General features: G+C 46.9%; 61 protein-coding genes (2 of these 61 only partly in view). 40 read left to right on the top strand and 21 right to left on the bottom strand.

Annotated elements, in window-relative coordinates; all coding sequences use genetic code 11:
* From dsrM to EYB58_RS20790, 16 genes are all read left to right on the top strand, one after another.
* Positions 1–631, top strand: partial view of a sulfate reduction electron transfer complex DsrMKJOP subunit DsrM gene (gene dsrM, locus EYB58_RS20720; RefSeq protein ID WP_111956091.1) — the 3' portion only. It extends 377 nt beyond the left edge of the window; the window shows 631 of its 1,008 coding nt (coding positions 378–1,008); its start codon lies beyond the left edge, outside the window; it ends in the stop codon at positions 629–631.
* A 3-nt stretch (positions 632–634) separates the two neighbouring features.
* On the top strand, positions 635–2,293 hold the full coding sequence (gene dsrK, locus EYB58_RS20725) for a sulfate reduction electron transfer complex DsrMKJOP subunit DsrK (protein WP_111956089.1): 1,659 nt from the start codon (positions 635–637) through the stop codon (positions 2,291–2,293).
* Position 2,294: 1 nt separating this feature from the next.
* Complete coding sequence (gene dsrJ / locus EYB58_RS20730) at positions 2,295–2,690, top strand: sulfate reduction electron transfer complex DsrMKJOP subunit DsrJ (RefSeq protein WP_111956087.1); 396 nt, start codon at positions 2,295–2,297, stop codon at positions 2,688–2,690.
* A complete protein-coding gene (gene dsrO, locus EYB58_RS20735) occupies positions 2,687–3,511 on the top strand; it encodes a sulfate reduction electron transfer complex DsrMKJOP subunit DsrO (RefSeq protein ID WP_111956085.1) in 825 nt (274 codons plus the stop codon). Before dsrJ ends, dsrO begins: the two co-directional genes overlap by 4 nt.
* Positions 3,512–3,522: 11 nt before the next feature.
* Positions 3,523–4,680, top strand: coding sequence for a sulfate reduction electron transfer complex DsrMKJOP subunit DsrP (dsrP, locus tag EYB58_RS20740; protein WP_111956083.1), 1,158 nt, complete (start codon positions 3,523–3,525; stop codon positions 4,678–4,680).
* 223 nt (positions 4,681–4,903) lie between these two features.
* The gene (locus EYB58_RS20745) at positions 4,904–6,604 is read left to right on the top strand and encodes a hypothetical protein (RefSeq protein WP_242637459.1); all 1,701 of its coding nucleotides are present in this window, start codon (positions 4,904–4,906) and stop codon (positions 6,602–6,604) included.
* 374 nt (positions 6,605–6,978) lie between these two features.
* The gene (locus tag EYB58_RS20750; RefSeq protein ID WP_111956081.1) at positions 6,979–7,329 is read left to right on the top strand and encodes a zinc ribbon domain-containing protein YjdM; all 351 of its coding nucleotides are present in this window, start codon (positions 6,979–6,981) and stop codon (positions 7,327–7,329) included.
* An 11-nt stretch (positions 7,330–7,340) separates the two neighbouring features.
* Entirely contained in the window at positions 7,341–7,568 is a 228-nt protein-coding gene (locus EYB58_RS24285) for a hypothetical protein (protein ID WP_242637460.1), read from the top strand.
* Positions 7,569–7,610: 42 nt separating this feature from the next.
* Positions 7,611–8,183, top strand: coding sequence for a ribonuclease H-like domain-containing protein (locus EYB58_RS24290; protein ID WP_278186448.1), 573 nt, complete (start codon positions 7,611–7,613; stop codon positions 8,181–8,183).
* A 98-nt stretch (positions 8,184–8,281) separates the two neighbouring features.
* Positions 8,282–8,593, top strand: coding sequence for a 50S ribosomal protein L21 (gene rplU / locus EYB58_RS20760; RefSeq protein ID WP_111956079.1), 312 nt, complete (start codon positions 8,282–8,284; stop codon positions 8,591–8,593).
* A gap of 69 nt (positions 8,594–8,662) precedes the next feature.
* Positions 8,663–8,917 (top strand): 50S ribosomal protein L27, encoded by a 255-nt coding sequence (gene rpmA, locus EYB58_RS20765; RefSeq protein WP_111956077.1) that lies wholly within the window; start codon positions 8,663–8,665, stop codon positions 8,915–8,917.
* The gene (gene obgE / locus EYB58_RS20770; protein ID WP_111956075.1) at positions 8,914–9,924 is read left to right on the top strand and encodes a GTPase ObgE; all 1,011 of its coding nucleotides are present in this window, start codon (positions 8,914–8,916) and stop codon (positions 9,922–9,924) included. The genes rpmA and obgE overlap by 4 nt, the downstream gene beginning before the upstream one ends.
* A gap of 34 nt (positions 9,925–9,958) precedes the next feature.
* Positions 9,959–10,603, top strand: a complete 645-nt coding sequence (gene nadD, locus EYB58_RS20775) for a nicotinate-nucleotide adenylyltransferase (protein WP_111956073.1) — start codon at positions 9,959–9,961, stop codon at positions 10,601–10,603.
* The gene (rsfS, locus tag EYB58_RS20780; RefSeq protein WP_111956071.1) at positions 10,600–10,992 is read left to right on the top strand and encodes a ribosome silencing factor; all 393 of its coding nucleotides are present in this window, start codon (positions 10,600–10,602) and stop codon (positions 10,990–10,992) included. Before nadD ends, rsfS begins: the two co-directional genes overlap by 4 nt.
* A complete protein-coding gene (gpmI, locus tag EYB58_RS20785; protein ID WP_111956069.1) occupies positions 10,982–12,532 on the top strand; it encodes a 2,3-bisphosphoglycerate-independent phosphoglycerate mutase in 1,551 nt (516 codons plus the stop codon). The genes rsfS and gpmI overlap by 11 nt, the downstream gene beginning before the upstream one ends.
* Positions 12,533–12,655: 123 nt before the next feature.
* A complete protein-coding gene (locus EYB58_RS20790; protein WP_111956067.1) occupies positions 12,656–13,168 on the top strand; it encodes a type I restriction enzyme HsdR N-terminal domain-containing protein in 513 nt (170 codons plus the stop codon).
* 269 nt (positions 13,169–13,437) lie between these two features.
* Here EYB58_RS20790 and EYB58_RS20795 read toward each other — a convergent pair whose 3' ends face one another.
* The 8 genes from EYB58_RS20795 to EYB58_RS20830 form a co-directional block, all read right to left on the bottom strand.
* Positions 13,438–14,115 (bottom strand): zinc ribbon domain-containing protein, encoded by a 678-nt coding sequence (locus tag EYB58_RS20795; RefSeq protein WP_111956065.1) that lies wholly within the window; start codon positions 14,113–14,115, stop codon positions 13,438–13,440.
* A gap of 180 nt (positions 14,116–14,295) precedes the next feature.
* The gene (locus tag EYB58_RS20800; protein ID WP_111956063.1) at positions 14,296–16,314 is read right to left on the bottom strand and encodes a pyruvate carboxylase subunit B; all 2,019 of its coding nucleotides are present in this window, start codon (positions 16,312–16,314) and stop codon (positions 14,296–14,298) included.
* A gap of 31 nt (positions 16,315–16,345) precedes the next feature.
* Positions 16,346–16,564, bottom strand: a complete 219-nt coding sequence (locus EYB58_RS20805) for a hypothetical protein (protein ID WP_111956061.1) — start codon at positions 16,562–16,564, stop codon at positions 16,346–16,348.
* A 125-nt stretch (positions 16,565–16,689) separates the two neighbouring features.
* Positions 16,690–18,243, bottom strand: coding sequence for an acyl-CoA carboxylase subunit beta (locus tag EYB58_RS20810; RefSeq protein ID WP_111956059.1), 1,554 nt, complete (start codon positions 18,241–18,243; stop codon positions 16,690–16,692).
* A 97-nt stretch (positions 18,244–18,340) separates the two neighbouring features.
* Complete coding sequence (locus EYB58_RS20815; RefSeq protein WP_111956057.1) at positions 18,341–19,090, bottom strand: DUF6125 family protein; 750 nt, start codon at positions 19,088–19,090, stop codon at positions 18,341–18,343.
* Between the two features lie 257 nt (positions 19,091–19,347).
* Complete coding sequence (locus EYB58_RS20820; RefSeq protein ID WP_111956055.1) at positions 19,348–20,193, bottom strand: TrmB family transcriptional regulator; 846 nt, start codon at positions 20,191–20,193, stop codon at positions 19,348–19,350.
* A 119-nt stretch (positions 20,194–20,312) separates the two neighbouring features.
* The gene (locus EYB58_RS20825; protein WP_111956053.1) at positions 20,313–20,621 is read right to left on the bottom strand and encodes an AzlD domain-containing protein; all 309 of its coding nucleotides are present in this window, start codon (positions 20,619–20,621) and stop codon (positions 20,313–20,315) included.
* Positions 20,614–21,318, bottom strand: coding sequence for an AzlC family ABC transporter permease (locus EYB58_RS20830; protein WP_111956051.1), 705 nt, complete (start codon positions 21,316–21,318; stop codon positions 20,614–20,616). The genes EYB58_RS20825 and EYB58_RS20830 overlap by 8 nt, the downstream gene beginning before the upstream one ends.
* A 367-nt stretch (positions 21,319–21,685) precedes the next feature.
* Between EYB58_RS20830 and EYB58_RS20835 the strand changes: the two genes are divergently transcribed.
* On the top strand, positions 21,686–22,072 hold the full coding sequence (locus EYB58_RS20835; protein WP_242637461.1) for a DUF5320 domain-containing protein: 387 nt from the start codon (positions 21,686–21,688) through the stop codon (positions 22,070–22,072).
* Positions 22,073–22,216: 144 nt separating this feature from the next.
* Here EYB58_RS20835 and EYB58_RS20840 read toward each other — a convergent pair whose 3' ends face one another.
* Both EYB58_RS20840 and EYB58_RS20845 read right to left on the bottom strand, forming a co-directional pair.
* On the bottom strand, positions 22,217–23,827 hold the full coding sequence (locus EYB58_RS20840) for a sensor domain-containing diguanylate cyclase (RefSeq protein WP_111956049.1): 1,611 nt from the start codon (positions 23,825–23,827) through the stop codon (positions 22,217–22,219).
* 251 nt (positions 23,828–24,078) lie between these two features.
* Positions 24,079–25,992 carry a tetratricopeptide repeat protein gene (locus EYB58_RS20845; protein ID WP_111956047.1) on the bottom strand — a complete coding sequence of 638 codons (1,914 nt, stop codon included), beginning with the start codon at positions 25,990–25,992 and terminating at the stop codon, positions 24,079–24,081.
* A gap of 805 nt (positions 25,993–26,797) precedes the next feature.
* Between EYB58_RS20845 and EYB58_RS24540 the strand changes: the two genes are divergently transcribed.
* The 4 genes from EYB58_RS24540 to EYB58_RS23650 all read left to right on the top strand — a co-directional run bounded on the left by EYB58_RS24540 (position 26,798) and on the right by EYB58_RS23650 (position 30,653).
* A complete protein-coding gene (locus EYB58_RS24540) occupies positions 26,798–26,926 on the top strand; it encodes a hypothetical protein (protein WP_278186274.1) in 129 nt (42 codons plus the stop codon).
* A gap of 6 nt (positions 26,927–26,932) precedes the next feature.
* Positions 26,933–27,952: a nickel/cobalt transporter gene (locus EYB58_RS20850; protein WP_111956043.1), complete on the top strand. Its 1,020-nt coding sequence runs from the start codon at positions 26,933–26,935 to the stop codon at positions 27,950–27,952.
* A 188-nt stretch (positions 27,953–28,140) separates the two neighbouring features.
* A complete protein-coding gene (locus EYB58_RS20855) occupies positions 28,141–30,441 on the top strand; it encodes a type IA DNA topoisomerase (RefSeq protein WP_111956041.1) in 2,301 nt (766 codons plus the stop codon).
* Positions 30,442–30,455: 14 nt separating this feature from the next.
* Positions 30,456–30,653, top strand: coding sequence for a hypothetical protein (locus EYB58_RS23650; RefSeq protein WP_163354401.1), 198 nt, complete (start codon positions 30,456–30,458; stop codon positions 30,651–30,653).
* Positions 30,654–31,284: 631 nt separating this feature from the next.
* Here EYB58_RS23650 and EYB58_RS20865 read toward each other — a convergent pair.
* Complete coding sequence (locus tag EYB58_RS20865; RefSeq protein ID WP_242637462.1) at positions 31,285–32,487, bottom strand: protein adenylyltransferase SelO family protein; 1,203 nt, start codon at positions 32,485–32,487, stop codon at positions 31,285–31,287.
* A 162-nt stretch (positions 32,488–32,649) separates the two neighbouring features.
* Entirely contained in the window at positions 32,650–33,129 is a 480-nt protein-coding gene (locus tag EYB58_RS20870) for a YbhB/YbcL family Raf kinase inhibitor-like protein (RefSeq protein ID WP_111956037.1), read from the bottom strand.
* Between the two features lie 693 nt (positions 33,130–33,822).
* On the opposite strand from EYB58_RS20870, the gene EYB58_RS20875 reads away from it, so the two are divergent.
* The 8 genes from EYB58_RS20875 (at position 33,823) to EYB58_RS20910 (ending at position 40,928) form a co-directional block, all read left to right on the top strand.
* Positions 33,823–34,806, top strand: a complete 984-nt coding sequence (locus EYB58_RS20875; RefSeq protein ID WP_111956035.1) for an AAA family ATPase — start codon at positions 33,823–33,825, stop codon at positions 34,804–34,806.
* 316 nt (positions 34,807–35,122) lie between these two features.
* The gene (locus tag EYB58_RS20880; protein ID WP_111953187.1) at positions 35,123–35,500 is read left to right on the top strand and encodes a hypothetical protein; all 378 of its coding nucleotides are present in this window, start codon (positions 35,123–35,125) and stop codon (positions 35,498–35,500) included.
* 254 nt (positions 35,501–35,754) lie between these two features.
* Positions 35,755–36,111, top strand: a complete 357-nt coding sequence (locus EYB58_RS20885; RefSeq protein ID WP_111953189.1) for a CHC2 zinc finger domain-containing protein — start codon at positions 35,755–35,757, stop codon at positions 36,109–36,111.
* Between the two features lie 2 nt (positions 36,112–36,113).
* Entirely contained in the window at positions 36,114–36,671 is a 558-nt protein-coding gene (locus tag EYB58_RS20890) for a DNA methylase (RefSeq protein ID WP_111953191.1), read from the top strand.
* Positions 36,664–38,331 (top strand): integrase, encoded by a 1,668-nt coding sequence (locus EYB58_RS20895; protein ID WP_111953193.1) that lies wholly within the window; start codon positions 36,664–36,666, stop codon positions 38,329–38,331. The genes EYB58_RS20890 and EYB58_RS20895 overlap by 8 nt, the downstream gene beginning before the upstream one ends.
* Positions 38,328–38,990, top strand: coding sequence for an AAA family ATPase (locus tag EYB58_RS20900; RefSeq protein WP_131071983.1), 663 nt, complete (start codon positions 38,328–38,330; stop codon positions 38,988–38,990). The genes EYB58_RS20895 and EYB58_RS20900 overlap by 4 nt, the downstream gene beginning before the upstream one ends.
* Before the next feature lie 289 nt (positions 38,991–39,279).
* Positions 39,280–40,464 carry a vWA domain-containing protein gene (locus EYB58_RS20905; RefSeq protein WP_278186449.1) on the top strand — a complete coding sequence of 395 codons (1,185 nt, stop codon included), beginning with the start codon at positions 39,280–39,282 and terminating at the stop codon, positions 40,462–40,464.
* 2 nt (positions 40,465–40,466) lie between these two features.
* Positions 40,467–40,928 carry a hypothetical protein gene (locus EYB58_RS20910; RefSeq protein ID WP_111960582.1) on the top strand — a complete coding sequence of 154 codons (462 nt, stop codon included), beginning with the start codon at positions 40,467–40,469 and terminating at the stop codon, positions 40,926–40,928.
* Here the strand turns inward: EYB58_RS20910 and EYB58_RS20915 are convergent.
* Positions 40,925–41,512 (bottom strand): TonB-dependent receptor, encoded by a 588-nt coding sequence (locus EYB58_RS20915; protein ID WP_170299857.1) that lies wholly within the window; start codon positions 41,510–41,512, stop codon positions 40,925–40,927. The genes EYB58_RS20910 and EYB58_RS20915 overlap by 4 nt on opposite strands.
* A gap of 122 nt (positions 41,513–41,634) precedes the next feature.
* Entirely contained in the window at positions 41,635–41,823 is a 189-nt protein-coding gene (locus tag EYB58_RS20920; protein ID WP_111960586.1) for a helix-turn-helix domain-containing protein, read from the bottom strand.
* A 325-nt stretch (positions 41,824–42,148) separates the two neighbouring features.
* Here EYB58_RS20920 and EYB58_RS20925 point away from each other — a divergent pair, with 325 nt between their 5' ends.
* From EYB58_RS20925 to EYB58_RS20950, 6 genes are read left to right on the top strand one after another with little or no spacing between them, the layout of a single operon-like run.
* On the top strand, positions 42,149–42,925 hold the full coding sequence (locus EYB58_RS20925) for a DUF3450 domain-containing protein (RefSeq protein WP_242637464.1): 777 nt from the start codon (positions 42,149–42,151) through the stop codon (positions 42,923–42,925).
* 26 nt (positions 42,926–42,951) lie between these two features.
* On the top strand, positions 42,952–44,364 hold the full coding sequence (locus tag EYB58_RS20930; protein WP_111960588.1) for a MotA/TolQ/ExbB proton channel family protein: 1,413 nt from the start codon (positions 42,952–42,954) through the stop codon (positions 44,362–44,364).
* A complete protein-coding gene (locus tag EYB58_RS20935; RefSeq protein ID WP_242637465.1) occupies positions 44,348–44,950 on the top strand; it encodes a MotA/TolQ/ExbB proton channel family protein in 603 nt (200 codons plus the stop codon). Before EYB58_RS20930 ends, EYB58_RS20935 begins: the two co-directional genes overlap by 17 nt.
* The gene (locus EYB58_RS20940; protein WP_111960590.1) at positions 44,950–45,372 is read left to right on the top strand and encodes an ExbD/TolR family protein; all 423 of its coding nucleotides are present in this window, start codon (positions 44,950–44,952) and stop codon (positions 45,370–45,372) included. The genes EYB58_RS20935 and EYB58_RS20940 overlap by 1 nt, the downstream gene beginning before the upstream one ends.
* Entirely contained in the window at positions 45,372–46,076 is a 705-nt protein-coding gene (locus EYB58_RS20945) for an energy transducer TonB (protein WP_111960592.1), read from the top strand. Before EYB58_RS20940 ends, EYB58_RS20945 begins: the two co-directional genes overlap by 1 nt.
* Positions 46,076–47,296: a tetratricopeptide repeat protein gene (locus EYB58_RS20950; RefSeq protein WP_242637466.1), complete on the top strand. Its 1,221-nt coding sequence runs from the start codon at positions 46,076–46,078 to the stop codon at positions 47,294–47,296. Before EYB58_RS20945 ends, EYB58_RS20950 begins: the two co-directional genes overlap by 1 nt.
* 146 nt (positions 47,297–47,442) lie before the next feature.
* On the opposite strand, the gene EYB58_RS24545 is transcribed toward EYB58_RS20950, so the two are convergent.
* On the bottom strand, positions 47,443–47,577 hold the full coding sequence (locus EYB58_RS24545) for a hypothetical protein (protein WP_278186275.1): 135 nt from the start codon (positions 47,575–47,577) through the stop codon (positions 47,443–47,445).
* A gap of 22 nt (positions 47,578–47,599) precedes the next feature.
* Between EYB58_RS24545 and EYB58_RS23395 the strand changes: the two genes are divergently transcribed.
* Complete coding sequence (locus EYB58_RS23395) at positions 47,600–47,776, top strand: hypothetical protein (protein ID WP_165477789.1); 177 nt, start codon at positions 47,600–47,602, stop codon at positions 47,774–47,776.
* A gap of 138 nt (positions 47,777–47,914) precedes the next feature.
* Here the strand turns inward: EYB58_RS23395 and EYB58_RS25035 are convergent, their stop codons facing one another.
* Entirely contained in the window at positions 47,915–48,364 is a 450-nt protein-coding gene (locus EYB58_RS25035) for a BON domain-containing protein (protein ID WP_428840411.1), read from the bottom strand.
* A gap of 167 nt (positions 48,365–48,531) precedes the next feature.
* A complete protein-coding gene (locus EYB58_RS20960) occupies positions 48,532–48,813 on the bottom strand; it encodes a hypothetical protein (protein WP_111960596.1) in 282 nt (93 codons plus the stop codon).
* Between the two features lie 200 nt (positions 48,814–49,013).
* Between EYB58_RS20960 and tnpA the strand changes: the two genes are divergently transcribed.
* Positions 49,014–49,445: an IS200/IS605 family transposase gene (gene tnpA / locus EYB58_RS20965; RefSeq protein WP_131071982.1), complete on the top strand. Its 432-nt coding sequence runs from the start codon at positions 49,014–49,016 to the stop codon at positions 49,443–49,445.
* Between the two features lie 356 nt (positions 49,446–49,801).
* Here tnpA and EYB58_RS20970 read toward each other — a convergent pair whose 3' ends face one another.
* Positions 49,802–50,905, bottom strand: a complete 1,104-nt coding sequence (locus EYB58_RS20970) for an endonuclease/exonuclease/phosphatase family protein (protein WP_111960829.1) — start codon at positions 50,903–50,905, stop codon at positions 49,802–49,804.
* Between the two features lie 424 nt (positions 50,906–51,329).
* Between EYB58_RS20970 and EYB58_RS20975 the strand changes: the two genes are divergently transcribed.
* The 3 genes from EYB58_RS20975 to EYB58_RS24930 all read left to right on the top strand — a co-directional run bounded on the left by EYB58_RS20975 (position 51,330) and on the right by EYB58_RS24930 (position 53,708).
* Positions 51,330–51,689, top strand: coding sequence for a reverse transcriptase domain-containing protein (locus EYB58_RS20975; RefSeq protein WP_242637467.1), 360 nt, complete (start codon positions 51,330–51,332; stop codon positions 51,687–51,689).
* Positions 51,690–51,873: 184 nt separating this feature from the next.
* Complete coding sequence (locus tag EYB58_RS20980) at positions 51,874–53,304, top strand: transposase (protein ID WP_170299865.1); 1,431 nt, start codon at positions 51,874–51,876, stop codon at positions 53,302–53,304.
* Positions 53,305–53,483: 179 nt separating this feature from the next.
* A complete protein-coding gene (locus tag EYB58_RS24930; protein ID WP_423201863.1) occupies positions 53,484–53,708 on the top strand; it encodes a group II intron maturase-specific domain-containing protein in 225 nt (74 codons plus the stop codon).
* A 128-nt stretch (positions 53,709–53,836) separates the two neighbouring features.
* Here the strand turns inward: EYB58_RS24930 and EYB58_RS20990 are convergent, their stop codons facing one another.
* From EYB58_RS20990 to EYB58_RS21000, 3 genes are all read right to left on the bottom strand, one after another.
* Positions 53,837–55,771 (bottom strand): TonB-dependent receptor plug domain-containing protein, encoded by a 1,935-nt coding sequence (locus EYB58_RS20990; RefSeq protein WP_163354629.1) that lies wholly within the window; start codon positions 55,769–55,771, stop codon positions 53,837–53,839.
* Positions 55,772–55,945: 174 nt separating this feature from the next.
* Positions 55,946–56,095: a flavodoxin family protein gene (locus EYB58_RS20995; RefSeq protein WP_207309095.1), complete on the bottom strand. Its 150-nt coding sequence runs from the start codon at positions 56,093–56,095 to the stop codon at positions 55,946–55,948.
* A 21-nt stretch (positions 56,096–56,116) separates the two neighbouring features.
* Positions 56,117–56,992, bottom strand: the 3' portion of a protein-coding gene (locus EYB58_RS21000) for an ABC transporter ATP-binding protein (RefSeq protein WP_111960232.1). 540 nt of this gene lie beyond the right edge of the window; only the last 876 of its 1,416 coding nucleotides appear in the window; the start codon falls outside the window, past its right edge; its stop codon occupies positions 56,117–56,119.

Here is a 56,992-nt window from a genome sequence, read left to right on the forward strand (position 1 = left end):
AATTTTTCTGTGGGTAGGTGCGCTTGCATTCCACTACGCATTCCTGGTAGTTCTTCTCAGGCACTTAAGATTTTTCACTGCGCCTGTTCCCGGATTCATTCAGTTGCTGGAAAATATGGACGGCATTATACAACTTGGTCTTCCCGGGCTGTTCGTTTCCGGGCCTGTCCTTCTTCTGGCAACGCTTTTCCTTTTAAGCCGCAGAGTTCTTGATGCAAAAGTCAGTTATATCTCCCAAGCTGCTGATTATTTCCCCTTGTTCCTGATCATCGGCATTGCCGCCACCGGAATTGCCATGCGTTATTTTACTAAAGTGGATATCATTGGCATCAAGGAAATGACCATGGGATTGGTTACCTTCCACCCCCACATTCCCGAAGAAGTCGGCGGGCTGTTCTACGGCCATCTTTTCCTTGTGAGTATCCTGTTTGCCTATTTCCCCATGAGCAAACTGATGCACATGGGCGGCGTCTTTTTAAGCCCCACACGGAACATGGCCAACAACAGCCGGGCCAAACGGCATATTAACCCCTGGAACTATGACGTGCCCATCCATACGTATGAACAGTATGAGGACCACTTCAGAGACAAAATGATTGAAGCCGGCCTGCCGGTGGATAAAAAGGAGTGATAGATGGCTGACGAACTTACACCGGATGAAGCATTAGACAAAATTAACTTTCATCCCCGGTCTAACTCCAAGTCCCGCAACTGGCTTGACACCACAAAATCCGTTCAGATCCGGCCGGGCATGTACTGCTATGCGGCCAAACCGGAAAGTGTTGAGACTTTGGGCCTTCCTTATGCAAGATCGTGGAATCCCACAGACGAAGACTGGAAACTGCCGGAAAACTGGCAAGAAATTCTGCACGAAGGGATCAAGGAACGGCTGGAGCGTTTCCGTACATTTAAAATATTCATGGACATCTGCGTGCGCTGCGGCGTCTGTGCAGACAAATGCCATTTTTTCCTGGGAACCGGCGATCCCAAAAACATGCCGGTACTGCGGGCCGAATTGCTGCGGTCTATTTACCGCAATGATTTCACCTTTGCCGGTAAGCTCCTGAAAAATATCCCAGGAGGCAAGCGCCTGTTAGGTTCCAGGGAAATGAGCTTGGAAGCACTCAAGGAGATGTGGTACTACTTTTTTCAGTGTACGGAATGCCGGCGCTGTTCAGTGTTCTGCCCCTACGGCATTGACACGGCCGAAATCACAATCATAGGCCGTGAGTTGCTCAATCTTTTGGGCCTGAATATTGACTGGATTGCCACACCGGTTTCCAACTGTTACAAGACCGGCAACCATTTAGGCATCCAGCCCCACGCCTTCAAAGACATGCTCGATTTCTTTGTCGAAGACATCGAAGAGATCACAGGGGTTGACTGTACGCCCCAGTACCAGAAAAAAGGCGCAGATATCCTTTTTGTTACGCCTTCAGGTGACGTATTTGCCGATCCCGGCACCTATACCTGTCAGGGCTATCTGATCCTGTTCAAATATCTCAAAGAGAAATACGGACTGGATGTCACTTGGTCAACCTATGCCTCTGAAGGTGGTAACTTCGGGTTCTTCACCTCCCATGAGACCATGAAACGACTCAACGCCAAAATGTACGTCGAAGCCAAACGTCTGGGCGTCAAGTGGATTCTGGGCGGGGAATGCGGTCATATGTGGCGGGTTATTAACCAGTATATGGACACCATGAACGGCCCTGCCGATTTCCTTGAAGTGCCGGTGAACCCCATCACGGGCACCCGGTTTGACAATGCCGCGTCCACCAAGATGGTTCACATCTGCGAATTCACAGCCGACCTGATCAAGCACGGCAAGCTGGAACTTGACAAGAGCCGCAATGCCAACCGGATCCTGACCTTCCACGACTCCTGCAACCCTGCGCGTGGCATGGGAATTCTGGACGAGCCCAGGTATTGTATCAAGGCATGTGCAGACCATTTTTATGAAATGCCACCCAATACCATCCGTGAACAGACCTTCTGCTGCGGTTCAGGTGCCGGGCTCAATGCCGGCGAAAATATTGAATTGAGAATGGCCGGTGCCCTTCCCCGGGCCAATGCTGTTAAATATGTTCATGAGAAATTCGGGGTCAATTCTTTAGCCACCATCTGCGCCATTGACAGAGCAGCACTTCCCACCATGTGTGAGTACTGGGTGCCTGAAGTCGATGTCATCGGCGTTCACGAACTTGTGGGCAATGCGTTGATTCTACCGGGTGAAAAGAAAAGAACCGAGGACCTGAGAATGGAACCCCTGCCCGGGGTAGAGGAGGAATAAGATGAGTAAAAATATGATTATGGCAGGACTTGTGTTATTTGTGCTCGCCGTTCTTTCTCCGTTCTGGTTCAACTTGATCACAAGCACACAGGCAGCGCCTAAACCGGAACTGCTTGGAAAAGCAGCAACAGTCAAGAAATGTGTTCTGGACAAATATGAAATGCGGGCAGAGCATATGTACTTGCTGGATGTGTGGCGTGATTCTGTTGTGCGCACCGGCGACCGCAAATACACCGGAACCAACGACGAGACCTTTAACATGAGCCTGTCCACAGGTGAAAACTCCTGCCTGGGCTGCCATGAAGATAAAGCGAAATTTTGTGACAGCTGCCACGACTATGCCTCTGTGAGCCCCTATTGCTGGGATTGTCACACCAACCCCAAGGAGATTGAATGATGATAAAGAGCAGAAGAAGCTTTCTTAAAGTAGCGGGTATTGCTGCCATCGGAATGGGTGCTGCTCCGGTAATGAATCTTGCCGCATCAGACTCCCACGGCAGCACCCAACCGAAAACAGCGAAAAACGAAGAGGCCCTGCATGCCAAACGCTGGGGTATGGTCATTGATACTTCCAAGCTGACCGAAGAAGTTGTTGAAGCTGTCAAAAAAGCCTGTCATAAATCCCATAACGTACCGGATTTCAACATTGAACCGGATGCTGAAAAATATTCCGGCAATCGCCCGGCCAGGGATGGGCAGGAAATTAAATGGATCTGGGACGAACATTTCCACTATGCTTTTCCGGACAAGGAAGACGAGTTCTTAGCTGAAAAATTCCATGATCTTCCCTTCCTGGTGACCTGCAACCATTGTAAAAACCCGCCTTGTGTCCAGGCATGCCCGACCCAGGCAACGTTCAAACGAGAAGATGGCATCGTGCTTATGGACTACCACCGCTGCATTGGCTGCCGGTTCTGCATGGCGGCCTGTCCATACGGTTCAAGGAATTTCAACTTTACGGATCCGCGGCCCTTCATTGAAGAGACAGACCCGGATTTCCCTACCCGTACAAAGGGTGTGGTTGAAAAATGCAACCTGTGCGCCGAACGGTTGGCCAAAGGTGAGCAGCCCCATTGTGTGGAAGCAAGCGAAGGCGCCATCGTTGTCGGAGACCTGGAAGATCCTGATTCTGAAATCAGAAGCCTTCTGGCCGAACATTATACAATCAGACGTAAACAATCCCTGGGTACCGAACCCAGTGTTTACTACATCGTTTAAGAGAGGCGACTATGCTTGAGATAGCTATTAAAGGAAGTAAAAAATATTGGTTGTGGATTGCCCTTTTGCTCGCTGTCATGGGTGCAGGCGCCATTGCCTACGCTGATCAGTTCCTGAACGGTCTGGTGATCACGGGCATGAGCCGGGACGTCTCCTGGGGATTTTACATTGCCAATTTCACCTTTCTTGTGGGTGTTGCCGCAGGTGGTGTTATGGTGGTTATCCCATATTACCTGCATGATTATGAACGGTTCCACAGAATCACGATCTTAGGTGAATTCCTGGCAGTTGCCTGCCTGGTCATGTGCCTGCTGTTCATCGTTGTGGACTTAGGCCAACCCATCCGTATGCTGAATGTGCTCTTGTACCCCACTCCCCACTCCATGCTCTTTTGGGACATGATTGTTCTCAACGGGTATCTGTTTTTAAACATTGTTGTGGGCTGGAAGGTGCTTGAAGCCGAAAGAAACCAGATAGAACCGGTGTGGTGGACCAAACCCCTTGTGTATCTCTCCATCCCCTTTGCCATCGGCATCCATACAGTAACTGCATATCTGTACTGCGGTCTGCCCGGTCGTGGTTACTGGTTGACGGCGATTCTGGCCCCCAGATTCCTTGCCTCTGCATTTGCTGCAGGTCCTGCGTTTCTGATCATCCTTTGTTACATTATCAAAAAATTCACTAAGTTTGATCCAGGCTGGGAAGCTATGCAGACCTTGTCAAAAATTGTCTGCTACGCCATCATTGCCAACCTGTTCTTCTTTGCTTGTGAAGTTTTCGTGGTTTACTACTCTGGCATCCCCGGTCATTTGTCCCATATGCAGTACCTGCTGTTCGGTCTGCACGGCCACAACATGATGGTACCCTGGATGTGGAGCGCCCTTATCCTTATGGGTTTAGGCGCCATATTCCTGTTGATTCCCAAACTGAGAAACAATCGCGCCCTGTTACCTGTCACCTGTGCCATGATATTTTTCGGTGCCTGGATCGACAAGGCGCTTGGCATGATCGCCGGTGGTTTTGTTCCTTCTCCGCTGCATCACGTTAATGAATATGCACCCACACTCCAGGAAGGGATTATTGCCATGGGTGTATACGGCGCAGGCTTTTTTGTACTGACCATCCTGTACAAACTTGCCACCACAGTTAAAGAAGAAGTTCGCGGGTAGTTTAAAAACGTTCATCTGCGATATTTAGCTGATATTATTAAAGGGGGCTTTTTCATAAAAGCCCCCTTTATATTTAGTGTTTGAACGAAAAGTCACCCATCTGCGGGTTGCAGCAAAATTTACAACCCTCACATACTTTAGTATGCTCCGATTACAAATTCTTCTGCGCCTTGCATCTGGGCAACTTTTCGTCCAAACACGGATCTTTGTTAAGGAATTACTTTTGAGTTTTTCTGTTATTCAAAATATTATTATCACACCGAATTCTCTCGTTGAAGACTTAAAAAACAAAATTCTTGCAGCCCTTTTTTCAAAAAATACAAATCAGCTCAAAACTCTAATTGGTTATGCCACGGACAAGGCAAAAAATCCCGAGATCGGAGAAACTGATGAAAAGTATTTACGCCAGACACTGACCGCCCTTATCCGGCACAAACATCTGCTTGATAAGGCAACTGGTTTAAAACAACAGACACAACATCTTAAAAATTTGCTTGCAGATAAAGTCCGCCAGGCTGATCCCGGCCACATGGCATATGAAACGTGGGAAAAAGGCCTGGACCTTGTCCCCTGGCAGCGTCCTTATATATTTAGTGAGGCCATTACCTTTCAGATGACTTCGGGCTGCTCCAATTTCTGCCGCCGCTGTAATGAGTGGGCTTTGCCAAAAGTCCGGCGTCATTTCAGCTTCGCTGCCGTGAATGCATTTATTGATACATTTATAGCACATGGGAACAAGGACTTAGCCCTTTACGGCGGATCAGACCCTTTGGATTGGTGTGATTTTCCCCATGACATCACCCATGTACTGAGCCGTCTCGGAAAAACCTGCCAATTCAGTCTGCTGACTAAAATACCAAGGGGGAAAGGCGACCTTGCAAAAGCCCTGATAAAGGCCGGTATCCCCATGTCTGTAAGCCTGACCGACCGCAACCGGGACAGGATACGGTATTTTGAAAAACAGATGGGACAAGTTTTCACCAAACAACATGCCACTGCCGATCTTCTGATTCCGGCCGGTCTGGATGAAGATTTTGCCACGGTCAAGCCCTCCATTACAGACGGCTACGGCACTGAAATTTCCCTGGACGGATGTTTTGCCATCATCCCGGCATTTACCAGTGCATTGCACCCCTTTGGCCATAAAAAAATCAGGCTCACGGCCAAAACCACGTTTATCCCCAGAAAAAAAATTGGCCGCCCTGCCCTTTTAGTGGATTATTTCAAACCCCTTGAAGTGGTCACTGAACAGGGTTTTTCCATTTTACCTGGGCTTTTGGATGTTCAGGTGGAAAACATTCTTTTTGATAATGGCCGGGATGAACTGACCCCCCCGGGCATGAGAAGCATCAGGGAATATTTTGATATTTTTTCAGACAAAGCACGGCTGAAAAGAAAAAGTCTGACGCCTTCGGTGGTCAAACGAATAAAAAACAGGTATCTGTCTGCCGCGCGTTTCCATGACCTTTCTTCCGACAAGCAGACAGCCATGAAAATCGAAATCCTTGACCATGTCCGGTTTACAAAAAAAGATATCGTTGCACGGGCAAGGACCTGCAGTATATCTTTTTTTCTTGCCGCCATATGTGCCTATATTCAGGATCAGCCTATAAAATGCCGGATTATCCGACATCTCACCCAGCAGGAGCATATGCAGCTTAGGGAACGGTTCCAAAACCTTGACCCAGCCCCCCCCATCGCAGAAAGACTTGAAAACCCGGACACAGACCCATGGCTTCTGTTCAGGTATTATGCGTTGACCCTGATTCATGATGGACCCACAAAGCAGGTAGAGGCATTTATCCAGGCCTGCCCCGCAGCATTTCATCCGGAAAAGGACCGGTTTATTCCGGCTGCTTTAGACCCAAAAATCACCCAAAAATCACCCAAAAATCACCCAAAAATCACCCAAATAATTTTATAAGTTGAAGACCTATCGAAGCCTTGAATCCAAAGTTAAAGCCTGCGTGGAATACCTATAAAAAAGTTCCTGAAACCATCGGCAGGCAGCCGAGGATCTACTCTACCCAAAATTTATGGACGCACATTTAACAATTTGGCAAAAACTATTTGACTCAAATTGAGCCCCCCTGATATACACAATATCTTGTGTGTATATCAGGGAGACAGTAATATTCGAGACGTTTAAAAACGTTTGATATTTCTTTAAACAAAAAAGCAAGTACCGATCCCCATATATAAATGATGAAGTCTGCATTTGCCTTTCATCGTGATAAGTGTTTCACTACATGAGAAAATATTTTAAACCAATTTATACAATCAACCAGGAATTTTGCTATGTCAGCTCAAGAAAATATCTGTCCCAAATGTAATTCACCTTATGCCTATCCCGATGGCATGTTGTGGATATGCCCTGAATGCTCCCATGAATGGACACCTGATCAGGCGTCTGATACACCCACGGAAGATGCACCACAATTCCGCGATGCCAATGGCAACCCTTTGCAGGATGGCGATACGGTTACCACCATCAAAGATCTTAAGGCCGGAAAAGACACAATGAAATTAGGCACCAAGGTTAAAAATATCAAACTTCTTGATGAGCCTGTAAATGGCCATGATATTTCCTGTAAGATCCCAGGGTTTGGCGCCATGTACCTTAAATGTTCCGTTGTTAAAAAGGCGTAACAAAAAAATCAATGTTGACGAACTCATTTCAACATATACCAGGTATTGGGGCGGTAACAGAAGAACAGTTATGGGCATCCGGATTATTAAACTGGCAACATATTAAATCTGAAAATACTTTGAAAATCTCACCCAAACGTTTTGAGACTATTGCTGCACACACGCGTGAATCTTTTAATCATCTTGAAAACAATAACCCCATCTATTTTGCAGATCTTTTACCCGCAAAGGAACACTAGCGCCTATTCAATGAATTCCGAAAGTCCACAGCATTCATCGATATAGAGACAACAGGTCTTAAGCTGTATGGTTTTGAGATTACAACAATTGCACTCTATGACGGGAAAAATATCAGATATTATATACAGGGGCAAAATCTTGAAGAATTCATAGAAGACATTCAAAATTACAATGTCATAGTTACGTACAACGGTAAAACGTTTGATGTGCCGTTTATCGAAGATCAATTCGGAATTCAACTGAATCAAGCCCACATAGATTTGAGGTATGTTCTAAAAAGTTTAGGATATTCCGGTGGTTTGAAACGCTGTGAAAAGGCTCTGGGATTAGACCGTGGTGATCTGGATGGGGTTGATGGTTATTTTGCTGTTTTCTTATGGTATGATTATCAGCAGAACAAAAATAAGAAGGCTTTAGAAACCCTTTTGGCCTATAATATTGAGGATGTCGTTAACCTGGAATCGTTGATGGTGATGGCATACAATATGAAAATAAAGGACACGCCTTTCAACGGGACCCATGAGTTGCCCCTGCCGAAGATGCCGGAAATACCATTTAAGCCGGATCTTCAAACAATAGACAGGATTAAAACCACTATGGCCGGGTTCATATAAAAATCAAAAATAAATTGACAATACAGACAAATAGTTATAGTATGCAGAGTTTTTTTAGGTACCCGATATATGATGTCAGATTGTAAGGAGATAAACCCATGTATGCAGTAATCAGAACCGGGGGCAAACAATACAAGGTCCACGAAGATCAGGTTTTGAAAGTTGAAAAACTTGAGGGTAGCGAAGGATCAAAAATCGAATTTAACGATATCCTTTTATACTCCGATGGTGAGACCGTAACCTTAGGTGCGCCCCAGATTGAGAGTGCAAGCGTCAAAGCGTTGATCGTGGAACAGGGCCGGAGCAAAAAACAGCTTGTATTTAAATACAAGCGACGCAAAGGCTACCGGAGAATGAGGGGCCATAGACAGCATTACACTGAAATCAGAATTGATTCCATTTCAGCTTAAGTGTTTGTCCTTATTTTTTATCCTCAAGGTATATTAAATTTGTAACGTGTTAGTAAAAGAGAGAGAGACATGTCACATAAAAAAGCAGCAGGCAGTTCAAAAAACGGTCGTGATTCAAACGCCCAACGGCGGGGCGTAAAAAAATTCGGCGGAGAGCAAGTCGTCGCCGGTAATATTATTATCAGGCAGTGTGGCACCAGAATTCATCCCGGCAACAATGTCGGTATGGGCAAAGACTTTACCCTTTTTGCCAAAATTGACGGTGTCGTGACCTTTGAACGAAAAGGTCGTGACAGAAAAAAAGTCAGTGTATATGACGCGTGAAATTTGTTGATGAGGCCATTGTTACGATCAGGTCCGGAAGCGGCGGTGCAGGGTGCGTCAGTTTCCGGCGTGAGCGTTTCATTGAAAAAGGTGGGCCTGACGGCGGAGACGGCGGCGATGGGGGGGATGTCATCCTTCGGGTGGATCCTTCCAAACGGACCCTGTATGAATATCGCCGCCAAAAACGCTTAAGTGCAAAAAACGGAGCCTCCGGCCTCGGGCGGCAGAAACATGGCAAAAACGGTAGCCATTGCATTCTGACACTTCCACCCGGTACCATTGTCTTTGATGCCCAAACTTCACAGGTTATTGCAGACCTTACCGATCCCGACAAAGAAATAGTTGTGGCCCAGGGCGGTATGGGCGGACGGGGCAATAAACGGTTTGCCTCATCCACCAACAGGGTACCCAGATTTGCCCAACCCGGAATCCCGGGCGTTGAGATGAAGCTTCGTTTGGAACTCAAACTCATGGCGGATGTAGGGCTTGTGGGCCTGCCCAACGCAGGCAAGTCCACCCTGATTTCGGCCATGTCCGCGGCCCGACCCAAAATCGCTGACTATCCCTTTACCACACTGAATCCCACCATTGGCATGGTGGAAGCGCCCTTTGGCGAACCCTTTGCCGTGGCTGACATTCCCGGATTGATAGAAGGTGCCCATGAAGGGGTGGGGCTTGGGATAAAATTTCTTAAACACATTGAACGTACCGGTATTCTGGTACATCTTATTGATTCCGGCGACATTGATCCGGAAAATCCGTTGGCACAGTTTCAGCTTATCAACAATGAACTGTCAATGCACAGCGATACCCTGGCAAACAAAACCCAAGTTGTAGTGCTCAATAAACTTGATCTCACGGGCACAAAAAACCGGGTTGAGGCCTTTAAAGACGCTTTGCCTGATCAAACTATTTTTACCATTTCCGCAGCTACGGGCGAAGGCGTTAAACCTTTGATCAAACACCTGGCTCAACTTCTTCAAGCATTAGCACCTGAAGACAAGTAATCGTGCAGGGCAACGTTTAACGGACACAGCCAAGATGAAGGCAGGACTTTTCGGCGGCACATTCAATCCGATCCACAACGGCCATTTAGGTGTTATCCAATATGTTAAGGCACAGTACGCCTTTGACACAATCATCCTTTACCCGTCTGCCCTGCCCCCCCACAAACCGAACCTGAACCTGGCCTCCGCCCGGGACCGACTTACCATGGTTAAAAGCGCCGTTAAAGATCTGAAAGGGTTTCGGGTGTCCGACATTGAACTGCAACGCACAGGTCCATCATTTACCATTGATACCATCTCCCAGTTCAAAACCATCTTTGGCAGCCACACCCGTTTTCATCTGCTGTTAGGTTCCGATGCTTTTTTTGACACACCCTCTTGGAAACAGGCCCATAAAATTTTTGGGGCACTGCCCGTGATCGTGATGCAACGCGGTGAAAGAACCGGCATGGGACCTTTTGCATCCTTTATTGACGAACACGTTTCAAAAGGCTACAAACTTAAAAACGATAATATTTTTATCCATGACCGGCTTTTTCCCATCCGCATCTGCACTGTTCCAAGGATTGATATTTCATCGACACAGATACGGAATCGAATCAAATCCGGCAAATCGATCTCAGGCCTTGTACCTGAAGATGTTGAGACTTTTATCAGAACAAAGGATTTATATAAATGATCGCCCTTGAAAAGGAATATATCCCCTATCTTGCCCCAATATTTGACCGGAAACCCAAAAGCGTAACCGCACTAATGGTTGGTAAACTCACCTCCTACACAGACATGGTGGTCATTGTAGAGGCTGGATCAAGCAGGCAGGTAACCTCCCTTTCCGAACATATTATAAAATCCCTTAAAGGCACAAAAAGAAAGGCAACCGGCGTAGAAGGCGTCAAGGAGGGCCAGTGGGCGCTTCTGGATTTCGGGCACCTGATCATCCATGTTTTCGAATCAGATGCCAAAGCGTTTTACGACCTTGAAGGACTGTGGAGCGATGCCGAACAGGTTGATCTGAGTGAATTTAATACCCAGACACCAACAGATATGGAGGATGACGATGGGTTCTGAACAACAGCCGGTCAATATTTTGATGATTCTTGACGGATGGGGCATCAGTCTATCGGAAACAGGCAATGCCGTAGCTGCGGCCAATACACCGTTTTTGGACACGCTTCTGGTCGACTTTCCAAGCACAACGCTTAAATGTTGCGGTGAGGCCGTGGGCCTTCCTGACGGCACTATGGGCAACTCCGAGGTGGGGCATATGAACATCGGGGCCGGTAGAATCGTGGCCCAGGATTTTGTCCGGATCAACACGGCCATCCGGGATAATAATTTTTCCTCTACCCCGGCGCTCGTTTCAATCATGGACAAGGTCAAACAGGCCGGCAAAAGCCTTCATCTTTTGGGATTGCTTTCCGATGGCGGAGTCCACTCCCACATCAATCACCTGTTTGCTTTAATAAAAATGGCAAAGGATAAGGGCATTACAAAGCTTTATATCCACCCCATCATGGACGGCCGGGACACCTCTCCCACATCAGGTATTGATTTTCTAAAACAGCTTGACGAAAAAATCCATGACCTTGGCACAGGAAAGGTGGCCACCATGACAGGGCGCTTCTGGGCCATGGACAGGGACACGCGCTGGGAACGGGTACAAAAAGCCTTTGAACTTTATACCCAAGGCAAAGGTGTTGATGCTTCGGATCAGACTCCTGCCCAGGCCATCCAGGCCGCCTATGACAGGAAAGAAACCGATGAATTCATCAAACCGGTATACTTTTGTCCGGGTAATGAAGGAAATGTTGAAGAAGGGGACGGTGTCATTTTTTTTAACTTCCGGGCAGACCGGGCAAAAGAGATCACCCGGGCGTTCACGGAAAAAAACTTTAACGGATTTCAGCGCACGGCAAATCCTGCACCTATTAATTTTGTATGCATGACCCAGTATGACGAGCACTTTGACCTGCCGGTAGCCTTTGGCCCTCAACACCTGGACAAAATTTTCGGGCAGATCCTAAGCGAAAATGAAATCCCCCAACTTCGCATTGCAGAGACTGAAAAGTACGCCCATGTCACCTATTTTTTCAACGGTGGTGATGAGGCAATTTTTGACGGAGAAGAGCGCATACTCATCCCCTCTCCCCGGGATGTGGACACCTATGACCAGAAGCCTGAAATGAGTGCAGACAAAGTGGCGGACAAAGCTTGCGAGCAGATCAGTTCAGGCAAATTTCAATTTGTGGTGCTTAACTTTGCCAACATGGACATGGTGGGTCATACTGGTATATTTGATGCGGCGGTAAAGGCATGCGAAACCGTGGACAGGTGTGTAAAAAAAGTGGTGGAAGCCATCTGGGAAACTGGCGGCACTGCTTTTATCACGGCAGACCACGGCAACTCTGAACAGATGCTGGCCCAAGACGGGTCACCCTATACTGCCCATACCTTAAATCCGGTGAGGTTTATTGTTGCCGCCAAACGAGCTCCAACCATTACGCTGATGGACGGCAAACTTGGAGATATTGCGCCTACCATACTCCAAGTTCTTGGAATAGAGCAGCCTTTAGAAATGACAGGTCAATGTCTGATCCAGGGTAAATAGTGCCCAACCGGAAACTGTCAATTTTGCCGCCCGCCTTGCACTCGACAAAATGTATAGATTTTCGTTTAGACATAAAATTAAATAATATTAATAATGATTTTTCAATTTAACAGTTTATAAATTATGATACTTGATCAAGTTACCGACTATATTACCGGCAAAGAGATAGACAATGTCGGCGCTGAGGCCAGCCGCCAGATTTTTGAAAAATTCCTGGTGGAAACCAAAGGATATGCCAAATCAGATATTCTTGTGGACGTCCCGTTAACCGTGCAGTTCAAGGGCGAAGACTATCCATCCGTGATTGATCTCATTGTAAGCGTGGAAGACCGCCCCTTTATGGCCATCACCTGTGTGGCAGGGTCCATTGGATCCTATGAAAGGGAAATCCTGGCCGGAGCCAGGCTGCTCTATGACCACATCGTTCCCTTTGCCGTATCTACTGATGCCAGAGATGCTATTATCAAAGATGCCTGCACAGGAAAAACCATCGGACAGGGACTTGATGCCATTCCAAATCATACCCAGGCCCAGGCGCTGCTAAAGGGAATTGAAGCCACGCCCCTTGATCCTGAGAAAAAAAGCGGTGAAATGATTATCTACAGATCTTTCAACCTGGAAAAAATCAACAAATAACGACAAATCGTCGATTTCAATCAAGCAGGGTCTGAATTTCCGGAATGGTGAAAATTAGACCCTCCAGGTTAACTGCATCATCACACACAAACGCGGGCATCATTTTTTTGTGTGCATCAATTCTCCTGTTTTAATCTGCGATCCTTAGAATTTTAAGTCGCCTTCAAGACGCGTTACTGTAATCATATTGTTCCTGATGCTCAGTGACGCAACGCGGAAGACGGCTTAGAAGGAAAGTCATATGGATGGTTTTGTTTTGATTGCGAGCCTTATGCTTTTGGCACATCCTTGCCACAATGTTTGCATACAGTGGCCCGCTTTTTAATAATCTCGGCACAGAAGGGACATTCCCTGGTAAAATGGCGTTCATGGAGCTGCTCAATGGATTTTTTAACCCCTTCCTGTAATACCGGGGTCGGGAACTTATGATTGATCAGATGCTCCACAGCCGTGGCATCACCTAACTCTCCCACCATTTCTACCGCTTTCAGCCTCGCCTTGGCGGGAATATTGGGGTCCAGGCAAATTTTTAAAATTTCATCCCAGTCTTTGGAAATATAATAATCAGTAAGAATGGAAAAGGTCTTTTTCAGCAACTCTTTTTTACCTTGTTCCGCCACAAGGGCTGCATCATCCAGAACAGAGCCGGTGCCGCCGAAGGGACTGAACACGGGCATGTATTCAAAATGGTCGGCGCCCGGTTCGCAAAAGCACCGGTAGGAGGCGGTGGTCTCCATGGATTTTTCCATATGCTCCCATCCCTTCTTATAAGAAGGACAGTCATCGTTAAAACAGACAAACAGATAGGGGGTCTGCCAGCCCAGGCCGTCGGAAAAATTGATGGCCGGAATCTCCCACAGGGTCATGGGTTTATCGCAATGGGGACAATGAGGCTTGTCCATTTCTATATATTTTTCAAGCAGTTCTTCTCTGGTTTCAAATGCCATTGTTTTCTCCTTATTATAGTGGTTCCGGATCACAAACCGGCAATAACTAGCATAATAAGCACAGAGGGATGGTTGTCAAACCATCCCTCTGTTGTGTTTTAAATACTCAGCGTCTAAAAGGGAACCCGTGTTAGGACAAAAAAGGCCCAGATGCAAGCGGGTTGACTTTTTATTCAATAATTACTCTATGGTTGCCAGCACATCATCCTTGGCCACGGAATCACCTGACTTGAAATTGATGGCGGTGATCGTTCCGTCGGCTGTTGCCCGAAGTATATTTTCCATCTTCATGGCCTCGATCACCACAACGGTATCGCCTGCATTCACCGTATCCCCCACATTTTTCTCGTACTTGACAATCATGCCGGGCATGGGCGCCAAGACAGGCGTCCCGGAACCTGCAGCCGCCGCAGGCTTGGGTTTAGATTTTGGTCCAGGTGCGACCGGTTTTGATGGTGCAGGGTTCGGAACCGATGCCGCCGGGACTGCAGGGGGTGGTGGTGCCATAGGGGCGGCTGCAGGCGCAGCAGCCGCAAGCGAAGCATAAGAGATCACAGGGGAACCGCCCATTTCATCGACCCCCACCTCAAAACATTCACCGTCCACAAATACATTAAAGGTTCTTGCAAATTCGCTTTTTTCAGGAAGATCCACAGCCGGTTCGATGAGTTTACCGGCCTTGGCCTTTTTAATCATATCTTCCTGTTTTTTAACATCTTCCAGGGTAATGGGTTTGACCGTGTCAGGCACCTGTTCCTTGCCGTATTTCTGCAGCAGGTATTTTTTGCCGGTGACGGGGAACAGGGCACAGAGAATAAGATCCTCCTCATCCACAGCTAGGTCACCGATCTCTTTTTTGGCTTTTTCAAGTTCCGGTGTCAAAACCTCAGCCGGACGGCAGGTAATAGGTTCTTCACCTCTTTCATAGCCCTTAAGCGCTTTTTTCTGCAATTTGGCATCAATGGGAGCCGCCGTTTTGCCGTACAGGCCGTAACACAAATCCTTGACCTGGGCTGTAATCATTTTATAGCGCTCTTCCTTGGTATCAAAAAGTACATTGTTCACCGTCTGGGTACCCACAATCCGGCTGGTGGGTGTCACAAGCGGAATCTGGCCCAGTTCTTTTCTAACCCTGGGCAGTTCTTTGTACACCTCATCAATTTTATCCAGGGCATCCATTTCCCGAAGCTGTTTAATCAGGTTGGCACGCATGAAGTCCGGCGTCTGGTTCAGAAGCACATCAATATCAATTAAGGAGACCCTGGTGTCATCCAGCAGGTGTTTATACTTGGGTATCACCTCTTTCTCCAGGGTCTCATTGATCCGGGTAAGGGCCTTAATATCAAATCCCGTATCCCGGTTGGTTCCCATGAGACTCATCACAAAGGGTTCAAGCGCGGCATGGGATGTTCTGTATGCATAGGGCGTCATGCAGGTATCAATGATGTCAACCCCTGCTTCTACAGCCTTAAGATGGGTCATGGGGGACATGCCCGAAGTAAAATGGGAATGCAGGTGAATCGGAGGGGTGACCTCTGCCTTCAACGCTTTTACCAGCTCAAAGGCGTCATAGGGAGCCATAAGCCCTGCCACATCCTTGATGCAGATGGAATCGGCACCCATATCCTCAAGGGCTTTGGCCTTTTTTACATAATAGTCCAGGTTATACACCCCTTTGCCCAGGCGGGGCTCTGTCAGGGTATAACAGATGCAGCCCTGGAAATGCGCACCAGATTCTTTCATGACGGGTACCACGGTTTCAAAATTTCTGTAATCATTGAGCGCATCAAAGGTTCTGAAAATATCCAGCCCGTTTTCCACGGTTTTTTTAACAAAAAGTTCGGCCAGATCATCAGCATAGTTACGGTACCCCACAAGTTTCTGGCCGCGCAGCAGCATGGAAATTGGGGTTTTCTTGAAATACCGTTTCAGGGTGCGAAGCCGCTGCCATGGATCTTCATTAAGGTACCGGTGCATGATGTGAAAAGAGTCCCCGCCCCAGACTTCCACAGCCCAGAACCCGATTTCATCCATCTGCTCGGCCACAGGGATCATATCCTCGGTACGGCCCCGGGTGGCAAACAATGACTGCTGGCCGTCCCGCAGGGAAAGATCCTGAATCTTCAGGGGATTTTTTGCCTTAGGTCGCGCTTGGGAATAATCCATCTCAACCATTTTAACTTCATTGTGATCGGTCATAATATCCCTACATATAATATCTTTTATTTTATCATTTAAGCATTCTTTGCCGTATCATTGCATTGGCATTCATAATCGCCTGCCGTCCGGAAAGGCCCCAAAGGTTCATCTGCCCAACCGGGGCAGAAGCTAAAGATTTAGCAGCAGCATCGGCAGCCTGGTTCTGCATTGCAACAACGGCGGCCTCCTCTTCTGTTCTAATGTACATTTGAACAGCAGCCATGGCAGCAGCCAATCTTTTATTTTTCATGAAAAAGGTCTCCTTGGCTTTTTAAACGATCTTTTTATATGAAAGTTCCAATAAGTCACTGAATTACTTTCATGCTTTGTTGTGGGTTGATCCTGGTGTTGATAAGCCAGGTCAGCCCATGGTAGTTAAACCGGTATATTTCCGTGTTTCTTGGCCGGTCGATATTCCCGTTTGTCAGCCACTGCCTCAAGGGCATCAATGAGCCTTAGCCGGGTTTCACTCGGCACGATCACCGCATCCACGTACCCCCTTGCTGCGGCACAATAGGGATTGGAAAACTGTGTATTGTATTCGTCTATTTTCTGCTTGCGTGTGGCTGCCGGGTCTTCGGCATTTTTAATCTCCCTTGCATGAATGACGTTTGCCGCCCCTTCAGCCCCCATGACTGCAACTTCGGCCGTAGGCCAGGCAAAGGCCATGTCCGCACCAAGATGTCTGGAACACATGGCTATATAGGATCCACCGTAGTCCTTTCTTGTGATCAGCAAAAGCTTGGGCACAGTGGCCTCGGAGTAGCACCACAACAGTTTTGCCCCGTGCCGAATGACCCCGCCCCACTCCTGGTGGGAACCAGGTAGGTAACCTGGCACATCGGCAATGGTAAGCAAAGGGATGTTAAAGGCGTCACAAAACCGGATAAACCGAGTGGCCTTGTCAGATGCATCAATGTCCAGGCAACCAGCCATAATCATGGGCTGATTGGCAATGATGCCAATAGGACGGCCGTTGAGCCGGGCAAAACAGATCACAATGTTTTGGGCAAAATATTGGTGGGGTTCGAAAAAATAGCCGTCATCGACGATGGCGGCAATAATCTGTTTGATATCATAGGCCTGGTTGGATCTGTCCGGAATAATGGTGTCAAGGACTGGAGCCATGCGATGCGGGGAATCGTCCGTGGGTTTGACCGGTGGGTCTTCCATGTTGTTGGACGGCAGAAAGGATAAAAGCTGCTTAATTTGTTCAATGCAGTCTGTATCAGACTCACAGGCGAACTGGGCCACCCCGGATTTTTCGTTATGGGTCATGGCACCGCCAAGAGCCTCAGAGGAAATTACCTCGCCGGTGACTGCCTTAATAACATTGGGACCGGTGATGAACATATACGAGGATTCTTTGACCATAAAAATAAAATCGGTCATGGCCGGAGAATAAACCGCCCCGCCTGCAGTGGGGCCCATGATGGCCGAGATCTGCGGGATCACACCCGAAGCCGCGGAATTACGAAAAAAAATTTCGCCGTAACCGGACAAGGCGTCAATGCCCTCTTGAATCCTTGCACCACCTGAATCGTTCATCCCTATAACAGGGGCACCGGCTTTTATGCCCAGATCCATGACCTTGCAGATTTTTTGAGCCTGCATTTCTCCTAAAGATCCAGCCGCGGCCGTAAAATCCTGGGCATAAGCAAAGATCAGACGACCATCCACCTTTCCGTGACCGGTTATGACACCATCTGCGGGAATTTCCTTGTTTTCCATACCAAAATTAGTGCACCGGTGGGTCACGAACATGTCCAGTTCCCTGAAGGTACCGGCGTCAAACAGTAGGGCGAGACGCTGCCTGGCGTTAAGAACGCCCTTTTCACGACGTTTAGTCAGGGCTTTTTCACCGCCCATGGCCTTAATCTTTTTCTCTTTTAGCCTAAATTCCTGAATTTTGTCGGAAGTGACTCCCATAATTCACATTTCTTCTTAAAATTATATAGTTATAGAATGGATTTATTTATCTAACTGTTTTCAAACTAAAATAGCCTATGCTACCGGAACTAAAACATCACTGTGTCAGGGTAAAACGCCATGCGCAGAACCAAGTTTCAGGATGGGGATCCGGTGGGCACCCGATACATTCGGTTTTAATTCTGTCATCAACGCCTTCGGCAAAACAAGCGTACTCAACAAGACCGCCCGACTTGCAGGGATAATCATCCAGTCCCTTGCGGATCCTTGCCCGCTGGACCCTGCATTCATTCATCTGGAAAACAAAACTGTCCTCAGTTTCTTCCACAATGCTCTGCTCGTTAATGAATGCGTACATCCTAAAATTTAACGCTTTTTTCAAACCCTCAAGTCCCGGATGTTTGCCCAGGCTCAGAATATTTTTTATACGGTGGGCTTCAAAGGGGGAAAACCGGGCCCAACAGGAGTCATTGCACCGCTTGGCATCGTTCATACCGTGCTCAAATTCCACGGCCTGGAACCAGACCCCATCATTGGCCAGCCAGGATTTTCCCACGGCTGCCATCAGTTTTTCGGTTGTGGCGTCATCCAATGACATCAATGCTTTGGGCATACCCTGCTCCAATTCAAACTCCAGGGTGCGCGACAGATGTTTCATGAGAATGGCAATTGAAGATTGTGTGGCCGTATCCAGAGCGGTAAGTGCCTTTTCCATGCCCATCTGATGCTGAACCTCATTGAACCAGAGGCCGTAATGTACAACAATACGGGTAAACATGTCGATCAGCTGTTTTTTCTGCATATCAGGGGTAAGGTCCTGGGCTTGGAACGGAGTGGAATCTTGCATGAATCGTCCTCCTTGTTATACGTTTGCACACAAATTACTCAAAGTCGTTCCCGGTGTCAAGATGCTTTGTTTCCAAAGCAGGGTAATCGCATGTAATTTTTTTTAATGCATATTCTTGCTTTCTTTACCACGAAGAACACGAAGTTCAGGAAGATTTCAGGGACTTAAACTTTGTTTCCACCATGACTTTCATGGTCAATGAAAGGATATTGTTTATATGTGATTTACATTATTTTTACATAATATTTGAGCACCAATTACTCAATAAGCCTACGAAAAACATCCAGCTCTTTTTTTGAATAGTGAAAAAACCGGTCATGGACATTATCGGCAAAAGTTTCAAATTTCTCATACCCTGCCCTATCCAGGGAAGCCGAATAAAGATTGACCACCAGATCATGGGCAATATAATCTTCACTGACCTCAATGAAGCCTTCATCCCGGGTCCAGGTAGCCTTTGAGTCTGCCCCCCGGGACACAACACCGGACACGGCATGGCAGCGATCCACGATCACGGATAAAAACCGCTCTTTTTTTTCCGCCATGTACCGTTGAAGCCTGCGGTGGGGCACAAGGTCGTCATAAACATTATCTGAACCGAAATAGATGCCGCGAAGCATCACGCCCCGGTCAAGGGCGGCATCCAGTTCCCCGGTCAAAGCGCAAAGTTCTTCATCCCAGATGGATACGGCAATGCGCTCTTGTGCCCCCTTGATCAGGACAGCCAGAAAGGACAGGATGTTGTCCCGCCCCTGAATCACGACCAGCCGGTTGTCCTGTTTAGGTTCCCGGTACAGCCGGCCTGCATACTCGGTCAAATCCTGAAAAATCTCCTGAAACCGGGATCGAAGCTTTCTGATAAAAATCTCCGGGTCCATGGGTGTATATGCCTTTGTTTTTCCGTCATCTTGTTCAAACACCATCTGCTTGCCAATCAGACTTTTAAGCACCTCATAAATCCGGGACCGGGGAATACCAGAGGCCTTGCTCAGGGCATATCCATTCAGGGGATACTCTTCCAGAAGCGCCAGATATGCCTTGCATTCATAGACAGAAAACCCTAAAGCTTTCATATGTTCGGTGATCTGTGCAGCCTTATCCATAATATAAATCCGCCAATGATAGTGACTTAGGACTGCAGATTAAACAAATATCCGTGTTTGGACACAAAGGTATCCATATGTAAATTTTTATGCAACGCCGCAGGTGGGTGATTTTTTGTTCAAACACTGCTTAACACCAGCCAGGCAACTGCCACGGCCCCAAGCACGGGAACGATGATGCCCCCTTTGAAAAGGCCGTAGACCAGGGTAAAGCCCATGCCTGCCACACCGGCCCAGGGCAGATCCGGTGTGGCAGTGAAAGCGCCCGGGATAATCAGGGCACCGATGGCAGCCACAGGGATACACTTTAAAAAGGCATCCAGGCGGCCGGGTATTCGGGCATTGCTGAAAAAAAGGAACGGAGCCAGTCGCGGAAGATAGGTAACAGCGGCCATGCCGAAAATCAGAGGGATCAGACTTCTATCCATGGGTATTGTCTTTCTTTATAAAATCAGGGTTCAAAAAGGCGCCTGCAGACGCAACCAACAGAATGCAAACGATAATACTCCACCCTTTTGGCAAAACATCCACCGTAACCAGAAACCAATTGAACAGTCCTGAAGCAAGCGCCAGAACCAAAGAACGCAAAGAGGTTTTCAGTTCCGGCATAAGAATGGCTAAAAGAAGGGCATACAGGGCTACGCCCATACTCTGGGTGAGAATGGCAGGCATAAATCTTCCCAGCACAAATCCCGCCAGAGTCCCGGACACCCACCCGGTATAAGCGGTTAATTCCAGAAGCATGACAAACTGTCTGGTCAAAATTTTCCGGGTAAAGGACATCACGGAAAAGGTTTCATCGGTCACGCCAAACGCCATGGGCAGATAATATTTTACCGCTTTTTCACAAATCCGGGTGGACAGATAGGCGCTCATGAGAAAGTGCCGGAAATTCACCAGCAAAGTGGTCAGGATAATACCCACCGGCCCCATGCCCGTGGCCAGCAGATTTAGGGCGATGAATTGGCTGGCACCGGCAAAGACCACAATGGAAAACAACATGGCTTCCCCAAATGTGGTTCCTGTGGTTCTGGCCAGAACCCCAAAGGCCACAGCGGCCGGAAAATATCCGATAAATATGGGAATACCGGCTTTCAGGGCGTCCCGGGTGTCTGAGTGCTGCATCGATATTCTCTCCAAATCAAATTTAGGACCGCAGATTAAATAAGTTGGGCAGAAATAACGCCGAATTTTGGTTCATCTACAAGGCGCATTAAAGGTTGAATAGCAGGCCTATTGGGCCTTTGATGCAACGAAGTAGATGGGCCAAAAGGCAAGCTATTTCGTTCAAGTTATTTAATCTGAGGTCCTTAGTGACTATTACAGTAACCACTATCTGGTCGTCAAGACAAAAAATTTTTAGTTTTAAATTTCAATTGTGTTAGAGCCATGAGAATAAAAATAATGATCATTTGACCATTATTTTTCTTGACAGCACAACAGGGCGACCTATATTATGATCAAATGATCAAAACAATTAACGGAAGCGTCCGTGGAAGATACGGACGGCACCGTAACAGACAGGGTCAGCAGCCCTGATAATATAAAAAAGAAAGGAGAAAATATCATGCCTGGATTTAATCAGACAGGACCACAAGGATTAGGACCCATGACTGGAAGAGGACAAGGGGTTTGCGGAAACCGCAACATGACCGGTGCCGGATACGGAACTGGCTATGGCGCAGGTTATGGCGGACGGGGATGCGGCCGAGGATTTGGTGGTGGCAGAGGTATGGGTCGCGGCATGGGCCGCGGGTTTGGCCTCGCTGCTGCGCCTGGGGCGGTAAATGAAACCACACTTCAGGACAGGGCCAGAATGCTGGAAGAAGAGCTCAACGCCATTAAGGCACAGTTAAATACCATGCCTGAAGACAAATAATCTTTTGATACAGACCCGGGCGAAAGGGAAATTCCTTTTCACCCGGGTTATCTATTAGATTTGAACTCTAACCCTGCAAGTGAGGTTAGGCCCATGATCGGAATAAAACCTTTCATATGGAAAGTTTTATTTTGAGCTTGGGCCTTACATCCTGGCATACCGGTTCCGGCCTGCCTTTTTGGCAAGATACATGGCTGTATCTGCAGCATTAATCAAACTGTCAATATCCTCACCATTTGTGGGATAGATGCTGATACCTATACTGGCCCCAACAGACTGATTTGTTGTTTCCCCTTGGCTGTCAATCTGAATGGTCTGGCCGATCACATCTATAAGTTTCTGGGCCACAGCATTAACTGTCTCATCGTCTTTGACATCGGCAAGCAGAGCGACAAACTCATCCCCTCCCATTCTAGCCACAGTATCGCCCCTGCGCAAGGCAGTTGTCAGGCGCAGGGCAGTTTGTTTTAAAACAATATCGCCGGCCTCATGGCCGAACCCGTCATTAATCTGTTTGAACTTATCCAAATCTATAAAAAGAACAGCGATCTTTTGTTTACTTCTTTCCGCCTGAGCAAGAAGTTGCGCAAGCCTGTCGTAAAGAAGCTTACGGTTAGGTAAATCGGTTAACGTATCACGGGTGGCCAGATTTTTAAGTTCCAGTTCAGCCTGTTTGCGTTTAAAAGCCGCATCTGCCGCTAACCAGCAGCCGACCCCGATTAAACCCAACAGCATGAAATTAGTCGTTATAAAAAGTCGCAGATCAGGATAGATGTGCGCGTTCAGCGCGCGGGCAGGGACATGGGAAACAATTTTCCACACGTAACCCCTTGCGGAAAGATGTGACGCGCTTTTTGAAAAGGCCTCGGGGGAACCGGTACTGGATCGAAGCCCTTCAAACAACGGATGAATGCTCACAAAACTAAACAAGCCGTCATGGGTAGCAAACTGGCCGCTATCCTGGACGGATATCTTTTGCCACGCCAGAGGATAATCTTTAGCAAAATTGGCATTTTTCTTTTCAGGGAACATAAACCCAAATTCTTCTGCCGGGTTAATGCTGCGCAAATAAAATCCATCCTTATTCAGCAGCAAAACATTCCCTGTAACATTTTTATTTAATTTGTCCAAATCTTCAAGAATATGCCCACCTAAAAAGTTGATAATGACCATACCGGATTTTCCACCATCCTTGTTAAAAACCGGGATTGCAAAACGAATCATTGGTTTTTTCGGCTCTTCTACCTTGCCGTGTTCAACATTAAGATCAAATGGAGAAATAAAAAGTTCTCCCCTGGCCAAACTCATTGTATCCCGGAAATAATACCTTTGGGATTTATTCTGTAACCGATCACGGGGTAAGGCAACTGGATTGCCGGAATTCCAATCCACCCTGACCATCTCCATGCCGTTGTGGCCAATAAATCTTAATTGATCATATTTTTTCTTATTACGGGCAAACACGAGAAATGCCTCCTCCACCCGATACAAGTCAAGGTCTGTGCTGTCAACAAACAAATCCTGGAGAAAATAGTCCTCAGCAAGAAGTGTCAAATCAGAGACAATGGCCTGGATATCATGGCGGATTATCTCCTCTTGTTGTTCAATATTGATGATCTCATGGGCTTTGAAAGTGTTGATTCTTGCCTGGTTGGCAGTTAAATAAAAGGCGATGGATATACCGAGGAAAAGAATGATAGAAACAAGATAGAGCCGTAAAAAATAAAAACCGAAATATCCCAATTTGAGCCGCATTGTTTACTCCTGCCTGATCTAAAGTGCGAAATGGCCTGTTCTGATTCCGATACATGTCACTTTATCATATACAGTCTGGGAAAAAATAGGAAAAATAAAAAAATCAGCCGTCGGTCGGCAAGTCCGACGGCTGATTTTTTCAAGGATAATAAGGAGGTTATTCAGCCATTTTTTTTATTCAAAAAACGACGTTAAGAACAACCTATCATAATTTTATTATTTGTCAATAAAAAAGTTTTTCAAACATAACTTTATCTTATTTTAGCTAAAATCCGGGATGCCCATTTGGTATCACCCAGACGACCTGAAACGCTGGTGCTTAACTGGGACAATGTATCATTGCTCAAGGCGTTAAGCTCTGCCTCTTCATACACGGCAGCCGCATTTTCAGCATCTTGGGCATCGACCAGAAAGGCTTCAGCCAAAAAGATCTGGTCGCTGAATTCGGTCAGTTTTTGGCGACCCAGGACCAACAGTTCTGAAAGAATGGTCTTGTCCGAAGTCTGCTGTTTAACCAACGCCACCAGAGCGGCATAGTCCTGTTTACTACGGCAAAGGCCTTCAGCGGATTTATACAGAGCTAAAGCTGCGTCCTTGTCTCCAAGCAGGTTCAGGGTAGCACCGCCTGCAAAGGTAAAGTCGTAAACGGTCTTGGCTTTGCCGGCTACGCCACTGACAAGTTTTTGTGCCCACTCTTTATCATTGAACTTCTGAATGGCCACAGCGGCAAGTTTCATGAGATCGCCGTTGCCCGTAGCCTTTTTCTCCAGGCCTTTATAGATCTCTTTGACCCAGGCACTGTCCCCAAGGGTATCCTGGATGGCATTGGTCAGGGTGTTGTAATCACCAAAGCTTTTGCATTTGTCCAGAAGTGCCGTATAGATCTCTTTAATCCATTCCGCATCATTGAGATCTGCATGGATGGCAGCAGCAAGCTTAATAAAATCGCTGAAATGAATGGTAAGGTTTTCGGACTTTTTATACAGTTTGGCTGCATAAAATTTATCACCGGTTTCTTTAAACACTTTAACGGCCAGAGTGCGCATGGGTGCACAATTGGTGATTTCATTTTCCCGAAGGGCAAAATTATCGTACATTTTGCCGAACTCTTCACGCTTGGCTTTCTGGAAAGCAATGGCGTCGGTCCATGCTTTGTCGTCCTTGGCCACATCAAGAATGGCATCAGCGGTTTTAATGAAATCCGCATTATTTTTCACGGCAGCCTGGGCCTGTTTCAATACGGGCAGGGCAGCAGCGGTATCCCCCAGGTCATTGGCCATGGCCAGGGCCAGGGAAACCAGTTGTGCGCAGTCCGGATTGGTGGCAGCCGCTTTCTGGTATACGCCTGAGGCAAATGCCTTGTCACCGGTATTTTCGAAACTTGCTTTGGCCAATTTCAGGTATTCATCAAACTTTGTATACTTATCTTCGGCTTTTTTATAAATTGACAGCGTAAAATCATTGTCATCCAGCTGTTCTTTAACGATCACGGCAAACTTGAGCAGCTCATCCCCTTTTTCCAGGGACCCAACGGCTTTTTCATAAATGGCCCGGGCAAAATCTTTATCTCCCAGATCTTTTATGGCGCCTGCGGCAAGGGCGCTGAATCCGTCAGCTGTGGTGGCGGCAGCCATGCCTTTTTCATAAATTTCTGTGGCTTTATCCTTGTCCTTGGTGGTATCCAGAATAGATTTGGCAAAGGAGACAAAATCCTCGGGTTTGGTACACTTTTCAAAGGCTTTGTCCATAACCTGTTTGGCCATTTCTGGATCGGTTTTAGTAAGCTCATTGCTCAAAGTAAGGAAATCGGTGAGCTTGGTGCATTTGCCCATGGCAGCCTCATTCATCTCCTTGGCCATATCATCCAGGCCAAGCTTGCCTGCAGCAGTACCAAGGCCTATGAAATCTGCAGCGCTCATGCACAGCATTTTGGCGTTGGAAAGAAAGTTGCCCACCACGTCATCATCACCGATAAACTCTTTGGCTGCCTCGGCATAAACCACAGCCTCATCATAGGTCTGGGCCCATTCAGCACCCTCTTCCATCAGCTCAACCGCCCAGTCCTTGTCATCCAGACCTTCTACGATCTCCTTGGCCACACCAATGTACTCTTCCGGCGCATCACAGCTTTCCGCTTTTTCTTCCAGTTCTTCTTTGAGTCCCATAATCTCTCCTTATTTGGTTTTGTTTAATGATTTACGGGTGATATTCGTTAATTAATTATTTTCAACGGGAAACGCACGTCAGCACGCAATCATTCCATGGGGTAACCAGCAATATATAAACTTCCACGACTCTAATAACATACTGATATAAAAACAGACAATGGGGATTTTGAATAAAGTTAAATTTTTTAAGAATCGAAGATAGAATAAATTGGACAAAATTGCGCCGACCAGTATTTAAAATCGGGGGCTCATATACACGACAAATCAAAGGTTTAATATCATATTTCAGGCCTTTAATGCAACGTAGCAGATGCGCTAAAGGGCAAATAACTTCGTTCAATTTATAAATTTGGCCACAGGCATACATGCAGTATTTCGAGGACCAAATTTATTTTCCAACGTATAAATTGGGGAAATTAGTATTCTGTAACAGCCTGTCGACAGGCCTTATGATTATCACTATTTCAGATGTTAATACATATAGCATTCGCCAGGACAGCTTCTTGACCCCTTTAATGCTTAGATAAAACTAACTTGTTTATTGACAAACAATATATTGACTTGTATCTTCGCTTTCAAAAAGAAAATTCGCCATAATACATATCCGCTTTTATTTTTACAAACAGCTAAAAATTAAAAAATGAATCCATTACCCGAAATACAAACTGGATACCGCACATGTCATGGATATCCGGAAATATTCGGGAGCGAAGGCCCTTTTGACAATCTGTTGAATGTGCTTAAGGGTGAAAAAATAGAATTTAACAGCAAGTAATGAGCAGATAAAAAATCTGCCCTGCAAATGAAACAGGGCGCAAAGGCAGGGGCCGAAGAAACCGCCCAGATTTCCGGATGTCTCAACGAGCAGGCCATCCGGCTTGAACAATCCATGGATATGTTTCAATTGAAAAATAAAACCCATCGCATATAAGCTTTTATGGACCCTGACAATTCTTACATCCTGTGCCCAAACAGACCGTTTATTAAACAGTTCTCGCTGATTTTTTTCATTATAATAATTATTGCATTAGGCCTTTCTTTTGTCACATACGGTACAGCCCATGCCAACCCCTTTACCCGGAAAAACACAAATCCTGTGCCCCAGCGCCAGGATGATTCTTTGCAACCGGCACCCAAAATTTCCAAATCCCCAACGCCGGGCTCAGCTGTCCCAGACTCAAATATTATGGAACGAATCATTTTTTTCCAGATGAAAATCAAGGAAAAAATGACAGTCCTTATCAGGCAGGCAAAAAAAACCGGAGAAACCGGGCCGCTTTTATGGGTTCTGGCAGCGGCCTTTGCATACGGGATGGTGCACTCTGCCGGTCCCGGCCACGGCAAGGCCCTTGCCTTATCTTATATTGTCTCGATTAAGCCAACGCTTCCCCGGGCCCTTGCCTTTGGCAACATCCTGGCCATCAGCCATGGGATGTCCGGAGCAGCGCTGGTTTTTTGCGTCAAATTTCTTCTGCAGGCATCCATTTCAGGCACCCTTGCGTCGGTCACCCGGACCACCCAGATTGCAAGTTATTCACTGATTATTATTCTGGGACTATTTCTTTTTTTGCGTAAACTGCCGGTGTGGAAAAAATTTAAACCGGTTAAAGATACGTCTGTTGAAGACACCGGGGCAACCGTGGATGCCAAGTCCATTTTACCAGCTGTTTTCATTGGCATGATTCCCTGCCCCGGCGTTGTGTTAGTTGTTCTGTTCTGTCTGTCATTAGGGTTGCCCGGCTTAGGCATTATGCTGGCCTGTGCCATCACCCTTGGCATGGCATCAACGCTCTCCTTGGTCGTGCTGACGGCCATGGCCGGGAAAGTCGCTCTTCTTGCTCCCCTGCCCCGGCGTTTCTCTTTTTCAAAAAATGCAGGAGATATACTTGAAGCACTGGCAGGTTTAATCCTTTGCGCAATCTCTTTTATGCTTCTTCTCACAGTTTTAAATCCTTAAAAATATACCGGTCAGGTCCATTACTTGCCGATATAGGGATGATCCCTATTAAAAATTTGCCTGAAATGGTTTTGTATGTTGAGCGGCAGTGGTCTTGTTTCTTGATCAGTTTCTTTTCATTTATTGACTCTTGTCCCCCAAATTGCATAAAAGATTAGGATTAAACAAACTTATATGAAACCCAAAATATGACTGATTTGATCCTCACAGAAAAATTTTCAGTGGCCTCTGATTTTGCTAAAGCATTAGGAGTAAAGACCAAAAGCGAAGGATACTTTATCAGTAAGGCCTTTATTATTACCTGGGCCGTTGGCCACCTGGTGACCCTCTACGAGCCTGAAGACTATGACAAGGCCATGAAGAGGTGGCGTTTGGATACCCTGCCACTAATCCCGCAATCCTTCGAATACAAGCCGATCAAGCAAAGTTATAAGCAATTTAAAATCATCAAGGCCCTGTTACTCAAGCAAAATTTTGGACGACTCATTATTGCAACCGATGCTGGACGTGAAGGAGAAGTTATTGCACGGACCATCCTGATGAAAGCCGGGTTCCTGGATAAGAGCCGAATCCTGAGATTCTGGACCAGTCAGGCGTTAGTACCGGAAGTTGTCAGGTCGGCTATGGCGAATTTAAAGCCCATCACCGATTATGACCGGCTCTGGCGGGCAGGATATTACCGTCAGGTATCTGACTGGCTCATCGGCATGAACTGCACCCGGGTACTTACAGTCCGATTAAAAGATCTCTTTTCAGTGGGGCGGGTCCAAACAGCGGTACTGGCTCTGCTCGCTGACCGGAAAAAGGAGAGAGAACAATTTAAACCTGAGCCCTATTGGACTCTGAAAGCTACTTTTTTTAATGACAAAGGAGAGTGGACCGGCACCTGGTTCAGGCAAAAAAACACCCGACTGACAAAACAAAAGGATGCTCAGGCCATTTATAAGCGCCTGACCCAGACCACAGATCCTGGAGAGGTGCTGACCGTAAAAAAAGAGGAGAAAACGGAACTTCCCCCGCTTCTCTTTTCCCTGACTGATCTCCAGCAGGAAGCCAATAGACGATTCGGATTTTCTGCAAAAAAGACCCTTAACCTGGCCCAGGCATTGTATCAGGATAAAAAGTGCCTATCCTATCCGAGAACCGATTCAAGGGTGATGGGCACCCAGAATTTAGAAATGGTTAAAAAGATACTTGAAACACTGGAAAAGACCTATCCTGAGCTGTTGGCAGGCATCAATCCCACACAGGTCTCCCTGTCAAACAAAAGAGTGTTCAATGATGCAAAACTGACCGACCACCATGCACTGATTCCTTTTAAGCCGGTTCCTCCCAGGGCCAGTACAGATGAGAAAAAGTTATTTGACCTGGTGATCCGGCGATTTGCCGCGGCCTTTCATTCTCCATGTCGTTTTGAAAATACTCGTGTTGTAACCCGCCTCAACAGAGAAACTTTCCAGACGCTGGGAAAGGTCATCCTGTCAAAGGGCTGGCAGCAAGTCTTCCAGGTGAGAATCAAGGATGAAAAAACGGTAGAACATTTACCACCTTTGGCACCAGGTGATAAAGCCCTGGTCAAGAAAATAGACCTCAATGAAAAAAAAACCATCCCACCTCCCGACTATACAGATTCGCTACTCTTAAAGGATATGACCAATCCAGGGCGATATGTTGCCGAAGAGGCGGTAAAAAAACTTTTCCGAGGAGATATCGGCATCGGCACCCAGTCTACCCGGGCCCAGATCATTGAAACGCTTATCACAAGGAATTATGTGGTCCGATCCGGCAAACAATTGGTGGCAACAGAAAAAGGGGGTTATCTGGTGGATTTACTCAGGAAGTGCCCTGTCTCTTCAGTGCTCACATCACCAGATGAGACGGCTCGTTGGGAGATGAGCCTGAACAACATTGCTTTAGGAAATCAAGATAACAGCCATTTCTTGACCAGGATTAAAAGCTTTGTTTCCCAGTCCGTAGATGAGCTTAAGTCAACTCCTTTTAATATAAAAGAATTTAAAACCGAGACTATTGTTGTAGGTAACTGCCCTGACTGCAATAATGAAGTCCGAGAGACCCGCAAGGCTTATGCTTGCAGCAATCAAGACTGTCAATTTGTCATATGGAAAAAGATAGCAGGTAAAACCATCTCTGCAAAAATGGCAACCAATCTTCTGAAATATCGGAGATCAGGTCCCTTTAACGGGTTTCGCTCGAAAAAAAAAAGCAGTTTTCAGCCTGTCTGGTTATCAAGAAGGAAAATGGGCGACATCAGGTTACATTTGATTTTGACAGGCCTGGTACTGGACAGGATGTTGAGCCGGCTTCTGGTTCAAGAGTATCCTCAGGACAAGAATCTAATAAAAAATCAGAAATCCCGACAGATTTATCAGCTTTCGTCTGCCCGGTCTGCGCAGGCAGGATCATTGAAGGGAAAAAAGGGGTTGGATGCGCTAATTGGCGTCCTGAACAAGGGAACTGCAGGTTTGTGATCTGGAAGGAAATCTTGGGGAAAAAACTGACCATAAAAAATATAGAAACACTTCTGGCAGGCAAAACCACAAGGCCTTACGTGTTCAAAGACAGGAACAACAATAAATTCAAAGCAAAATTAAGAATGATAAAAGATCCAGAGTTCTTTATCGAAGTTCTACCCATGGAAGGTGAAACAGTATCTCGCTCCAAGGTTTCCTGCACCAGGTAATTGATCATCAAAAAAAGGCAATGCTGTCGTTGCGATCAGTATACCACAATAAAATTGAAGGCATCCAAACTTTATGAGGAACAATATCCCAGGTTATTTCCCATGAGGAATTTTCTTCTTTGATCTCATTGGGGCAAAATTAAAACAAATTACAACGAAGGCGACAACTTGCTTGACACGCGCCGAATGGTAAGCAGATAGTTTTATGAGATTTATTCAGAAGCCCCTTAAGCAATAAAAAAATAACATCGAAGCTTGATATTTTGGTTATTTTGGGGTCGGACCAGTTATTTTGTATTTTGGGGTCGGACCAAGCAAGACAACCTAATTATTTAATATTATAAATAATAATTTTATTTACCTACCTTTTCAGCCTCTTAGAAGGGCTATTTTGATATCAAAAAGGGCTTTCTAAGAAAATCGTCTATATCCCAATAAAACTTATTATCGAAATCTAATTCAAAATTCCCATAAGGTGCTTGTTCTTCTTTTAGTTCAAACCCAGTTCCTGATTTAATTTCTTCGCGTCCTTTGGCCTTGTCCCCAAGAAGTGCTTTGGTCTTTTCTATAAATTGTTTATCCCCAACAGCAATACTTCTTGTCCACGCAGGATCTTTTTTGTTTGTTTGATCTAAAGCTCTGCAAAGCCATGACGTATTTGATCCAATTGTTCCAAAGCTTCAGTATCTTTTGCAAGTAGCGGTCTCACTGCAGTCCAAAACATGTGGTAATTGGCTTCTGCTGCGACTGGCTGATTGAAGAAGGAAAAGTGTTCCCCGCCGCCGGTCCATGGTTGAAACCCGGGGTCGAAGATTTCACAGAATCCAAATGGTCCATAGTCGAGGGTAAAGCCACCAGTGGCGCAGTTGTCACTATTATAATTACCCTGGCAGTACCCAATACGCTGCCAATTGGCCACTAATGACGTAAGCCGGCGGCGAAAAAGCTTAGCCAACTCAACCACTTGATCCGCAAAAACAAGGTCTTGATTAATATCGTTTTGGTATTCTCGGTCAATTAAATGCGACACAATCATGCGCAACTCTTCTAAGGCGCTTTGATGCGCATTACCGCGAACCCGGCGGGCAAATAACTCTAACTGACCAACGCGCAAAAAAGAGGGTGCAACGCGAGTTGAAATAGCCGCAGGATTATCCACTATAATATCAGGATCGCTGGAATGAGAGTCTTGGGAGTACCAGGGCCGGGTAACGCGCTCGGATTTAGATACATACAGGGTTAGAGATCGCGTTGTGGGAACCCCCAGGGCGTGCATATACTCTTGCGCGAGAAACTCACGCACACTTGAACGAAGAACTGCGCGCCCGTCGGCACCACGGCAATAAGGCGTTGTACCGCCACCCTTTAGTTGCATTTCCCAACGCTGTCCATTAAATACCCCTTCAAAGACAGATATCGCCCGGCCATCGCCATAACCATTGCCGGTACCAAATGGACATTGGTGGGTATACTCGGTGCCGTAAATTGACAGGGCATAGCCGGTTGCCCAGCCAATCTTACGCATAGGCTCGTGCGCTGCTGAGAGATCACCAGAAAATACCCGGCAAAATTTTGCATCATTTACCAACTCGTCGCTCAACCCAAGCTCATTAAAAAAAGTGCTGCTATGGGTTACATATTCCGGTTCTGGAAGCGGCGTGGGAGTCACCGGTACGAAGTGACCGGAAAAAACCTGACGGGTACGGTGATCATCACCATCTCCGGTGGCATCAGGATCGGCATTTAAGGTATCCATTAAAGAATAATCAGCTAATCGCACAAACTCATCGAAAGTCGATATGCTCTGCTGAGCAGATGGTTTAGACAATGACATTGTTGCAAATACCTCGCTATTGGGGAGCGCGCATTGAGCGCTATTAAACAAGATTACAGTAGCACCTCACGTATTGGTTGGGAGCAAGAATCAGTATTATCGGCATAAGAGTTCTTGCCCCCTACATAAGATTCAGTTGGAAATTAAGCTATGGATGCACTTCTAATCTCGTTTATACCGCCCTACCAGCCGGTTCATCCCGATGAGTTGGGGTTCTATTTTCGCCAGAAAGTCCCACAAACTCAATCCTTGCTCCAGGTCAACCGCTTCTTTTAATGCCAGCACCCAGAAATAATAATAATGAAATCCATGTCCGTTGGGGGGCATGGGACCATTGTATCCGACTTCACCGAAATCGTTTTTACCGCTGCTAAATTGTGCTGTACCTTCTTCCAAACTGTTGACATCTCCTGGAATATTATACAAAACCCAGTGAACAAATCCATATGTGCCATTTGGAGAAACCAGCGGTGCATCCGGGTCATGGCAGATAATGGCAAATGCCTTTGTACCGTCCGGGGCATCTGTCCATGACAATGCCGGTGATACATCTTCACCTTCACCGGTATATCTTGATGGAATTAAACCGTCTTGATTAAACGCACTGCTTTTTAGCTGCATTGCTGATGGTGCAAAACCCATAATTTCCCTCCCTTTTAAATAATTTTGAAGATATTGCGTATTTTATACCGAAACATACAATTTTGCACGTCTCAACTCAGTGTCAAAAGACTACACCTCTGAAAATCTTACTTTTTCAAACGAATAAACACAGTAGATTTTCCCTGTTAATCGTTAATAGGGCATCCTAACAGTCAAGGATTTTTGCATAAATAAGACTGAACTCCGCTGGAATTCCACCAGCGCACCCATCACACCCTTAAACATTAAGCCCCAGTCTGGCAAAGGACCGGGAGACATGCCCGGTTCCGATTCCCAGATCAAGCAGGCTCTCCCCGGGTGGGGACATATTCAAACCCCATCCCCAAAAGGGCGTCAAATGAGAACCCGTATCCAGTCATGGATATGGGCTATTTCCTACTTGCTACCCAGAACATAATAAGGGATACCGGATTTTGCCCTCAATAACCGATCATATATTTCTATCATCCTAACGTGGGCTCTGCCCGACCTGTAGGTGTCCGGATTGTCGTTTTGAAAAATTCTGTTCATTGCAATCATACCTAAAAAATAAATTATAGCATAAAACTATATGAACTATAATACTTTGTTACCGTTGCCTAATTTATTTCTTGACACCATTTTACATCCAGGCTATTAGCTTAACTTCAGAGAATGTCTACATGAAACATTATACAATTCTAAGGAAACCGGATGAAATCATCACAAATCTCCGAAGCACTGACCGCTCTCTTTTCCATCGGGCAACCCGCTTTTGTCTGGGGGCCGCCGGGCATTGGAAAAAGCCAGGTAGTCCAACAGACCGCACAGGCCCTCAACCTCAAACTCATTGACATCAGAGCCATTCTCCTTGATCCCGTGGATTTAAGGGGGCTTCCCAGAATTAATGCCGACGGACTTTCACAGTGGTGTGCCCCGGCGTTTCTGCCCAAACAGGGCAAGGGAATACTTTTTCTCGATGAACTCAATGCGGCGCCGCCCCTGGTCCAGGCAGCTTGTTACCAGTTGGTTTTGGATCGCCGCCTGGGAGAATACGAACTGCCGGCAGGCTGGTCCGTTACAGCGGCCGGCAACCGGGAAAAAGACAGAGCAGTCTCCCACCGCATGCCCTCGGCCCTGGCCAACCGGTTTATCCACATTGATTTTGAGGTGGATGCCGACCAGTGGACAACTTGGGGCGCCAAGGCAAAAATAGCTCCGCAGGTTCTGGCCTTTATCAAATTCAGGCCCGAGCTGCTCCACGACTTTGACCCGAAAACCGACACCAAAGCGTTTCCCTCCCCAAGATCCTGGGAATTTGTCTCGAAACTCATGTCGTCCCCACCGGAACCAGACATATTAAAATCCCTGGTTGCCGGAGCCGTAGGGCCGGGCGCCGGAGCGGAATTCTGCGGATTCCTGGACCTTTGGGGCCAACTGCCCTCTGTGGATAAAATCCTGGCCGACCCCATGGGGATCAATATCCCCAAAGACCCGGCCGTGCGCTATGCCCTTTGCGAAATGATGGGATCTGCTCTGACTCCGGAGAATGCAGACGATATCCTTTCCTGGGCCAACCGCCTGCCGGCTGAATTCTCCGTATTGCTCATGCGTGAAGCCGTAAGAAAGGATGCAAGTGTCATTAATACCCAGGCCTTTGCCGGCTGGGCAAAAGCAAATGCCCAGGTGCTGGTGTAATTCATGAACGATCTCTTAAAAAAAAACGAATGCGCAGGGCCGAACGCGAAAGCCCTGGAAAAGTTAAGCCGCGCCAGGGCCTCAATGATACTGGACCACCCATTCTTTGCTTCACTGGCCTGGTAAGATTCAAAAAGTGTAACGCGTACCCCGCAGTTTCATGACGAAATAATGTAACGGGCAGATATCCCGCCGCTATATCCCGCCAATCAAATAAAAAATCATACCCCGCCTATCCCGCCGATAGACCTCGCCGCTGCTTCTTTCAAAATTTGGTACATATAATCTCCCTGATTCAAATTTTGGAGAAGAAATAATGGCAAAGAATTCACGTGGAAGACGACCTTGCTCTATTTGCCGGAAATGGTTCACCCCTGATGTAAGACAAAAAGGGCGGCAGAAAACATGTCGTTCGGCTTGCCAAAAAGAGCTTCATCGAAGGCAATGTGAAAAGTGGAACAGGAAAAACAAAGCTGTTTGCAAAAACAATTATCTGGCAAAAAAACTTGAAGAAGCTGAGGAGCAACAAACATCTGGGAACCTTCCTTCGCTTTCATATCAAAAACAGACAAAACCTGTTTTGCCAATGGAAGTCATTATAGCAGAATACGGGATCAAGCCGGCAATTATCATTCAATATCTGGTTACCCAGGTTATCAGCCATAACAATGAAAAAATACAGGGATTCCCATAAAAGACCCTCTGGCATAAACGACTAATCGAGTATAGATTTTAAGATACATGATTGGAATAACTCATTGTAATATAAAGGGATATTAACAGACTAATCGAGTTTTGATTCTAAGAGACATCATGAGGATAACCAACTGATAATACAAGTAGATATCAACAGAATAATCTCTATCTCAGTTTAAGAGGCAACTGACAGGCGACTCTAACCGGTGATATAAAAAAGCACCTGAAATTTTAAAAATAAGGAGGTGTCTTGTGAAAAACAGATTTTCATCCCGGCAATTATTTGAACTGAGAAACAATATCCCTGTAGATGTGTTGATCAGGGACCATTTACAGATTCTATCCAAGATTAGAGATGGTTATTTTCGTTTTCTATGCCCTTTGTGCAATGAATTTCAAACCGCTGTAAATCCAGCCACGAACCTGGCCAGGTGCTTCAGATGCGAAAAAAATTTTAATACCATTGACCTTGTCATGAAAATCAAGGGCTATGGATTTAGGGATAGTGTCTTGTTTTTGAAACAAATAAATACTGTACCCCAGGTTCAGGCCGCAAAATTGACGGCCCTTGCCGCTATGGTCGGCAGGCCTATGCCGGGAGGGCAGTGAGTATGGAACGGCTGCTTGAGCTTGAAACCCTGATTGGTCGAAATCAAGAATGTTTTTACAAAATCGGCCAAGCCTTGAAAGAAATTCGTGAGAATCGTTTGTACAAGCAGGCTCTGTTTGAGTCATTTGAGGCATATACCAGGGCACGGTGGGATATGGGCAAAGCCCATGCTTACCGGCTGATTCGAGCCTATGAAGTAATTTACAACCTGTCTCCAATTGGAGACAAACTGCCGGCCAACGAATCCCAGATCCGCCCCCTTACTCAAATGGATTCCATAGAACAACGCCGTATCTGGAGGGCGATTATAAACAGTGGCATGGAACTGACCGCACGAAATATCAAAAAATTTATTGAGGACCAGAAAACGGCTCCGGTAAGTAAACCGGATCTGACAGATCGAATTACCCATGAATACATGGCTGTTGTAAAGGCAATGCTTGAACAGGTCCGTGTGGCTCAGCATGATCATTGGCAGAAGACCTCCCGCCAGGCAGCATTGTTGTGGCATCGGGTCATATACGAAAAGATTGTATCAAAGGGGGCAGATAATGGATGACCTGACTATTGATGACCGCTTTCATTTACTGCTGCACAAAAAAATCATGAATAAAACCGGATCTACCAAGAGACGGTCCAAAAAATATTACAAGGACCAGTACAAGAAAACCGGAATTATCCCGGCGCCCCTTTTACTGGTTGAAAAAGGAATTATGGAAGGCCGTAAGTGCAGCGGACGGCCCAGAGCAATAGATGAGCAAACCAAAAGACGGTTTATTGAGATGGTCAAGGCGTCATGCGACCCCTCATCCCAGGGATTCATTTTTATCACCCGGAAAGCCAGAACCATTAAAAATTATCATCACTGGCTTGAACAAGAGCTGGGCAGAACCATCAGTCTTCCGGCACTTCGGCGATGTGTCAAAAGGGAAAATCTCAAATTTTACCTGGAAAAAGAGGATAAGCAGGATCAGGTCCCGGTAATGCATGCCTTCAAGTCGGTGCCGGTATTTGCTTTGATCCAGGTTGACGGCTGTAAATTTCAATATTTAAGGATCAGAGATGAACACGGTAACTGGCAAAAACCACAGGTAATTGAAATATTTGATACCGCTTCCAGGAAAATGTTTATTCTGGACTTTTATTTTACCGAAAGCAGCCTGAACTCTGTGGATCTTTTTACCCGTTTTTTGTTGAGTACCCCTTTGCCTTTGCAAAAAATTGGTATCAGACCTGACCAGGCAAAAGGATTTTTAAATCTAAAACGCCCCATCAATGCCATTAACCTGAAGCATTCTACACCGCAAGGCTTCTATTTGGCACCGGATTTTTCAAAGGCGTATTCACCCAAAGATAAGGCACATCTAGAATCTTCACACCGGAGCCTGCACAATTTTGAAATACGTATTATCAAAGCCTTTGAGGACAGGATTGTGAAAACCGTTACCGAATATGACTTCAAGCGGGGAAGAAAGGAAAAAATTACTGTAACCCTTCTTGATATAAGCCTTCAGGAACTAAGGAGCAGCACTATGCTCAGCGAATATCGTAACGAACATAATCATACACAACATTATTTTACCGAAGACGGGGTGGTCAGTGCCTGGGTGCCGGCACAGAAATTTGATGATTTTTTATCAAACCAGGCAGATACCCTGAATTTTACCCCGGACCAGGTTCAGGAATATATGAAATACGGCTACAGGAAAATCAAAGCCACCGTATCCAAAACCAGGACCATCCGCCATGACAAGCGCGATTATTATGTGACCCGTGGTGCAGATAAGTTCAGCAAACATAAAAGCACACCGGTGAAAATATCCAAATACAAGGACAAGCTTTTTATTTTTGAGCAGGGTGAAGACGGTATACTGTTGGGCGAAGCCATTGCAAAAAAGCCGTTTGACAGACCGCCGGCACCAGAACCTTCGCCTGTGCCGCCTGATGAACTTGACACCATTATCGCTCTTTTAGAAAAGCACAATATGGCCGTTGACCGGCCTGTTTTAGTCGACGTTTTTCATAAGGGCCTCACCCTGGCCCGGGCGGAACAAGTGCTTGATCATAATCAATCAAGGTACGCGGATTACACAAAAAAGATAAACCAGCCGGATGACCGTAAAAATCAGGCCCTGTTCAATGCATTTATGCTTGATTGCCAAAAATCGTTAAATACGAACCATGTAGCCATTTATGCATCCCATGGAGACATAACATGAAAGAGGATTTTATCAGTGATAAACGAAGGGTCTCATACTTGGCTGCCACTTATAACCGGATCTACAGAGGCCAAAGCGTGCTCATGGAGGGTGATTTTGGTGCAGGAAAAACTCGGTTTTTAAAATTGCTGCATCCCAAAAAGCTCCATGCTGTATGGGTTGAGTCTCTGTTCAACATACATGAAACCCTGGCCGCGATACTTAAGGAATTAAATTATGAGGCCACCGCCACCTACCGCCGAACTCCCCAGTACCTGAAAATGATCTGTAATCTCTCCAATTGTTTTATCATTATAGATGAGGCCAATGACTTGGACACCCGGGTTTGGCCATATCTTAAACGGATTATTGATGCCGGGGTTCCCATCGTATTTGCAGGACTTCCGAATGTGAGAACTTATTTGAGCCGGAACCATCCTGATATACTCAGCCGGTTGAAAACCCTGATTTTGTATCCCATAGAGGTCGAGGACTTCATTGAAAAATACAAAGATATCCAGCAGGAAGCCGTTGAACAGATTTATATGTCCGTTAAGGGCGATATGCGCAAATTTAAAGAAATCTGTACAGACTGCCGGGACAGGGCAAAGGAGTTAAACCACCAATTTGTTGATATTAATCTTGCCCTGGAATTTATATCAGATCTCCCTCCTCAATAATCCTTACCACAACTTATCTGCATTAACAGGCCATCCTTGGTATAATCCGAGGTTGGCCTGCCTGTATTTTATCCTCATATGTTTTGACGCCGATTTCTGTTTGATTCATTTTTGAAAAACGCCAAACCACAGATCATTATTGAATTTTTCTTACGCCGTTACATTATTTTGTAACTCTGCTTTTATTGGTGTTTCGCTACAACAAGTTTAAATCAAAAACAAATTTGACATTTTTGTTAGAATCTTAAATCCATAATACCGTTACATTATTTGAATCTCATCACTGGCCCTGCGCCTGAAATTTAAAGAAGATACAAACTGCGCCACAGCCTGGACCGACGGTAAAACTTTTGGCTACAACCCCAATTATATAAATATTCTCCCCCGGGAAAAACTGGTGGGACTGACGGCCCATACCGTGATGCATCCGGCCTGCGCACATCACCTGCGCCGGGGAGACCGGAATGCAGACACCTGGAACAGTGCCTGTGACTACGCCATCAACCCGATTCTCCTCGAAGCCGGCCTCATCCTGCCGGACGGGTTTCTCTATGACCCAATTCTTGAGGGCAAATCCGCCGAGCAGGTTTACACGCAACTGACACAGGGAGATGCCGACGAAAGCCACGAGGAAAAAAAATCTGACGAAAGCCAAACCACCCCGTCCCCGGCGGAAAGCCATGAGCAAAACCAGGAAGATCAAAAAGAAGACTGGAATCAAATAGAAACCGCAAAGCCATCCGAACCGGACACCCCTGAACCGGATAACCCGGATCACGGCCCTGCCGGAGAGGTCCGTGATGGAGACACAGCCCCGTCCCCGGGCGGCACAGAAGAAACTGAAACCGACTGGGAACAGGCCCTGGTCCAGGCCGCTGCCACCGCCCGGATCATGGGTCAATTGCCCAAAGGGGTGGATATCTTTATCAAAGAACGGTTCAGTCCGTCTTTACCCTGGACCGACCTTCTGGCCCGGTTCATTCAGCAGTCCGCCCGCAGTGATTACACTTGGTCCCAGCCCAACCGCCGGTACATCCACCAGGATATTTACTTCCCGGCCCTGGTCTCGGACCAGTTGCCGGAAATGGCCGTTGCAGTGGATACGTCAGGAAGTATCCGGCCCGAAGAACTGGAACGTTTCAGTGCGGAGCTTTCGGCCATTCTTTCCATGAATCCTGCCAGAGTCCATATCCTGTTCAACGATCTTACCGTCAGCCGTTACGAAACGGTTTGCCCCTGGGACCTGCCCTTTGACTTCACTCCGAAAGGGGGCGGCGGTACCGATTTCAGGCCGGTATTCCAATTTATTGATGAAAACCAGATCACCCCTTTCTGCCTGATCTTTTTTTCAGACATGGAATGCCGGCTCTTTCCTGCCCAGGCACCAGACTACCCGGTCCTCTGGATCAGGACCGGACAGGGAGATGACCCTGCCCCCTTTGGAGACATGATTAATTTAATAAGCGAGAAATAAGTATGAAAATCAGCTGGGAAATAAAGAAAAAAAGAGGAAATTACAGGCCTGTCCTAACCTACACAATGACCCTTGAATCATTTGAAAAATCCCTGGCCATCCATGCCGTATCCGTGAAGAGCTTTATTCCACGGCTCCCAAGGCCCCATGAAAATTTCTGTCTACCAGGAGAAAATGAACGCCATCCGCACTGGATCCCGAAACGGTTCCATATCTTCCAGGTTCCTTATTTTAAAGCCGGGGAAACCAGCGGGTTTATCCGCCTGCCCTATAGGGAATCGGGTAAATACCCTGAAGTAGAAACCTCCTTCAGGCAATTGCGGGACACATACGAGGAAAAGGTCTGCGAAGCTTATGGCCAGGGCCCATTTGAAAACCGGGGGAATCTTGATATCAGTGCCGAAACCCGGGAGCATGTCGCTGCCAAAGTAACCGCGAATCGCCTCCTTGCTATTTTCAATTAAGGGCCAGGAAAACACTCCCAGGTAAGCTTGATATCGTCCCCGTCATCCGGTGCTTCCCCGTCCCGGTCATACCCGTCCTTGTGCCGGAGGCTGCCTGATAAAAGAAATCCCACATCCCCGGCCTTTAAACCCACCAGGGCTTGCCCCACACCAAGTTCGCCCTCGGAATAGGTGGACTGCCCCACTTCCCCTGTGGCTTCCAGGGTAAATTTCCCAGGGGTTTTGCGGGTGATCAGGTTCACCACCCCACCGATGGCATCATTGCCGTACAAGGCTGATGCCGGCCTCCGGAGCACTTCAATGTGGTCGATCATATCCACGGGGATCTGCTCCATTCCGGTAAAAAATTTGAACCCTGCGGCCATACGCCGACCGTCAATGAGCACCAGTGTATGTTTGGTGCCGGTTCCCCTGATGGACGGACGCATGTTCCGTCCCGTCTCCATGGTCACCACCAGCCCGGCTGCATCCTGGACGGCATCGGCCAGGGTCTGGGCGTTCATATCCACAATATCCTGGCGGGTAATAATTTCCACAGATCCCGGGGCCTCTTTATATCTTATTGAGGATGGATTACACGGCAAATCCCAGATTGTCCTTATCCAACCGAAGAAGGGCTAAAGGCTTTTTGCTGTGGATAGAACGGATCAGGCCACCTTTCCAGGCTCCGAAGTAATTGGAAGATGTCCCAACATTCTTGCCTTTTTTAATGTCCCGGGGTTGATGTGGAACTGCCGTTTGAAGGCGCTGCAAAATGGCTGATATTGGTATCGCCTACCTCTCCGGCAACCTCGGTAACGGACATGTCGCCTTCCCGGAGCAGATACCAGGCTTTTTCCATTTTTACTTTCTGAAGATAGGTATAATCGCTTTTGAAGAAAGCCGGATAGTTCATGACATACCGAAATTTTAAATTTTAGCAACACTACCTGCGAGCCATAAGGAAACAGCCGCCGGGGGATTACCGGCGGCTGTTTCAATGGGACTACGCTGAGAAAATTATGGGCCAGTTTGCACTTGTAAAATAACACTGACAGGAACATATGATATATTTTGTTATATGCCAATTAAAAAGTTTATTTCTTTGAGTTAATTAATTCAATACGCTATTTAATGAGGAACTTATTTTTTTAAAGAGAACAAAAATATTAGTTGCAACAAATAAATTTATGAGCTATATAGCGCCAAAAAAGAAATTATTCAATTCAAGGAGGTTCACTGTGCCCCAAAAAATGTCCCCATTCCTTTCAGCAGGACTGGCTGCCCTGCTCTTTTTCACGCCCTGCGCGGCAATTGCCGCAGCCTCCGTCACAGGAGAAATACGCACGGACATTTCCAAAACCATGGATACCGAAAAGCATGTCCAGAATATGAAAACCAACTGGAAGGATGAAGCAAGGGAGCTTGCCGACCGGCTGGAGCTTCTGGAAAAAGAAGCTGTCGACCTTGAAAACTATCTTAAAAAGCAAAACCTGCGCCTGACCCTTGAAGAGAAAAAATATGAGGAAAACCTGCGGCGGGACAAAGAGACCGCCCGGGTGAAAAGCGAGCTGTCCGGTTTTCTGGACCGGGTGCTGGTATCCCTTGAAGCCGGCATTGCGGCAGACCTGCCTTTCCTTGCCCAGGAACGGGCCGGCCGTATTGCCTCTTTAAAAGAAATGATGGTAGACCCGGAAGAATCGCCGGCAGAAAAATTCAGACGGGTATTTGAAGCCCTGCAAATTGAAGCCGAATACGGCACCACCATTGAAGTCACCCAGGAAACCATCAGTCTCGGCGGCAGGGATATCCTTGTGGATGTGTTCCGCCTGGGCCGGGTATCCCTGCTCTGCCAGTCTCTGGATCAGAAAAAAAGCGCTGTATTTGATCCGGCGGCAGCCCAATGGCAGCCACTGCCCGAAAGCCAAAATCGAGATATAGCCCAAGCCATTGCCATGGCCCGGCTGGAAAGAAGTATTGAACTGGTAAAACTGCCCCTTGGTAAAATTCTGAAATAAAACGCACGAGGTAAGGATTCCTGACAATGAAAAAACGAATCATAATTTCCATTCTCGCCTGGGTTTGTATAGGCCTTATTGCCGGGTCCGGCCATGCCCGGGATATGCGCCAGGCGGCCGTGGAAGCAAAAAAGCAGCTGCATCAAGCAAAACAGAACCTTAAATCCGTTACGGCGGATATCCAGAAGGACAAGGCCACCCTGACCCGGGAAATAAAGAGCCTATCCGACCGGGTAGCAATCCTCAACACCAGCATAAAAGAGAAAACCGACCGCATCACCTATTTTACCCTGGAAAATCAAAAACTGGCAGAAAAGGCCGCCCAGGGCCAAGCGGAACTGGATGAACTTTCCGGTGCCGTGCGGGTGGCCGCAGGCAACCTCAAATCACTGCTCACAGCATCTGTTTACACGGCCAGGGATAATGGCCGACTGGATAAACTTACCCCCATGCTTGACACCAACCGGTTTCCGGGCCTGGACGACATGGGGGCCATAGCCGATCTTTTTATGGAAGAGATGACCCTGACCGCAGGCATCGATTTGGAAACCATGGCATTTGTTTCCGACACCGGCGAACAGGTAAAAGGCGAAGTTCTTACCCTTGGCGGTTTCACCAGTGCATACCGCGCAGGGAAAAAAACCGGATTTTTAAATTACTCCCCGGAAACCGGCCGACTTTACGCCTTATCCGCACTACCCAAAAGAAGCATACAAAAAAGCCTGTCAACATACATGAACGGGAACTCAGACAGTGTTTACATCGATATTTCCCGGGGCGGTGCCCTGCGCCAGATCACCCACCGGCAGACCCTTAAAGACCAAATCGAAAAGGGAGGCATGCTGGTCTGGCCCATCCTGGCCCTGGGAGTGTTTGCCGTATTCATCGGCATTGAGCGGAGTCTATTCCTGAGCAGGGTTCATTCCAATACGGATAAAGTGATGGGAAAGGTCAACCAATTGGCGGCCCAGGGGGCCTGGGAGGAGTGCGATCAAATGGTTGAAGCTAAAAAAATCCCGGTGCACAATGTACTCAAATCGGGACTCAATGCCAGGCAGGAATGTCGGGAAACCGTTGAAAGCGTTCTCCAGGAGTCCATTCTCAAAGAACTGCCAAGGCTTGAGCGATTTTTGCCCATGCTCAACATCATGGGCGCCATTGCCCCGCTGCTGGGCCTGCTGGGCACGGTCACCGGCATGATCTCCACCTTCCATGTCATCACCCTATACGGCACCGGCGATCCCAGGATGATGTCAGGGGGGATCTCCACGGCCCTGGTCACCACCATGCTGGGCCTAGGCGTGGCCATCCCCATCATGCTGCTGTATACCTTCCTTACCCGCCAGGTGGACCACGTCATCGGCGATATGGAAGAAAAAGCCGTGACCCTGACCAATATTATTTTCAGGGAGGCCTGTACCTGTGAATGCGCTGAGTAACCAGACAGAACAAATCTTCACCTACCTGAGCCAGGGCGGTTTGGTCATGGTTCCGCTGATATTCTGCTCTTTTGTCATGTGGACCTTGATCCTGGACCGGGTGCTTTTTTTTTCCCGGCTGGAAAAAAAAGACATAGAGCTTCACACCCTGGTCAGAATCATGGAAAAAGGAAACCTGCCGGGAAAAGTCAGGGGCATGCGGGCCAACCTGGTCCGGCACCTAATGGCCAACCGCACCCGGAACACTGCAGTGGATAAAGGAATTGTAGATCAATGCGCCATGGCCATGCGCCCTTATCTTGAACAGTACCTTGCCGCCATTGCGGTTCTGGCGGCCGTATCTCCTTTGTTCGGCCTGCTTGGCACCGTCACAGGGATGATCACCACCTTTGACGTGATTACCCTTTTTGGTACAGGCAATGCAAAAGCCATGGCCGGGGGCATCTCCGAAGCCCTGGTCACCACCCAGAGCGGCCTGGTGGTCTCCATTCCCGGATTTTTCATGAGCGTCTTGCTTTACAAACAGTCGGCACGGGCAAAGTCCAGGCTCACCGAAGCCGTATCCATCCTCAAAAGGAGTCTGTAATGATAAATGTACGCGGTTCCCTGCGCATGAGGAACAAGGAAATGGGCATCAACATGTCCCCCCTCATCGACCTGGTATTTCTTCTGCTCATATTTTTCATGGTTACCACAAGTTTTGTCAGGGAAACCGGCATTGACGTCCAGCGCCCTTCGGCCTCCTCGGCTGCCCTGACGGAAAACGGAAACATTCTTGTAGCGGTATCGCCGGAGGGAAGCATCCACTTTGACGGCCGGCAAATCGATATCCGGAGCCTGCGGTCCCATATCACCCGGGCCTTGTCCGAAAACCCCGAAGGCGCTGTGGTTATTGTGGCGGACAAAATCAGCTACACCGGTAAAGTGATCCAGGTCATGGACCAATGCCGTTTGGCCGGTGCCAAACAGGTGAGTATCGCCGCCTCCAAAGATAACGGCGGTGCCTGATGGAGACCGAGGCACGCAGACAGGTTCGCAGGTCCTACCTGATCCAGGCCTTTTTCGGAGCGGCCCTGATCAACCTGGCCCTGTTCGGTATACTGCCCGGGCTCATCCACATGGACAAAACATCTAACGACCTTGAAAGCCTGAACACCGTCAATTTTATCCGGTTAAAAAACCAGCCTCCGCCCCCTAAGCCCAAAAACACCCCGGATAAAAAAAAAGAGCCGGAAAAAGCGCCGGAAAAAATCCACAGAATAGCCCGCCAAAAGCAGATGGTACCCAAAAAACAATTACAGCTTAACATGCCGGCTTTGGACCTTGATATTGATCCCAGGATTTCCGGGGGAATCCCCATGATTGCACCGCCCAAGGCCCCTGTGCCCCAAACCGCCGCATCGGATTTTAACGCCGTCATGGATGAAACTGCCGTGGACACCATTCCCGTTCCCAAATTCAAGCGCAGTCCGCAGTATCCTTACCGGGCCAAACGCATGGGCATGGAAGGGGAAGTAAAAATAAGATTCCTGGTCAGCAAAGAGGGTGAGGTATCCCAGATCGAAATCCTGGAATCCAATCCCCCGAAAGTATTTGACCAAAGTGTACTCAATGCCGTTTCGTCTTGGAAATACACCCCGGGCGAACTCATGGGCAGGAAGGTGGCCACCCGGGTTACCACCAGCATCATCTTTAAACTGGAGGGACAATAATGAAGCAATGTATGGAAGGATTCACAGTTTTTTTGTTTCTGATAACTATTTTTTCCGGCACTGCGGCCTATAGCCAGCCCAAAGAGGCTCCTCAAGGGGCCTGCCCCGATGAACAGACCCTGACCCGGGATGCACGACTCTTTCTTTCAGAGGCCCAGAAGTTGATGGCCGAAAACAAATTGAATCAGGCCAGTAAGCAGCTGACCCAATTCATTGCCCAGCACCCCGATGAAAACCATGCCTATGTTACTTTCACCTTGGCAGGACTCAATTTGGAGATGGGAAAAATGGAAACAGCCGTCGCTTTTTACGAAAAAACCCTTGCGTTGTGTCCGGCCTATGCCCCGGCCTGGCAGAACCTGGGAAAAATCTGCTACGATCTGGGACGCTTTGAGCGTGCAGCCCAAGCGTTGGAAAAAACCTGGGAATTGACCGGGCGCACCAATCACACCCTGCGCTTCCATTCGGCGGTGGCAAGGCTGTCTGCTAAGCAGCCTGCCAAGGCCCTGCCCCACCTTGAATTTCTCACCTCGGGCCAGGCCGGTCCCCCTGAAGAAAACTGGGTCAAATTAATGGTCCAGCTTTCCATTGAAAACAAAAAATCTGCCAAAGCCCTTAAAACCGTAGAACGCCTTCTGGCAATTCCCAATGCCAAACCCTATCTGCTCCGCCTTGCCGCGTCCTTGAACCTGGCTCTTAACAACCATAAAAAAGCGGCCCAAAACCTGTCGGCCTACGGCCTTATCACTCCCCTTCCCCTCAGGGAGCAGACCCTGCTGGCCGACCTTTACAATAACATTGGCATCCCGGCCCTGGCCGCGAAAAACTATGAAAAGGCCCTGGCGTTAAAATCCAGCCTCAAACTCTACGAGCGACTGGCATCGGCCTGGTTTGATGCGTGCGAAATGAACAAAGCCCTGGCTGCAGTGAAACAGGGCCTCAAAGCCTATCCCCATTCCCATGCCATGTGGAAGCTTAAGGGATGGATCCATTACGAAGCAAAGGTCTTCAATAAGGCCTCAAGCGCCTTTGCCAAAGCCCTTGTGCTCAACAAAAAGGATGCCAAATCCCTGTTCATGCACGGCCTGTGCGCCTGCCGGGCCGGCCACACCGACCAGGCCCGCAAAATACTGAAACAGGCGGCCGCCCACCGCCGCTACAAAACCCAGGCCATGGCTTTGATTCGGCAAATGGATGCAGTTGATACAACCAAGGGGTAAGGCCCACCCCCCACTTTTCTTGGCTGAGAAATTATAACATATAAACGCTCATCGCGGATTAGTTTGAAAACGTTGGATCTACATTCTTCTCTATATCAAGAAAGGTGGAAATAATTCTCCATCTGATAAGACCTTTGTCACTTTTTTCATATGATGGCTTTGTGCCGGCGGGACGTCCCATCATCCCCAGCGGTACCATATACCCGGATGCGTGACTGGATCGTTCTGGGCGTTCTCAACGGATTGGTGGTGACCTTGATTTCCCTGGTTTTGAGGATCACAAATAGCTCTTAAATAAGGGCCATGGAAACAATAAAATCCACCATGCAGCTTGTCTTTTTACCTGGTTTCTGCGTTGCGTCAATGCGCAGACAGCCCAATATATTCGCATTGACGCGCCTTGAAACCAGGCAAAAATCCGTCGCTCTATTGGTGGATTTTAAAATTTCCATGACCCTAAAGGAAGAACTGTCTTTGTAAAAAATAATCCTATGTTAAGACTCAGTGTCACAAAAATGCCCGGGAAAAACATTCCAGCAGATATCAGGAACCTTGCGTAATGTATTCCCGGACACATAAATCCTTATTATTTAATAGACATTTTTTTATATGAAAGTTTCAATAAGTTACTGAATTACTTTCATGCTTTGTTGTGGGTTGAGCCTCGGTATTGATAGACCAAGCTATCCCATGGCTGTTATGCCGAATAATGTCTAATATAAGAATCAGGTTGGTGGTGGTGTCCGCCTGCCCATTATCAATGAAACAATGAAAACGATTAAGAATATAAAAAACAGTATTTTTGCGATCCCCGCGGAAGCACCGGCAATTCCGCCAAAACCAAGAACGCCTGCTACAAGCGCAATGATTAAAAATAATAGAGCCCAGGAAAGCATAAGATATCTCCTTAAGTTTATTGTTCACACGGTATACACAGCTGGTATTTTCAGCCAGCTTGTGCGCCATTTGTTTTTCGACTTCGGATGAAACCATCCCGCTGAGCGTTGCGACTCCGCCGTCTGCATCGACATCAATATTCATTCCACTGATTTTTCGATTCCACAGCAGGTTTGACTATACTCTTGCAACGGTTCTCGCATTGCCGACGGTCTCTTTAAAACCTGTTGAATGTTCTTTCCGAGCAGGGGGGAAAACTTTAATGTTGTCAACAACTCCCAGGACTTATATTAAAGCAGCCCTTCGACTTCTTCATCATGTAAGGTATCTCGGAGTTATCAGTTCGTGGTATCCTTTATCTTATCTCCGGCGTCTTCTACAGTATCACCGGCTTTCTCAATAGCACTATCCATTTTCTCCTTGGCTTCTTCCATAGTATCACCGGCTTTCTCAATAGCACTATCCATTTTCTCCTCGGCTTCTTCTACAGTTTCACCGGTTTTCTCAATAACGTTATCCACTTTCCCCCCGGCATCTTCCATTGGACCCTCTTTTTCACAACCCATGAGCATCAATGCTGTTGAGAATAGCGACACTACAATTAATTTTTTTAGATTCATAACTCTTCTCCTAATTCAGGTTTACGTTTAAGTCCTAAACTGAGCACGACTTTCTGTTATTCTCAAATTACTTCCTGTAATAATTCTATTGGGTAAACCTCCACCTCCGGTGGAGGACTCGAAAAGTTTGACAGTTCCGGGAGTTGAAAATAAACAACCTTCCTTAAGTTAGCCGCTCAAAGCTATTAAAGGAAGGTTGTATGAAAGATTATAAAAGTTTAAAGCATTCAAAGTGGTATTGCAAGTATCATGTGGTTTGGATTCCAAAATATCGGAAGAAAGTTATTTACGGGCAATTACGTCGGGAACTGGGGTCAATACTACATGGTTTGGCAAAACAAAAAGAATGCGAGATCGAAGAAGGACATTTGATGACAGACCATGTTCATATGCTGATCTCCATTCCACCCAAATTTGCCGTGGCTCAGGTAGTTGGGTTCATCAAGGGGAAAAGTGCTATTCAGATAGCACGTCAGTTTTGTGGTAAAAAAAGGAACTATAATGGTGAAAAATTTTGGGCCAGAGGTTATTTTGCATCAACAGTAGGAATCGACGAACAAATTGTTCGAGCATATATCCGGCATCAAGAAAAAGAGGATCAACGTTGCGAACAGATGAACTTGTTTGATTAAACCGCGCCTTTAGGCGCTTTTAAAAGACCGCTTTGAGCGGTTAACAATCAAGCCCCCAGTTTCACTGGGGGTCATGACTTTTTTAAATGAGTATAGTTAACCATATTCAAAGGGAAATATATGTATACGTTCAATCCCAGAGAAAGAATGTCTGGAATTAAAAACCAGGCAGGCTATTGGAAATCCATACAGCAAAAAGCTTTTTTGCTGGAAAAGGGATTCAATCAAGAAATAATAGTGTCGTTCTTATATCATGATAAATCTTATTTGGGGGGTTGGTTTTAACTTCGTCCAACAGTCTGCCATATCATACCGTAACTGGTATATTTAAACTATTAGATCAGTATGTTATCAGCTTATTTTTCAAGATCTGACCCCATTTCGTTTGGGTTGGGTACATCCTTCGCACTTGCGCCCTGTTCTTCTGCGATAGATCGAGCCCACAATTTGTCATCGGTTTCGACCATCAAACCCTCCTGATCTTTACCCCGCACTGGGCTGTATGACAACTCTGTCAGCAGAGCAAAATGATCCGAACCAAAGTAAGGCAAACGTTTAATCGAACTTACGGTAAAATGATGACTGTGAAACAGATGATCCAACGGCCAACGGACAAATGGGTATTTGGCATGAAACGTATTGAACATTCCCCGTCCCACCCGCGGATCCAGTAATCCGCTGAGCTTGCGAAACAAGCGTGTCGTTGCTGACCAGGCTACATCATTGAGGTCTCCTGTCACGACAACAGGCTGATCACTGTCCACTATGCTCCGGGCAACAATCACCAGTTCCGCATCCCGTTCCTCAGATTCGGGATTCTCTTTGGGGCTGGGGGGAGCAGGATGAAGAAAATGCGTGCGTACCAGGTCGCCCGAGCGCAACTTGATTTGGACGTGCATTGAGGGAATATCGTCCTCAACAAGGTATGATATTTCCGTGTTCTCAAGCGGCAAGCGAGAGTATACATGCATGCCGTAGAGATTGTCCAAGGGACATTTAATGCTGTAGGGCATGTCAGCTTGTAGCGTATCGAGATGACGTTGCCACCACTGATCAGACTCCAGCGTCACGAGTACATCCGGCGCGTATTGGCTGACCAGTTTCAAAAAAGCGTCGAATTGCCTGTTGGGTGTTAATACGTTGGCCGTGAGAATGCTGAGTTTGCGATCGGGGTTAGGATTTTTTGTCGTTTTAACTTCTGATCGCCAGAGAACCGTGTATGGCATGATCCACCACAGCTGCCAGGCCAAGCACACCAGTGTGATACTAATGAGAGTCCAAGTCTGGTTTTTTGCAAGGTCCAGCGAAATGACTTGTATCAGGATTAATAATGATGCAGCGGCCGCCAGTTGCATGCGTGGAAAGTCCATTCCCCTTACCAGCCAATGAGGATGGCGCCATAAAGGTAATAGCGTAGCCGTAACCAACATGGCGGTAGCAATAACAATCGGTATCTCCATGATTTACCCCGTTTTAGCCGTTCTACAGCGGGCGCGGCTTTTTGTGTTTCGCTGCAAGAGCCTTGTGTGTGCTGGCACGGCACATGTTCTTAAAAGTGAGTCAAATGTATAAAATTCCAATACATTTGGCAAGTCTTAGACCCAGCCTGATGGAGGACAAGGGTGTAGTGGTATGGCAACGGGGTCTCGGTGACGATGCTTCGAAAGGGAGCCGTCCTGCTGAGGCAGGGCACCACAAAAGTAAGGGATGACGTACAGAAATCGGGTATGAGGCGCATAGACCGGGACGAGCCGGCACAACAAGGTAAAGTCCTCTATCCATTATAGGGTGTATCCGTAAACCCGGCATTCACGTACTGAAAGGCATGTGTTTACCCCGGGAGGTCTCCTATGTGCCAACAAAGGAGACCCTGGAGTATACGGTATGAAAACCCGTCAACTTGGGAGCTACCTGGCAAAGTACTGGCCTGAAATCGAGCGAGACCTGCTTAACTGTAAGCATAAACCGCTGCCGGTGAAAAGGAAGGAAATTCCCAAACCGGACGGCGGTGTCCGTTTACTTGGAATACCCGCAGTGCTGGACCGGTTTACCCGGCAGGCCATCTCCCAGATCCTGGAACAGGTATGGGAGCCCTTTTTCTCTGAATGCAGCTATGGATTCAAGCCAGGCAGATCCGCACACGATGCGGTAATGCAGGGTAAAAGGTACATGGTTAAAGGTTATCCATATGTCGTGGATATGGACCTGTCAAAATTTTTCGACCGTGAAGCTCAAACTCGATGATCCAGTTTTTTTGAGGGAAGACCAGGTAATCAGTATTGAAAAATGCAAAGGCTGGTCAAGTCGATGCTATAATACCAATTTTCCAAACTGATATCTCACTCATCGGTTGGCCAGCCTTCAATGAGCAGAGTAAAATAAATGTTATTTGAATACAATAGTTCAATTGCAGTATAACACCTCATTTATGAAAATAAGGAATGAGGCGGATGTGTTAATAAATAAGCTGTTGCCGTTTGTTGAAAAGTATACTGATTCACTGAATACTGAATTAACACAGTCATCCCCAGGAATGACCTTAAGCAAATCACAAAAATTCTGGCTGGGTTTCTGCATCACTGGAATCATCTTGACCAGCAGCATCAATTGGGCTGCTTTTTCACGTATCAGTGTGGGATTGTATAAAACTACAGCTCTTTCCTGGATGTTTCGCCATTCTAAAATTGCTTGGGAGCATCTGTTTCATCTCAGCCTTAAAATTATTTTCAAAGTATATGGCATTACCAAAGGTGTTGTCAGTATTGATGATTCCGATAAAAAGCGTAGTAAATGCACAACAAAAATTTTTGGAGTCCACAAAATAAAAGACAAATCAACGGGTGGTTTTTGCATGGGGCAAGGCTTAGTATTTTTGGTGTTGATAACACCAAAACTCAGCTTTCCAATTGGCTACGCCTTTCATATTCCTGATCCAAAAATCAGCGAATGGACCAAGGAGGATAAAAGATTAAAAAAGGCTGGCGTACCAAAATCAGAACGCCCAAAAAAACCGGTGCGCTCAGAAGAATATCCTACCATTCCAATGATTGCCAAGGCTCTTTTAAAAATATTTGTAGAGAAACACCCGGAAATAAAAATAGAAGCGATTGTTGCAGATGCCTTATATGGGAATGCTGAGTTCATGGATGAAGCGTCTAAAATTGCAGGAAACGCCCAAGTTATCAGCCAAATAAGGTACAATCAAAATATTTTACTCAAGAGCGATAAAAAATCAGTTGAAACATATTTTAAAAATATTCAACCAATTCAAAAGACCATACATGTACGTGGAGGTAAAGAGGTTGTTGTACTCATTAAAAGTGCCAGAATACATGTGTGTGCTCATAAGAAAAAAAGATTTGTCATTGCAATAAAATACATTGGAGAAAAGGACTATCGGTATCTTGCCGCTTCGGATCTGACCTGGCGATATCCTGATATCATAGACGCATTTACACTCAGATGGTTAGTAGAGGTTTTTATTCAAGACCATAAGACGAATGAAGGCTGGGGAAATTTGACCAAACAACCTGATGAAGACGGGTCTTACAGAAGTTTGACCCTGAGTCTGTTGGTTGATCATTGTCTCCTGCTTCATCCTGACCAGGTGGCCTCGATAAATAACAAACTGCACGCAAGAACTGTTGGCAGCCTATGTGACACCGTCAAAGTTGACTGCATCTTATCCTTTGTCGAACAAATCATTCATAGTGATGACCCAGAATCCCATTTCAAGCAGATCTCGGTATTTTTAAAAGAGCATTTTGTAAAGGCAAACGATTCTCAAAAGCACATGAATCTAAATTCTTGGGGGAATTATCAATCCGCCCCATCATTAAAATACAAAGCATTCTGTTAGCATGGGGATAATAACTGCCAGCGAGGTCTCATGTCAATTTTTAAAAACTGGATCATCGAGTCAAACTCAAAGCAAACCAGGATAAAAGTGCTGTCAGCAGACCGTGGTTGCGCAAATTTCTTGAATTCAGATATTTCCCAATGTGTGGACAGTCAAAGATTCGGATTCATGCCAAGAGTATGGAACGGTTCAAGGACAAAGTCCGGAAATTAATCAGCCGCAAGTGGGGTAAAAGTCTGTGGCTGGTCATTCAGGGTTTGAACCAATACTTTCGGGGATGGTGGAATTATTTTCGGTTTACAGAGGCCAAATCCTTCCTTAAAAGGGCTCAAGATCTGGATAATGCGAAGACTGCGAACTCTTGTTTGGAAACAATGGAAAAATCCCAAAACCAGGGTTCGTAACCTTCAAAAACTCAGTCAATAGTCCGGCTATTAACAAAAAATTTGAGAAAATTGGTTCTCATTCTCATGAGATTTCGCTTCGATCCCCTAATTTTAAACAGGCTCTTAAACTTTTAAGTTAATGGGGGTTAAAATTTAAAATTCATGCCGGCATAAATCATTCTGCCGGCAATATCATAGGGCATGTCGTCCAAGTCTTCGTCACTGATATTATCAACCCCTAAACGAAGGGTGATGCTATCATAGAACGTTTTGGAAATCTGGGCGTTGAAAAGGATAAAATCATCGCACTCCTCTTCGTCATCTATCTGTTCACCCGTATAATTGGCACCCACCGTGGCATGGATATCCCATGGCAGGGTTGCGTTGAGCCGGACATTGACGGTGTGTCTGGGCCGGTTCTCCAAGTCTTTTCCTGTTGAGTCATCCTCGGTGTCCAGATAGTGGTACCCGATGCGGATGTTGTAGTCTTGTGTGATATCCTGGGACAGTTCGCATTCAAATCCCTGTATGGTCACGCTGTCCACATTGGTATATATTTTTTCGCTGGAAGATCCCGGCAGGTATTCCGTGTCAATCAGGTTGTTCACATCGGTTTTGTATACCGCTGCCTTGAACTCCATGGTGTCCGTGAAAAATTCATACCCAAGTTCAACGGATTTTGAAGTTTCCGGCTGAAGGTCGTCGTTGCCGGATATGGTGATGCCTCTCATGGCTGTGGCCACGTAAGATGATGAATTTTGGGTCACGGTGGGTGCCATAAACCCTTCTCCGTAGTTGACCCTTATGCGGTGATGTTCCCCAAGTTTATAAAGCGCCCCGATTTTTGGAGACCACTCCCCGTTGAATTTTTCATGGTAATCATACCGGGTACCCAAGGTGATAATAAACGCCTCTGTGATATTGATTTCGTCCTGGAGAAATATCGAGGTGTTGTCCATATCATCGGCAAAATTTTTGTCTGAGCCGGCATCCTTGTCATATGCTTTTTCATAATCTTGGTTTTTGAACTCAGCGCCTGTGACAATATATTGATTTTTAAAGGCGGCAATATCAACTTCCCCCCGGATCACAGAATCGGTCATGTTGTGGGTGTACCCGCCCGTGGAACTGGTGGTTGTATAATGGGTATCAGAATCGGTCACATAGGCGTCAAAGTCCAGGGTTACGGAATTGAATTCCTTGTTGTATCCCACCGAGTAGTTTTTTCGGTCAATGTCATAATATAAGACATTATCGACCTCGAGCCGGTCTTCGTTGCCCTGGCCGTAGGAAGCTTCAATGTACTGGGTCTCGTCAATATCAAACTGAATTTTTGCCAAACCGTTGTTGATTTCCTTACCTTCTATTTTGGTTTCTGTGCTGTCGTTCTCGTCCCTTGACGGGTCCCGGTCACTGTGTTCCGCACTGGCGAACAGTGAGAGCCGGTCTGCAATCCTGCCGCCCACACTCAGGCCGAGTTTGAATTCATCGCCGCCGTCATCACTGCTGTCGCCGTAGCTGACATCAACGTCTCCGTAAAATTTTTTACTGCTCTTTTTGGTGATGATGTTGACAACACCGCCAATGGCCTGGGAACCGTAGATGGAACTCATGGGGCCCTTGATCACTTCAATGCGTTCTATGGCATCCATGGGCACCCAGTTGTACTCAAAATCGGAATGCCCGATCTGGGCATCGGACCCGGATACTTTTTTCCCGTCTACCAGGATCAAAACATGGCCGGTGGCTGAACCGCGGATGCTGATATTCTGCCGCCCATATACAGATGAGCTATTGACACTAGGATTAATCCCAGCCTGTTCAATCAGCACATCCTTGATGGAAGCTGCATTGGATGAGACGATATCTTCTGCTGTAATGATGGTTGAAGAGACTGGTATGTCATGATCTGCCTGATTGGATTTGGCGGTGACCACCATTTTTTTTTCTACGGAAGCGGTTTCTTCTTCGGTCTGGACGGTTGCGTCTGATGTGTCAGCTGCAAGGGTATAATTTGCTGTGCCTGTCCCTGCAATGGCAGCCACTGCGGCCGCCATAAAAAAAATTTTCCATTTCTTCATTCTTTTTCCTTTCTTTTTCGCGTTCCTTAAATATCGCATAACAGGTGCTTGACGGACTGCCATGGATCTGGTACGCAAAAATTGTTTATCCGTTTTTCAACGGGTTTAAACCACGGAAAGGCAGGCCTGCCGGCCAAGGTATCGGCCTGCCTTTCCAACTTTTTTTTGGGGGGCTTAGGCAGGCTTCTTTCCGGCAGCTGTTTGTGCCAGTTCAACAAACAGTGCCCGGGCATCTGCCAGGTCTTTTTCATCCGGATGTTTAGCCGCCTCTTCAAGCCTGGCTTTGCGTTCCGGGGTCATACTGTGATGGGGATCGTCCTTCATCTTTGTTTCCATCATCAATGTTTAAACAGGCTTTGATAGTGGCATGGACAGGGTACAGTCGCAGGCCATGTCCATGAGTTCAAGGTCATGGGTGATCACCAGAACCATGGTCCCTTTCCGGGCCATGTCGATCATCACCTTTGCAATCATTTTCATGTTGGTGCCGTCCAGTCCGCTGGTGGGTTCATCCAAAATCAGGATATCCGGGGCTTTTACCAGGGCTGCGGCAATGACAAGCCGCTGTTTTTGTCCCCCGGACAGGGACTGGGGGTGGCGAAGACAAAATGAATCTAAACCGAAACGAGCCGTGACATCCGCCACAGTACTGTCCCGGTCAGGATTGTTCCGGGCGGCAATGGCAAGTTCCCGGCTCACGGTTTTCATATGAAGCTGGTGGTCGGTATTCTGCAGCACAATACTGCCCCGGGCCAACAGATCCTTTGGCCGGAGCGGTGTGCCGTTGACCCGGACGGCACCGGTTTTAAATGGCAAAAGACCTGTCAAAAGACGGGCCAGGGTGGTTTTCCCCGTGCCGTTTGCGCCTGTAACGGCAACCACCTGTCCCATGGGTAGTTCAAATGACGCATCCTGGAAAAGCAGCGGCTTTTTTTTATATCCAAAGGTCAGATTTTTTACATCAATGCGGTTGTCTGCACAGCCTTGCGGGGGCGCATAACACTGGGCTGCAGGAAGATAAGGCTCAACAACATCCGGTTTTCTCAAGCCGAATTTTTTGCGCAGATCATTATTTTTCAAAAATTCAAACGTCCCCTGGCAGGCCAGGCGTCCCTGGTCCAGGACAAGGACCTTATCAACAAGGTTTTTTAGCCAGTAAAGCCGGTGATCCACAATAAATAACGTGATGCCCCGGCGTTTAAGGTCCATGAGGTGGCCGGC

It is taken from the genome of Desulfobacter hydrogenophilus (assembly GCF_004319545.1).
Classification (GTDB): domain Bacteria; phylum Desulfobacterota; class Desulfobacteria; order Desulfobacterales; family Desulfobacteraceae; genus Desulfobacter; species Desulfobacter hydrogenophilus.

What these genes read in the sequence shown, in the direction of transcription:
- dsrJ (WP_111956087.1), top strand. Translation starts at nt 2,295, where the DNA reads ATGAGTAAAAATATGATTATGGCAGGACTTGTGTTATTTGTGCTCGCC.
- EYB58_RS20945 (WP_111960592.1), top strand. Translation starts at nt 45,372, where the DNA reads ATGGAGACCGAGGCACGCAGACAGGTTCGCAGGTCCTACCTGATCCAG.
- EYB58_RS20855 (WP_111956041.1), top strand. Translation starts at nt 28,141, where the DNA reads ATGACTGATTTGATCCTCACAGAAAAATTTTCAGTGGCCTCTGATTTT.
- rplU (WP_111956079.1), top strand. Translation starts at nt 8,282, where the DNA reads ATGTATGCAGTAATCAGAACCGGGGGCAAACAATACAAGGTCCACGAA.
- EYB58_RS20810 (WP_111956059.1), bottom strand. Translation starts at nt 18,243, where the DNA reads ATGGGAGTCACTTCCGACAAAATTCAGGAATTTAGGCTAAAAGAGAAA.
- EYB58_RS20750 (WP_111956081.1), top strand. Translation starts at nt 6,979, where the DNA reads ATGTCAGCTCAAGAAAATATCTGTCCCAAATGTAATTCACCTTATGCC.
- EYB58_RS20820 (WP_111956055.1), bottom strand. Translation starts at nt 20,193, where the DNA reads ATGGATAAGGCTGCACAGATCACCGAACATATGAAAGCTTTAGGGTTT.
- EYB58_RS23395 (WP_165477789.1), top strand. Translation starts at nt 47,600, where the DNA reads ATGGAAACAATAAAATCCACCATGCAGCTTGTCTTTTTACCTGGTTTC.
- EYB58_RS20990 (WP_163354629.1), bottom strand. Translation starts at nt 55,771, where the DNA reads ATGAAGAAATGGAAAATTTTTTTTATGGCGGCCGCAGTGGCTGCCATT.
- EYB58_RS20845 (WP_111956047.1), bottom strand. Translation starts at nt 25,992, where the DNA reads ATGGGACTCAAAGAAGAACTGGAAGAAAAAGCGGAAAGCTGTGATGCG.
- EYB58_RS24540 (WP_278186274.1), top strand. Translation starts at nt 26,798, where the DNA reads ATGAAACAGGGCGCAAAGGCAGGGGCCGAAGAAACCGCCCAGATTTCC.
- EYB58_RS20930 (WP_111960588.1), top strand. Translation starts at nt 42,952, where the DNA reads ATGAAAAAACGAATCATAATTTCCATTCTCGCCTGGGTTTGTATAGGC.
- EYB58_RS20825 (WP_111956053.1), bottom strand. Translation starts at nt 20,621, where the DNA reads ATGGATAGAAGTCTGATCCCTCTGATTTTCGGCATGGCCGCTGTTACC.
- EYB58_RS20940 (WP_111960590.1), top strand. Translation starts at nt 44,950, where the DNA reads ATGATAAATGTACGCGGTTCCCTGCGCATGAGGAACAAGGAAATGGGC.
- EYB58_RS20800 (WP_111956063.1), bottom strand. Translation starts at nt 16,314, where the DNA reads ATGACCGATCACAATGAAGTTAAAATGGTTGAGATGGATTATTCCCAA.
- EYB58_RS20910 (WP_111960582.1), top strand. Translation starts at nt 40,467, where the DNA reads ATGAAAATCAGCTGGGAAATAAAGAAAAAAAGAGGAAATTACAGGCCT.
- EYB58_RS20975 (WP_242637467.1), top strand. Translation starts at nt 51,330, where the DNA reads ATGAAAACCCGTCAACTTGGGAGCTACCTGGCAAAGTACTGGCCTGAA.
- EYB58_RS20890 (WP_111953191.1), top strand. Translation starts at nt 36,114, where the DNA reads ATGGAACGGCTGCTTGAGCTTGAAACCCTGATTGGTCGAAATCAAGAA.
- EYB58_RS20870 (WP_111956037.1), bottom strand. Translation starts at nt 33,129, where the DNA reads ATGGGTTTTGCACCATCAGCAATGCAGCTAAAAAGCAGTGCGTTTAAT.
- dsrK (WP_111956089.1), top strand. Translation starts at nt 635, where the DNA reads ATGGCTGACGAACTTACACCGGATGAAGCATTAGACAAAATTAACTTT.
- EYB58_RS20850 (WP_111956043.1), top strand. Translation starts at nt 26,933, where the DNA reads ATGGACCCTGACAATTCTTACATCCTGTGCCCAAACAGACCGTTTATT.
- dsrO (WP_111956085.1), top strand. Translation starts at nt 2,687, where the DNA reads ATGATGATAAAGAGCAGAAGAAGCTTTCTTAAAGTAGCGGGTATTGCT.
- EYB58_RS20895 (WP_111953193.1), top strand. Translation starts at nt 36,664, where the DNA reads ATGGATGACCTGACTATTGATGACCGCTTTCATTTACTGCTGCACAAA.
- rpmA (WP_111956077.1), top strand. Translation starts at nt 8,663, where the DNA reads ATGTCACATAAAAAAGCAGCAGGCAGTTCAAAAAACGGTCGTGATTCA.
- tnpA (WP_131071982.1), top strand. Translation starts at nt 49,014, where the DNA reads ATGAAAGATTATAAAAGTTTAAAGCATTCAAAGTGGTATTGCAAGTAT.
- dsrP (WP_111956083.1), top strand. Translation starts at nt 3,523, where the DNA reads ATGCTTGAGATAGCTATTAAAGGAAGTAAAAAATATTGGTTGTGGATT.
- EYB58_RS20950 (WP_242637466.1), top strand. Translation starts at nt 46,076, where the DNA reads ATGAAGCAATGTATGGAAGGATTCACAGTTTTTTTGTTTCTGATAACT.
- nadD (WP_111956073.1), top strand. Translation starts at nt 9,959, where the DNA reads ATGAAGGCAGGACTTTTCGGCGGCACATTCAATCCGATCCACAACGGC.
- EYB58_RS20980 (WP_170299865.1), top strand. Translation starts at nt 51,874, where the DNA reads ATGAAAATAAGGAATGAGGCGGATGTGTTAATAAATAAGCTGTTGCCG.
- EYB58_RS20960 (WP_111960596.1), bottom strand. Translation starts at nt 48,813, where the DNA reads ATGAATCTAAAAAAATTAATTGTAGTGTCGCTATTCTCAACAGCATTG.
- EYB58_RS20805 (WP_111956061.1), bottom strand. Translation starts at nt 16,564, where the DNA reads ATGAAAAATAAAAGATTGGCTGCTGCCATGGCTGCTGTTCAAATGTAC.
- EYB58_RS20970 (WP_111960829.1), bottom strand. Translation starts at nt 50,905, where the DNA reads ATGGAGATACCGATTGTTATTGCTACCGCCATGTTGGTTACGGCTACG.
- EYB58_RS20880 (WP_111953187.1), top strand. Translation starts at nt 35,123, where the DNA reads ATGGCAAAGAATTCACGTGGAAGACGACCTTGCTCTATTTGCCGGAAA.
- EYB58_RS24285 (WP_242637460.1), top strand. Translation starts at nt 7,341, where the DNA reads ATGTTGACGAACTCATTTCAACATATACCAGGTATTGGGGCGGTAACA.
- EYB58_RS20920 (WP_111960586.1), bottom strand. Translation starts at nt 41,823, where the DNA reads ATGAACTATCCGGCTTTCTTCAAAAGCGATTATACCTATCTTCAGAAA.
- EYB58_RS20900 (WP_131071983.1), top strand. Translation starts at nt 38,328, where the DNA reads ATGAAAGAGGATTTTATCAGTGATAAACGAAGGGTCTCATACTTGGCT.
- EYB58_RS24930 (WP_423201863.1), top strand. Translation starts at nt 53,484, where the DNA reads ATGGAACGGTTCAAGGACAAAGTCCGGAAATTAATCAGCCGCAAGTGG.
- EYB58_RS20865 (WP_242637462.1), bottom strand. Translation starts at nt 32,487, where the DNA reads ATGTCATTGTCTAAACCATCTGCTCAGCAGAGCATATCGACTTTCGAT.
- EYB58_RS20830 (WP_111956051.1), bottom strand. Translation starts at nt 21,318, where the DNA reads ATGCAGCACTCAGACACCCGGGACGCCCTGAAAGCCGGTATTCCCATA.
- EYB58_RS20875 (WP_111956035.1), top strand. Translation starts at nt 33,823, where the DNA reads ATGAAATCATCACAAATCTCCGAAGCACTGACCGCTCTCTTTTCCATC.
- EYB58_RS20795 (WP_111956065.1), bottom strand. Translation starts at nt 14,115, where the DNA reads ATGGCATTTGAAACCAGAGAAGAACTGCTTGAAAAATATATAGAAATG.
- EYB58_RS20995 (WP_207309095.1), bottom strand. Translation starts at nt 56,095, where the DNA reads ATGAAGGACGATCCCCATCACAGTATGACCCCGGAACGCAAAGCCAGG.
- EYB58_RS20840 (WP_111956049.1), bottom strand. Translation starts at nt 23,827, where the DNA reads ATGCGGCTCAAATTGGGATATTTCGGTTTTTATTTTTTACGGCTCTAT.
- EYB58_RS20815 (WP_111956057.1), bottom strand. Translation starts at nt 19,090, where the DNA reads ATGCAAGATTCCACTCCGTTCCAAGCCCAGGACCTTACCCCTGATATG.
- rsfS (WP_111956071.1), top strand. Translation starts at nt 10,600, where the DNA reads ATGATCGCCCTTGAAAAGGAATATATCCCCTATCTTGCCCCAATATTT.
- gpmI (WP_111956069.1), top strand. Translation starts at nt 10,982, where the DNA reads ATGGGTTCTGAACAACAGCCGGTCAATATTTTGATGATTCTTGACGGA.
- EYB58_RS20790 (WP_111956067.1), top strand. Translation starts at nt 12,656, where the DNA reads ATGATACTTGATCAAGTTACCGACTATATTACCGGCAAAGAGATAGAC.